General features: G+C 36.8%; 60 protein-coding genes and 1 riboswitch (1 of these 61 running past the window's edge). Of the genes, 19 read left to right on the forward strand and 41 right to left on the reverse strand.

Going from position 1 to position 57,671, the window contains the following annotated elements; translation table 11 throughout:
• The first annotated feature begins 457 nt into the window (after positions 1-457).
• The gene (locus JOC76_RS30560; protein ID WP_275591394.1) at positions 458-589 is read left to right on the forward strand and encodes a hypothetical protein; all 132 of its coding nucleotides are present in this window, start codon (positions 458-460) and stop codon (positions 587-589) included.
• A gap of 57 nt (positions 590-646) precedes the next feature.
• Here JOC76_RS30560 and JOC76_RS21620 read toward each other — a convergent pair whose 3' ends face one another.
• From JOC76_RS21620 to JOC76_RS21645, 6 genes are all read right to left on the reverse strand, one after another.
• Positions 647-1,417: a class I SAM-dependent methyltransferase gene (locus tag JOC76_RS21620; RefSeq protein ID WP_205180846.1), complete on the reverse strand. Its 771-nt coding sequence runs from the start codon at positions 1,415-1,417 to the stop codon at positions 647-649.
• A gap of 106 nt (positions 1,418-1,523) precedes the next feature.
• A complete protein-coding gene (locus JOC76_RS21625; protein WP_205180847.1) occupies positions 1,524-2,276 on the reverse strand; it encodes an exodeoxyribonuclease III in 753 nt (250 codons plus the stop codon).
• A gap of 158 nt (positions 2,277-2,434) precedes the next feature.
• Complete coding sequence (locus JOC76_RS21630) at positions 2,435-3,220, reverse strand: divergent polysaccharide deacetylase family protein (protein WP_205180848.1); 786 nt, start codon at positions 3,218-3,220, stop codon at positions 2,435-2,437.
• Between the two features lie 119 nt (positions 3,221-3,339).
• Positions 3,340-3,780 (reverse strand): peptidylprolyl isomerase, encoded by a 441-nt coding sequence (locus tag JOC76_RS21635; protein WP_205180849.1) that lies wholly within the window; start codon positions 3,778-3,780, stop codon positions 3,340-3,342.
• Between the two features lie 220 nt (positions 3,781-4,000).
• The gene (locus JOC76_RS21640; RefSeq protein WP_239557881.1) at positions 4,001-4,405 is read right to left on the reverse strand and encodes a CBO0543 family protein; all 405 of its coding nucleotides are present in this window, start codon (positions 4,403-4,405) and stop codon (positions 4,001-4,003) included.
• On the reverse strand, positions 4,380-5,453 hold the full coding sequence (locus tag JOC76_RS21645) for a DUF2515 domain-containing protein (RefSeq protein WP_205180947.1): 1,074 nt from the start codon (positions 5,451-5,453) through the stop codon (positions 4,380-4,382). The genes JOC76_RS21640 and JOC76_RS21645 overlap by 26 nt, the downstream gene beginning before the upstream one ends.
• 127 nt (positions 5,454-5,580) lie before the next feature.
• Between JOC76_RS21645 and shc the strand changes: the two genes are divergently transcribed.
• Positions 5,581-7,443 (forward strand): squalene--hopene cyclase, encoded by a 1,863-nt coding sequence (shc, locus tag JOC76_RS21650; protein WP_205180850.1) that lies wholly within the window; start codon positions 5,581-5,583, stop codon positions 7,441-7,443.
• A 35-nt stretch (positions 7,444-7,478) separates the two neighbouring features.
• Here the strand turns inward: shc and JOC76_RS21655 are convergent, their stop codons facing one another.
• From JOC76_RS21655 to JOC76_RS21700, 10 genes are all read right to left on the reverse strand, one after another.
• Positions 7,479-7,979, reverse strand: a complete 501-nt coding sequence (locus tag JOC76_RS21655) for a mismatch-specific DNA-glycosylase (RefSeq protein ID WP_205180851.1) — start codon at positions 7,977-7,979, stop codon at positions 7,479-7,481.
• Positions 7,980-8,098: 119 nt separating this feature from the next.
• The gene (locus tag JOC76_RS21660) at positions 8,099-8,680 is read right to left on the reverse strand and encodes a YitT family protein (protein WP_205180852.1); all 582 of its coding nucleotides are present in this window, start codon (positions 8,678-8,680) and stop codon (positions 8,099-8,101) included.
• Between the two features lie 150 nt (positions 8,681-8,830).
• Positions 8,831-9,244: a hypothetical protein gene (locus tag JOC76_RS21665; RefSeq protein WP_205180853.1), complete on the reverse strand. Its 414-nt coding sequence runs from the start codon at positions 9,242-9,244 to the stop codon at positions 8,831-8,833.
• Positions 9,245-9,268: 24 nt separating this feature from the next.
• Entirely contained in the window at positions 9,269-10,159 is an 891-nt protein-coding gene (locus JOC76_RS21670; RefSeq protein ID WP_205180854.1) for a peptidylprolyl isomerase, read from the reverse strand.
• A gap of 4 nt (positions 10,160-10,163) precedes the next feature.
• On the reverse strand, positions 10,164-11,645 hold the full coding sequence (locus tag JOC76_RS21675) for a S1C family serine protease (RefSeq protein WP_205180855.1): 1,482 nt from the start codon (positions 11,643-11,645) through the stop codon (positions 10,164-10,166).
• A gap of 517 nt (positions 11,646-12,162) precedes the next feature.
• Complete coding sequence (locus tag JOC76_RS21680; RefSeq protein WP_205180948.1) at positions 12,163-13,593, reverse strand: ATP-binding protein; 1,431 nt, start codon at positions 13,591-13,593, stop codon at positions 12,163-12,165.
• Entirely contained in the window at positions 13,583-14,284 is a 702-nt protein-coding gene (locus JOC76_RS21685) for a response regulator transcription factor (protein ID WP_205180856.1), read from the reverse strand. The genes JOC76_RS21680 and JOC76_RS21685 overlap by 11 nt, the downstream gene beginning before the upstream one ends.
• Before the next feature lie 213 nt (positions 14,285-14,497).
• Positions 14,498-15,472: a quinone oxidoreductase family protein gene (locus JOC76_RS21690; protein ID WP_205180857.1), complete on the reverse strand. Its 975-nt coding sequence runs from the start codon at positions 15,470-15,472 to the stop codon at positions 14,498-14,500.
• A 461-nt stretch (positions 15,473-15,933) separates the two neighbouring features.
• The gene (locus JOC76_RS21695) at positions 15,934-16,500 is read right to left on the reverse strand and encodes a TetR/AcrR family transcriptional regulator (protein WP_205180858.1); all 567 of its coding nucleotides are present in this window, start codon (positions 16,498-16,500) and stop codon (positions 15,934-15,936) included.
• 225 nt (positions 16,501-16,725) lie between these two features.
• Positions 16,726-16,920: a hypothetical protein gene (locus tag JOC76_RS21700; protein ID WP_205180859.1), complete on the reverse strand. Its 195-nt coding sequence runs from the start codon at positions 16,918-16,920 to the stop codon at positions 16,726-16,728.
• Positions 16,921-17,115: 195 nt separating this feature from the next.
• Here JOC76_RS21700 and JOC76_RS21705 point away from each other — a divergent pair, with 195 nt between their 5' ends.
• The gene (locus tag JOC76_RS21705; protein ID WP_205180860.1) at positions 17,116-17,997 is read left to right on the forward strand and encodes a VanW family protein; all 882 of its coding nucleotides are present in this window, start codon (positions 17,116-17,118) and stop codon (positions 17,995-17,997) included.
• A gap of 35 nt (positions 17,998-18,032) precedes the next feature.
• Here the strand turns inward: JOC76_RS21705 and JOC76_RS21710 are convergent, their stop codons facing one another.
• Positions 18,033-18,308 (reverse strand): hypothetical protein, encoded by a 276-nt coding sequence (locus tag JOC76_RS21710; RefSeq protein WP_205180861.1) that lies wholly within the window; start codon positions 18,306-18,308, stop codon positions 18,033-18,035.
• A gap of 203 nt (positions 18,309-18,511) precedes the next feature.
• On the opposite strand from JOC76_RS21710, the gene JOC76_RS21715 reads away from it, so the two are divergent.
• Positions 18,512-19,222, forward strand: coding sequence for a class I SAM-dependent methyltransferase (locus tag JOC76_RS21715; RefSeq protein ID WP_205180862.1), 711 nt, complete (start codon positions 18,512-18,514; stop codon positions 19,220-19,222).
• Between the two features lie 117 nt (positions 19,223-19,339).
• On the forward strand, positions 19,340-19,591 hold the full coding sequence (locus JOC76_RS21720; RefSeq protein WP_205180863.1) for a sigma-G-dependent sporulation-specific acid-soluble spore protein CsgA: 252 nt from the start codon (positions 19,340-19,342) through the stop codon (positions 19,589-19,591).
• 187 nt (positions 19,592-19,778) lie between these two features.
• On the opposite strand, the gene JOC76_RS21725 is transcribed toward JOC76_RS21720, so the two are convergent.
• From JOC76_RS21725 to JOC76_RS21735, 3 genes are all read right to left on the reverse strand, one after another.
• A complete protein-coding gene (locus JOC76_RS21725; protein ID WP_372441992.1) occupies positions 19,779-20,648 on the reverse strand; it encodes a YitT family protein in 870 nt (289 codons plus the stop codon).
• A gap of 173 nt (positions 20,649-20,821) precedes the next feature.
• Entirely contained in the window at positions 20,822-20,965 is a 144-nt protein-coding gene (locus JOC76_RS21730) for a hypothetical protein (RefSeq protein ID WP_205180865.1), read from the reverse strand.
• A gap of 1,028 nt (positions 20,966-21,993) precedes the next feature.
• Complete coding sequence (locus JOC76_RS21735) at positions 21,994-22,131, reverse strand: hypothetical protein (RefSeq protein ID WP_205180866.1); 138 nt, start codon at positions 22,129-22,131, stop codon at positions 21,994-21,996.
• On the opposite strand from JOC76_RS21735, the gene JOC76_RS21740 reads away from it, so the two are divergent.
• A complete protein-coding gene (locus JOC76_RS21740; RefSeq protein WP_205180867.1) occupies positions 22,130-23,383 on the forward strand; it encodes an erythromycin esterase family protein in 1,254 nt (417 codons plus the stop codon). The genes JOC76_RS21735 and JOC76_RS21740 overlap by 2 nt on opposite strands.
• Positions 23,384-23,445: 62 nt before the next feature.
• Here JOC76_RS21740 and JOC76_RS21745 read toward each other — a convergent pair whose 3' ends face one another.
• Both JOC76_RS21745 and JOC76_RS21750 read right to left on the reverse strand, forming a co-directional pair.
• Positions 23,446-23,784 carry a YmaF family protein gene (locus JOC76_RS21745; protein WP_205180949.1) on the reverse strand — a complete coding sequence of 113 codons (339 nt, stop codon included), beginning with the start codon at positions 23,782-23,784 and terminating at the stop codon, positions 23,446-23,448.
• A 153-nt stretch (positions 23,785-23,937) separates the two neighbouring features.
• Entirely contained in the window at positions 23,938-24,912 is a 975-nt protein-coding gene (locus JOC76_RS21750) for a DMT family transporter (protein WP_205180868.1), read from the reverse strand.
• 223 nt (positions 24,913-25,135) lie between these two features.
• On the opposite strand from JOC76_RS21750, the gene JOC76_RS21755 reads away from it, so the two are divergent.
• Complete coding sequence (locus tag JOC76_RS21755; RefSeq protein WP_205180869.1) at positions 25,136-25,750, forward strand: PH domain-containing protein; 615 nt, start codon at positions 25,136-25,138, stop codon at positions 25,748-25,750.
• A 45-nt stretch (positions 25,751-25,795) separates the two neighbouring features.
• Here JOC76_RS21755 and JOC76_RS21760 read toward each other — a convergent pair whose 3' ends face one another.
• Complete coding sequence (locus JOC76_RS21760) at positions 25,796-26,428, reverse strand: nitroreductase family protein (RefSeq protein ID WP_205180870.1); 633 nt, start codon at positions 26,426-26,428, stop codon at positions 25,796-25,798.
• 137 nt (positions 26,429-26,565) lie between these two features.
• Between JOC76_RS21760 and JOC76_RS21765 the strand changes: the two genes are divergently transcribed.
• Positions 26,566-26,922 (forward strand): winged helix-turn-helix transcriptional regulator, encoded by a 357-nt coding sequence (locus tag JOC76_RS21765; RefSeq protein WP_205180871.1) that lies wholly within the window; start codon positions 26,566-26,568, stop codon positions 26,920-26,922.
• Positions 26,923-26,978: 56 nt separating this feature from the next.
• Here JOC76_RS21765 and JOC76_RS21770 read toward each other — a convergent pair whose 3' ends face one another.
• Entirely contained in the window at positions 26,979-27,794 is an 816-nt protein-coding gene (locus JOC76_RS21770) for a YitT family protein (protein WP_205180872.1), read from the reverse strand.
• A 208-nt stretch (positions 27,795-28,002) separates the two neighbouring features.
• Positions 28,003-28,192: riboswitch (Lysine riboswitch) on the forward strand.
• Between the two features lie 150 nt (positions 28,193-28,342).
• Here JOC76_RS21770 and JOC76_RS21775 point away from each other — a divergent pair.
• Positions 28,343-29,827: an amino acid permease gene (locus tag JOC76_RS21775; protein WP_239557884.1), complete on the forward strand. Its 1,485-nt coding sequence runs from the start codon at positions 28,343-28,345 to the stop codon at positions 29,825-29,827.
• Positions 29,828-29,931: 104 nt separating this feature from the next.
• Here JOC76_RS21775 and asnS read toward each other — a convergent pair whose 3' ends face one another.
• Positions 29,932-31,323: an asparagine--tRNA ligase gene (gene asnS, locus JOC76_RS21780; RefSeq protein WP_205180873.1), complete on the reverse strand. Its 1,392-nt coding sequence runs from the start codon at positions 31,321-31,323 to the stop codon at positions 29,932-29,934.
• Between the two features lie 372 nt (positions 31,324-31,695).
• Here asnS and JOC76_RS21785 point away from each other — a divergent pair, with 372 nt between their 5' ends.
• Together JOC76_RS21785 and JOC76_RS21790 are read left to right on the forward strand one after the other, a co-directional pair.
• Complete coding sequence (locus JOC76_RS21785; RefSeq protein WP_205180874.1) at positions 31,696-31,926, forward strand: hypothetical protein; 231 nt, start codon at positions 31,696-31,698, stop codon at positions 31,924-31,926.
• Between the two features lie 259 nt (positions 31,927-32,185).
• Positions 32,186-32,320: a BA3454 family stress response protein gene (locus JOC76_RS21790; RefSeq protein ID WP_205180875.1), complete on the forward strand. Its 135-nt coding sequence runs from the start codon at positions 32,186-32,188 to the stop codon at positions 32,318-32,320.
• 48 nt (positions 32,321-32,368) lie between these two features.
• Here the strand turns inward: JOC76_RS21790 and helD are convergent, their stop codons facing one another.
• The 6 genes from helD to JOC76_RS21820 form a co-directional block, all read right to left on the reverse strand.
• Complete coding sequence (gene helD / locus JOC76_RS21795; protein ID WP_205180876.1) at positions 32,369-34,693, reverse strand: RNA polymerase recycling motor HelD; 2,325 nt, start codon at positions 34,691-34,693, stop codon at positions 32,369-32,371.
• 343 nt (positions 34,694-35,036) lie between these two features.
• Entirely contained in the window at positions 35,037-35,525 is a 489-nt protein-coding gene (locus JOC76_RS21800) for a L,D-transpeptidase family protein (RefSeq protein WP_205180877.1), read from the reverse strand.
• Between the two features lie 80 nt (positions 35,526-35,605).
• A complete protein-coding gene (locus tag JOC76_RS21805) occupies positions 35,606-37,108 on the reverse strand; it encodes an aminotransferase class V-fold PLP-dependent enzyme (RefSeq protein WP_205180878.1) in 1,503 nt (500 codons plus the stop codon).
• 118 nt (positions 37,109-37,226) lie between these two features.
• The gene (locus JOC76_RS21810) at positions 37,227-37,574 is read right to left on the reverse strand and encodes a hypothetical protein (protein ID WP_205180879.1); all 348 of its coding nucleotides are present in this window, start codon (positions 37,572-37,574) and stop codon (positions 37,227-37,229) included.
• A 154-nt stretch (positions 37,575-37,728) separates the two neighbouring features.
• The gene (locus JOC76_RS21815; RefSeq protein ID WP_205180880.1) at positions 37,729-38,553 is read right to left on the reverse strand and encodes a DUF2935 domain-containing protein; all 825 of its coding nucleotides are present in this window, start codon (positions 38,551-38,553) and stop codon (positions 37,729-37,731) included.
• A 107-nt stretch (positions 38,554-38,660) separates the two neighbouring features.
• Positions 38,661-39,395, reverse strand: a complete 735-nt coding sequence (locus JOC76_RS21820) for a polysaccharide deacetylase family protein (RefSeq protein ID WP_372441991.1) — start codon at positions 39,393-39,395, stop codon at positions 38,661-38,663.
• A gap of 143 nt (positions 39,396-39,538) precedes the next feature.
• Here JOC76_RS21820 and JOC76_RS21825 point away from each other — a divergent pair, with 143 nt between their 5' ends.
• The 3 genes from JOC76_RS21825 (at position 39,539) to JOC76_RS21835 (ending at position 42,121) form a co-directional block, all read left to right on the forward strand.
• On the forward strand, positions 39,539-40,327 hold the full coding sequence (locus JOC76_RS21825; RefSeq protein ID WP_205180881.1) for an HAD family hydrolase: 789 nt from the start codon (positions 39,539-39,541) through the stop codon (positions 40,325-40,327).
• A gap of 205 nt (positions 40,328-40,532) precedes the next feature.
• Positions 40,533-41,486, forward strand: a complete 954-nt coding sequence (locus tag JOC76_RS21830; protein ID WP_205180882.1) for a MerR family transcriptional regulator — start codon at positions 40,533-40,535, stop codon at positions 41,484-41,486.
• A 107-nt stretch (positions 41,487-41,593) separates the two neighbouring features.
• Complete coding sequence (locus JOC76_RS21835; protein WP_205180883.1) at positions 41,594-42,121, forward strand: MerR family transcriptional regulator; 528 nt, start codon at positions 41,594-41,596, stop codon at positions 42,119-42,121.
• A 193-nt stretch (positions 42,122-42,314) separates the two neighbouring features.
• Here the strand turns inward: JOC76_RS21835 and JOC76_RS21840 are convergent, their stop codons facing one another.
• Together JOC76_RS21840 and JOC76_RS21845 are read right to left on the reverse strand one after the other, a co-directional pair.
• The gene (locus JOC76_RS21840; protein ID WP_205180884.1) at positions 42,315-43,310 is read right to left on the reverse strand and encodes an acyltransferase family protein; all 996 of its coding nucleotides are present in this window, start codon (positions 43,308-43,310) and stop codon (positions 42,315-42,317) included.
• Positions 43,311-43,779: 469 nt separating this feature from the next.
• Complete coding sequence (locus tag JOC76_RS21845; protein WP_205180952.1) at positions 43,780-45,030, reverse strand: DHH family phosphoesterase; 1,251 nt, start codon at positions 45,028-45,030, stop codon at positions 43,780-43,782.
• 314 nt (positions 45,031-45,344) lie between these two features.
• Between JOC76_RS21845 and JOC76_RS30565 the strand changes: the two genes are divergently transcribed.
• Complete coding sequence (locus JOC76_RS30565; protein WP_275591395.1) at positions 45,345-45,470, forward strand: hypothetical protein; 126 nt, start codon at positions 45,345-45,347, stop codon at positions 45,468-45,470.
• Positions 45,471-45,527: 57 nt separating this feature from the next.
• Here JOC76_RS30565 and JOC76_RS21850 read toward each other — a convergent pair whose 3' ends face one another.
• Positions 45,528-46,211 (reverse strand): M50 family metallopeptidase, encoded by a 684-nt coding sequence (locus JOC76_RS21850; protein ID WP_205180885.1) that lies wholly within the window; start codon positions 46,209-46,211, stop codon positions 45,528-45,530.
• 205 nt (positions 46,212-46,416) lie between these two features.
• Between JOC76_RS21850 and JOC76_RS21855 the strand changes: the two genes are divergently transcribed.
• A complete protein-coding gene (locus tag JOC76_RS21855) occupies positions 46,417-47,547 on the forward strand; it encodes an ABC transporter ATP-binding protein (RefSeq protein ID WP_239557886.1) in 1,131 nt (376 codons plus the stop codon).
• A complete protein-coding gene (locus JOC76_RS21860) occupies positions 47,547-49,103 on the forward strand; it encodes an ABC transporter permease/substrate-binding protein (protein WP_205180887.1) in 1,557 nt (518 codons plus the stop codon). Before JOC76_RS21855 ends, JOC76_RS21860 begins: the two co-directional genes overlap by 1 nt.
• 61 nt (positions 49,104-49,164) lie before the next feature.
• On the opposite strand, the gene JOC76_RS21865 is transcribed toward JOC76_RS21860, so the two are convergent.
• Positions 49,165-49,782: a GntR family transcriptional regulator gene (locus JOC76_RS21865; RefSeq protein ID WP_205180888.1), complete on the reverse strand. Its 618-nt coding sequence runs from the start codon at positions 49,780-49,782 to the stop codon at positions 49,165-49,167.
• A gap of 152 nt (positions 49,783-49,934) precedes the next feature.
• On the opposite strand from JOC76_RS21865, the gene JOC76_RS21870 reads away from it, so the two are divergent.
• Both JOC76_RS21870 and JOC76_RS21875 read left to right on the forward strand, forming a co-directional pair.
• On the forward strand, positions 49,935-50,501 hold the full coding sequence (locus JOC76_RS21870; protein WP_205180889.1) for a DUF2238 domain-containing protein: 567 nt from the start codon (positions 49,935-49,937) through the stop codon (positions 50,499-50,501).
• Between the two features lie 18 nt (positions 50,502-50,519).
• Positions 50,520-51,104 (forward strand): DUF2238 domain-containing protein, encoded by a 585-nt coding sequence (locus JOC76_RS21875; RefSeq protein WP_205180890.1) that lies wholly within the window; start codon positions 50,520-50,522, stop codon positions 51,102-51,104.
• Between the two features lie 21 nt (positions 51,105-51,125).
• On the opposite strand, the gene JOC76_RS21880 is transcribed toward JOC76_RS21875, so the two are convergent.
• From JOC76_RS21880 to JOC76_RS21905, 6 genes are all read right to left on the reverse strand, one after another.
• Positions 51,126-52,487, reverse strand: a complete 1,362-nt coding sequence (locus tag JOC76_RS21880) for an aspartate kinase (protein WP_205180891.1) — start codon at positions 52,485-52,487, stop codon at positions 51,126-51,128.
• Between the two features lie 191 nt (positions 52,488-52,678).
• On the reverse strand, positions 52,679-53,293 hold the full coding sequence (locus JOC76_RS21885) for an NUDIX hydrolase (protein WP_205180892.1): 615 nt from the start codon (positions 53,291-53,293) through the stop codon (positions 52,679-52,681).
• Positions 53,294-53,405: 112 nt separating this feature from the next.
• Entirely contained in the window at positions 53,406-54,557 is a 1,152-nt protein-coding gene (locus JOC76_RS21890; RefSeq protein WP_205180893.1) for a homogentisate 1,2-dioxygenase, read from the reverse strand.
• Positions 54,558-54,571: 14 nt separating this feature from the next.
• Positions 54,572-55,489, reverse strand: a complete 918-nt coding sequence (locus tag JOC76_RS21895; protein WP_205180953.1) for a fumarylacetoacetate hydrolase family protein — start codon at positions 55,487-55,489, stop codon at positions 54,572-54,574.
• A gap of 95 nt (positions 55,490-55,584) precedes the next feature.
• On the reverse strand, positions 55,585-56,700 hold the full coding sequence (gene hppD, locus JOC76_RS21900) for a 4-hydroxyphenylpyruvate dioxygenase (RefSeq protein ID WP_205180894.1): 1,116 nt from the start codon (positions 56,698-56,700) through the stop codon (positions 55,585-55,587).
• A gap of 249 nt (positions 56,701-56,949) precedes the next feature.
• Positions 56,950-57,671: the 3' portion of an ABC transporter ATP-binding protein gene (locus JOC76_RS21905; RefSeq protein WP_205180895.1), read on the reverse strand. 73 nt of this gene lie beyond the right edge of the window; the window shows 722 of its 795 coding nt (coding positions 74-795); its start codon lies beyond the right edge, outside the window — the gene reads right to left on this strand; it ends in the stop codon at positions 56,950-56,952.

Consider the following 57,671-nt stretch of genomic DNA (forward strand, 5'->3'; position numbering starts at 1 on the left):
CATGTATTAGGCACGCCGCCAGCGTTCGTCCTGAGCCAGGATCAAACTCTCCAAGAAAGTTGATTAGCTCATTTTGTTACGTTGGCTTCATTTCACAAGAAATGAATATTATTGTTTGTTGACGTTTTTGTTTGTTTAGTTTTCAAAGAACAATTGTTATTATCTACCAATCTATCGATTAGCGACATTCATTATATTAACATATCATTTTCAACCTGTCAACTTCTATATGAATTGTTCTGAAATACTTACTCACAATGCATTTCATCGAAGCGACATTGATAATAATACTATCTTTACTCAAAATAGTCAACTAGCTTTTAAATAATTTATAAAAATAAAATAACCTCTTTCATTTTTCAATCAGGCTACAAAAAGCAGTTTAATGAATATGTTTAATTAACCAATAGCTGGATAAAATAGAGCGAAAGTAAATATTTATAAAGGAGATCTTTAAATGGTGAATTTGAACCCTTATAAAAAAGATGAAAACAATCTAAACGAAAACTCAAAACCAAGAGAAGAGATTAACCAAGAAGAAAGGGTACCAGAATTTGATGAAATCGGTACGGCTCTTAATGGAATATAATTTTACAATAAAAAACCCTTCGCAAAAGAATATTTCTTCTTTGCAAAGGGTTTATCCTTATTTTTTTATAGCTTTTAGAACGATTGCTTCACCAGAAAACGAGGTTACTTGATTACTTTCAATCTTAACCCTAAATTTATGTTTGATTTTTTCCGAGGCTTCTAGGAAATATAAGGTTAATTTTTCTTTTTCTTCATTTGGTAATTTCATTTGATTACACCATGAGTCATAGTTGAAGGGTTTTTCATAACGGTGCCATTCCTCTATTTCAAAACCTGCCAACTCAAGCATACGAATCCACTCACTCTTTTTCCATGCCCGAAAATGGCTATAATCCCGCCATTTTTCAATTTTATTATAAAACTGATCAAATCCATCATCTTCCGGGACAACATTATCATCCAATAAAAATTGCCCTTCTTTTTTTAACACTCGAAAGACTTCACTGATAAATAAATGAACATGAGGAAAATGATGCGGAGCAATCCTGCATGTCACAATATCAAAAGTTTCATTAGAAAAAGGTAATTTCTCGGCATCCCCTTTTACAAATTCGACATTGTGATTTCCATTTCCTTTTATGAATTTTTCCGCGACAGCTAACATCTCCTGTGTTAAATCAAGCGCTGTTACATTTTTCACGAATGGCGCAAAGGCATTAGCTGTATGCCCCCCGCCAGTAGCAACATCAAGTAATTTTTCATTCCCTGTTAATACAGCCATATATAAAAGTTTTTGCAAGTCTTTTCCATCTTTATGGATTGGACTACTAACATAAGAATCTGCATTTTTTCCGAATTGCTGTTGTATATCCTTTTTGAGATCCATTTTTATCCCTCCAAGAACCCTTATACCTTAACTATATGCTCACTAGTGTATAAAGAAAATGACAGCTTTTTTATTAGAATTCATAAGGAATTCTTATCGTTTAGGTTTAGTTAAGTTCTATGACAACTGGACAGTGATCACTGCCCATCACATTGCAATGAATTTCAGCATTTCTAAGTCGTTCTTTTATTGAATCAGAGACGATAAAATAGTCTATCCGCCAGCCAATATTTCTTTCACGGACCTTGTTCATATAGCTCCACCAAGTGTAGGCACCTTCTTGATCAGGGTAAAAATGACGGAAGCTGTCAATAAAGCCAGCCTCAAGCAAGGTTGTCATTTTTCCTCGTTCTTCATCCGTAAAACCCGAGTTTCCTATATTTGATTTAGGATTGCGAAGATCAATTTCGTGATGGGCAACATTTAAATCACCGCAAAATACCACGGGTTTCTGTTTATCTAAATCCTTCAGGTGTTGCAGAATGCGGTCTTCCCATTCCAAGCGGTACCCAATTCTAGCAAGATCTCTTTGTGAATTTGGAACATAAACATTGACCAAGAAAAAATCATCAAATTCCAATGTTAGAATTCTTCCTTCATTTTCTTCTTCGTCCTCTCCTACTCCATATTTAATGGCCAGTGGCTTCATTTTTGTAAAAACAGCGGTTCCTGAATAACCTTTCTTCTCGGCATAATTCCAATATTGGTAATACCCATCTAACTCTAACTGTATTTGACCTTCTTGAAGCTTCGTTTCCTGAACACAGAAAATATCCGCATTTACTTCCTGAAAATAATCTAAAAAACCTTTTTTAACACATGCTCTTAGGCCATTTACATTCCACGATACAAATTTCATTTATCCTTTCCTCTCCCCAGTTAAAGTTTCTATATAAACACAAACAGATTATTTATCATTAGACAGGTGACATTTTACCAGTTAAATAAATATATCGAAAGTCTGAACTACTTTCCAATGTTTTTTACATAACAAAAAAAAGGCATCTTCATGCCTCTTCATGGTACAAATTGTTTTTTTGTCAGTTCCCCAGAAAATAGTTCTGACACTGGAACAATTTTTATATGTCGTTTATTAAATTCTTCCATTGATTGAAAAACTCCAATCGAGCATACCTTCCCTGTTACGCCTACATGACCGATTGCAATCCCATTGCCTTTTATTTCTGTTATTTTTGCCAGTTTGACCATTTGTTGTCGAACATGCGAAGAAGAGGAAATATCATCAAGAAAAACATCTCGTTTTAAAAGTGGTACACCTAATTCTTTTGCTATCTGAGGGAACTTTGTTCCTGGGCTTGTTCCGCTATCGATAATAAAAAGGTTCTTTTCTTTGGCTACCTCAACAATTATACGCACAATTTCTTCGTTCTCAACGGCTCGTGAGCCCATATGATTATTAAGACCAACGGCATATGGCACACTTTTAATAGCTTCTTCCACACGTGACCTCACCTCTTCTTTCGAAAGGTCAACCGTTATTGGTTTTGGACCAAGCCACGACCTTTTTCCTCTCTTAGGTTCCATGGGTAAATGAACCATAACTTCAAATCCATTTTTGTGCGCCCACTCTGCATGTGCCTTTGAATTTTCTGTAAATGGCATGACGGCTGCAGTAATTGGAATATCGCCTTCTAAAAAGTCTTGGACTCCCCCGGTTCCTCCGCCAAAATCATCAATAATAATTGCAGCCTTAAGTTCTGAGGTGTCCTTTTTTACTTCCGCAGCATTGGTGTGTAAAGGAAATACCAAGAATGGTATCAGCGCGAGCACTAACTTTTTCATATAGCCCCTCCATTAAATAGCTTCAAAGATAATTTGCCCGTTTGTTTTTCCCTTTACTACAGACTTAAGACTTTTTCTGTTGCATAAAAAAAGAGAGCGAAATCGCTCCCTTTTCTTACCTATTCTTCATCATATACTTTAACTTCAACCATTTTATCGCCATTTCTCATGTTTCTAACAGCTGCTAAATCAGAAGTTACTTGTCCAAAAACAGTGTGAACACCATTTAGATGCGGCTGTGATTCATGAACGATAAAGAACTGGCTTCCACCTGTATTTCTTCCAGCATGCGCCATTGATAATGAACCTGGAATATGTTTATGTGGATTTCCTTCTGTCTCACAGTTAATCGTGTAACCAGGGCCACCCATTCCTGTTCCTGTAGGGTCACCACCCTGACTTACAAAGCCTGGGATTACACGGTGAAAGATAACGCCATTATAAAATCCTTCATTCGCTAATTTCTCAAAGTTCTCAACGGTTCCTGGTGCTTCATTTGGGAATAGGTCAAACTCAATTTTATCGCCATTCTCCATCAATATGTATCCTTTTTTAGCCATGAAAAAACACTCCTTTATGTGAAAATCATTATTATCATACACTTTTCTATCAAGAAAGGAAAGTTTAGCCACTAATATTTTCAAATCAATTGTGCTATTATAAAAGTACCCCCTCCGAACATTCGCTTGTTGCGGGACACTTAACCACTGTACGGACGGAGGGGGTTGGTGCCAAAAATGGCATCACGAAAGCCAAGACTGCGGTCTTGGCTTTTTGTATTTATCGAATTCCTTTTCTCATCCACTCATGAAATGCCAAAACAATCGTTAAAAACAAAAAATAACCAACGACTGTGTAAATGTGTTTCCAATCTTCTGTATGAGTAAACCAACCCAACATTTCCGTTAATTTTTCAAAAATTGGCATTAACAAACTTACTAAAACAATAACACCTATTTTCCCCCAATTCGTTAAGTGCTCTATCGTTCGTAAAACGATGAGGGTCATTAAAGGTAGCACAATTAATGTGAATCCAATATTAATTGAAAAAATCTCCGGAAAAGGCCTTAACGGATATTGATAGTATCCTTTCCCCACCATATATAAATCTAAAAAAGTACCTATTAATGAAGCAAGAACCATACTTCCCAATTCATATTTAAAAGGTAATCGCTTTTTTGGCAAGGGCTGCAAGTTCGAGTCGTTCGAGTGTTTTACAATATTCATCCTTAATCTCCCCATTAACGATTTTCTCGTCTTCTTTTAAGTAATCGACCACATGCCAGTCGTTAAACCAATCCCCCATTTCTGCTTCTATATGTTTTACATTTTTCCATGCATTTTCTAGTGTTGGGCTATAGATCCTTTTCGCACTCGGTCTCAGCTGGCAGGATTCCAAGTGAAGCTGATAAGGAAATCCTGGAGTCCCTTCATTCACACTATTAAAAATATCCGGCCAATAATCCTTTCTCGAGCCAGTATGATGATGGTTCTTTGCCCATTCGACTACTTTTGGGTGTATACCTTGATGGAATAATATCTTATACAATCTTTTCCCCAGTAAAATCCGCTCATGCAATGACTCAAACTGGTGCAGCGTTTGTCCAACTAGATTCTTATTTCCATATGGAAAAAGAATATGATTAATGGACAACCAATCTTGTAGTAAAAACTCCAATTTATTTAAAACATCTTTTTGATTTTGTGGATTTTGAACCACTCTTTTTTCAAGGTAGTATTGTTCATTGATAACCAAGGCGATTGTTAGCATATAAGCATCATTTGACTTCCAAAACTGATGCCAAAGGATCTCCATAAAAATGGAGATATTGAAATGCCTAAATAAATGAAATAACGGCTTTCCTTGCCTTAAACTTTCTTCGTAAAGTAAAAATTGTGGATAGACATCTTGAAAAATCAGCCAATTGCCCCGCTCTAAAAATTGAAAGAATAGCACTCGGTCCTTTTTCGTCATCAATCGTGTCAAAAATTCCCCTTTTAAATCCGTCATATTCCAGCCGCCATTGCGCGAGACCATATGTCCGAGGAAAGCCCAATGAATGTCCGGATAACGAAGATAAAAGTCTAAATAGGCTCTGGTTCTCGTAACATTATTTAGATTGTTTTCTTTCGTTTTCAGCATGATTTTTTCAACAAGAATCCGCTCGCTTTTTGTAACCGAAAAAGGAGCTGGGGTTGAATTACTCTTATTTTTTAATTCTTCTTTAATCATATCAAGCTGCGATCTCTTTCGATTTCTCAAAAATAAAATAACATATTACCCCCCTTACGAATTCTCAGTAGACAATGAGAATATGTATAGATAGATGAGAAATTTTGGGAGAGGGATGTGAAGTGTGATGATTAATACAAAAAGTGGTATTGATTGGATTATTGAGAAACTTCGAAACGACCAATCTCCCAATGGCTCTTGGGGCTATCCATTTGAAACAGGCATACTCACAGATGCCTATATGATCATTTTATTACGGTCTTTGGAATTAGATGATGAAGATTTAATTCAAGGTCTTGCAAAAAGAATTTTTAGTAAACAGGAAGAAAACGGAGCATGGAAACTTTTTTATGATGAGAGAAACGGGAATCTAACCGCTACCGTAGAAGCTTATTATGCTCTTGTGTATTCCGGTTACTTTCCTAAAAATGATAAACGTTTGATCGCAGCGAAACGGTTTATTCTCGCCAATGGCGGCATAGAGGAAGTAGGTATGTTTACCAAAGTCATGCTCGCCTTAACCGGACAATACAAGTGGCCCTCCTATTCCCCGCTGCCAATTGAAATTATCCTCCTGCCGCTTCATTTCCCAATTAACTTTTACTCGTTTTCCGTATTCGGCCGTGCGAATCTTACACCCATTTTAATTTTGGCAGATAAAAAATTCACCATAAAAACAGATAAAAGTCCTGACCTTTCTGATTTGCAGCTTAACCGGGAAAGTGAAGGGGAATGGGATCGATCCGATGACTATCGTTCTCTCTATTCATTTATGAAAGACGGAGTTGAAAGTTTACTTGGTCTTCCGAATCAACTACACCAATTAGCACTTGAACGAGCGAAAAAGTATATGCTCGAGCATCTCGAGCCAGATGGTACCTTTTACAGCTACTATAGCTCTACTTTTTTAATGATTTTTGCGCTATTATCGCTTGGCTATCAAAAAACAGACCCGGTAATTACCACGGCAGTAGAGGGAATTACAGCGATGAAGTGTGAAATTGACGGTTACCCCCATATGCAATATACAACCGCCCATGTATGGAATACCTCGTTAATCAGCTTTTGTTTACAATCTGCAGGTGTTGCTTCTGATGATCCAATGGTAAAAAAAGCAAACCAATATTTAATGGAAAAACAGCATCGGAAATTTGGTGATTGGGTGATTCATAATTCTAAGACTATGCCTGGAGGCTGGGGTTTTTCTGATATTAATACAATCAACCCAGATGTAGATGACACAACTGCCTCGCTTCGCTCTCTTTCTCGGATGATGCCACCTGAGACGCAAGCATGGGACCGCGGTATTACATGGGTATTGTCAATGCAAAATGATGACGGAGGCTGGCCGGCATTTGAAAAAAACACAAACTCAAAGCTGCTGCAGTTTCTTCCAATCGAAAAAGGAGAATTTATCATCCCCGACCCCTCTTGTGCAGATTTGACCGGAAGGACCCTTGAATTTTTTGGTCGATACACTAACCTATCTCGTGATCATACAGCTATAAAAAAAGGAATTCATTGGCTGTTAAGGAACCAGGAAAGAGATGGTTCCTGGTATGGAAGATGGGGAATTTACTATCTGTATGGAACATGGGCCGCTATTACTGGGTTATCGGCAGTTGGGATTTCAGTTGACCATGCTTCCATTGAAAAGGCAGTTAAATGGATACTAGAAAAACAAAATAAAGATGGCGGCTGGGGTGAATCATGTTATAGTGACAGCAAGAAAACGTATGTCCCGCTGCCTGCTAGCACTTTAACACATACTGCTTGGGCACTTGATGCCTTGATTTCCGTGTCAGAAAAACCGACAACTGCAATTAAAAGAGGAATGACTTATTTACTTGATAATTTAGAGAAATCTGATTGGACGACACAATATCCAAAGGGGCAAGGAATGGCAGGAACGTTTTATGTCCATTATCATAGCTACCGATATATATTCCCACTTGCCGCCTTAGCCAACTATCATAAGAAATTCGACTAAAATAAACATCGACGGTGTCCACTGCCCGTCGATGTTTATTTTAGTTTAAGAAGCTGTTGATAAATAGCCACAATCTCATTCAATTTCATTCTGACTAGACCGCTCGAGGAAGGAGCAACAAAATCAATTACATCCGGGACAACCGACTCCATTTGTTTTCCCCAGGGAGCTGACTTTCGGCCGCTATATTCCTGGTATACACCTTTCCCGACAAAACAAACCACCTTAGGCTTAAAACGTTCAATTTTACCTTTAAGGATTTCTCTTCCTTCTTTATATTCTTCTTTTGTAATTTCATCTGCCGCCTTCGTCGGCCTCGCGACAATATTCGTAAAGCCATAGCCCATTTCAAGTAACTGGGCATCCTCTGCTGCTTCATATTTCCGTGTAGTTAACCCTGCCTCAAATAAAATCTTCCAGAATCGATTATTAGGGTTGGCGTAATGATGCCCAAGCTCGCTTGAGCGGATACTAGGATTAAACCCTACAAAGAGAATCTTTAAATCCTCTGCTAAATGATCATCAATTAGATTCACCTTTCTCCTCCTTGGAATCATGGGGACGGTTCTCCTGCTTCGGAAGCAGGAGAACCGTCCCCATGATTTTATTTTTTTGATTGAACGCATTCAATCAAGTTGTTTTTGAATCTCTGCGATTACTTTATCCCAGCATGTATCTGGTAGGAAGTAATAATTGTGGTTAGCATTCCAATAATGGAGATAATTAATAATGAATATAAAAGCCTAATATCCTTTAAGAGAAAAAGTCCTGTTAAAATAATGACTGCATCAATACTAACCATAATAATCCCCACATTTACCTTTGTCCATTTTGAAATTAAAAGGGCAAGCAAATCCATTCCCCCTGGGCTAATATGATGTCTAAGCATGACTCCTACCCCGACTCCAATAATGATTGCTCCTATTATTACACTACTAATAATTGGTATATGAACTATTCCACTTAATGGTACGAATAATTCAACTAGACTTCCTGAGATAGCAGCTCCTATTACCCCATAATAAAAATAGAAAGGATCGGATTTTAGGGCAAATAGGTAAATTGGAATATTGAGGAGGATAAACATCAGCCCAACTTTAAATCCCCATAAATAATTTAACAGCAGGCTGATGCCAAATATTCCGCCATTAATCAGATGGAACGGCAATATAAACATATTAATACCCACGCTAATCATTGTACTTCCGAATCCAATAACCGCTAATTTTTTCAGCATCCCATCATTCCTTGTCCAATTACTTTATTACCACTTATATGTAACAATATTGGACTTCATTCAATGGATGTTTGGAGATTTGATAAAGCCTTATAAAAAAAATAAAGCCGCATAAGAAACGGCTCCGTTTGCCTTAAAAGTTTGAATCTGTTAGTGAAGGTATTTTTTTCTCGAGCTAAACCTTCTGCGGAAAACAAACTTCCTTAAATCATCTTCCTTTAAATTATCGTCATAGATTAAAAACAATAAGGATTGGTACTCTGGATAATGTTCCATGACAAAAAGGGCGAACTCTTTCCGTCCGCCCTCCATTTTTATTTTAAACTCTTCCTGTTTGGTAATTTCTTTTAACAGCTTTTCAAAATATGCCTTGGTATCTTCCCACTTTTCCATACGATTCTCCAGAGTATCACGGGCATATATCGGTAATTTGTCGATAACCAAATCAATATAGCCTTCAGACCACATGATCATTTTATCCTTTTCAGGCAACTCAAACACCATATTCATTAGTTCAATATCATCTCCTGAACTACTAGCTGCATGTTTCCCGACCCGATTCACTTTGTTCACCTCTTGGTTGATTGGTTAGGCATCCTTACTCAAAGTATTTACAATATCATAATTTTTTTTCTTACTGTCAATCCATGTTTGATATTCCGAATCTACTTTTTGATCAATTAATGTTTCTTTTATTTGGGTCTTGCTTGCCTCATAGTTTGCCGCTTGTGCTGGCTTTTTATCCTCCACTTTTATGATATGATAGCCATAAGTTGTTTTTACCGGATCACTAATTTTACCCACTGGTAAGGAGAAAGCAACGTTATCAAATTCTGTTACCATTGTTCCTTTCGCAAAGTAGCCAAGCTCACCGCCATTTTCCTTTGTACTACTATCGGTAGAATATTTTTTTGCTAATGTGGCGAAATCTTCACCATTATCTAGTTTCTGCTTTATTTCCTTTGCCGTTTTCTCATCTGCAACAAGAATATGGCTTGCCTTTACTTGCTCTGCGGTAGCAAAGGAATCTTTGTTCTGGTCAAAATACGTTTTCATTTCGTCTTCAGTTACAGTGATTTCAGGTTCAATCAGCTTCTTAATTAAAAGGTAATTCTTTACATCATTTTTTAGTGCCGTAAGAGTGGTATTGTTATCTACAAGTGCCTGTTTAAAGGCATCCTCTCCACCGTACTGTTCTTTTAATTTATTTATTTCTGTGGTTACTGTACTATTGGAAATGGTAATATTTTTCTTTGCTGCCTCTGAGGCTACAATTTTATCTTCGATTATTTGATCAACCGTATCCGAGCCATATTGATTGACTAATTTATCATACAGCTCATCCTTAGTTATTGTTTCACCATTAATGGATGCCACAGCATTTTCCTTTTTTAAAGTATAGGTTAGAAAAACTCCTGCTGCGATTATGAACGCTAGTAACACAGCGATCAAAATTTTATTCTTCTTTTTCCAAACCATTACTTTAATTTCCTTCCGAATTTGCTGTTATTTTTGCTGTTAATGTCATCTGTTTACCATCTCGGTATATACCAAATTTGATAGTGTCACCTATTTGTACTTTTGTATATAAGTATTTTCTTAGTTCTGAAGAATTAGCAATTTGGGTTCCATTCATAGACACAATAATATCCTTCGCTTCAAATCCTGCTTTCGCAGCTGCAGAATTAGAGTCAATATTCATAACTATGACACCTTTAGTAACATTCTCAGGCAGGTACATCTGCGGTACTTGGTCTAAGTCTTCTAGGCCAACTCCGAGATATGGACGATTGATTTTTCCGTATTTAATTAATTGGTTTACAATAGGAATAAAATCATCACTTGGAATTGCAAAACCTAATCCTTCGACCCCTGTTTCAGATATTTTCAAGCTATTAATTCCGATAACCTGTCCCTGTGTATTAATTAGGGCGCCGCCGCTGTTACCAGGATTAATCGCTGCATCTGTTTGAATAACATTTGTATCCCAATCTCCTGCTGATGTTGATACGGAAATCGTACGATTTGTCGCACTAATAATCCCTTGTGTCACTGTTCTAGATAAATCAGTTCCGAGCGGATTTCCAATTGCATAAACTTGGTCGCCAGGTCTTAATTTCGAAGAATCTCCGAAGTTTGCAGTTGTTGTCACATATTTTGCATCAATTTTTAAAACGGCTAAATCTGTTAACGCATCTGTTCCGACTACTTGTGCAGTAGTCTTTTGACCATTGTATAAAGAAATTTCAAGCTTAGAAGCCCCTTCTACCACGTGATTATTCGTAACAATATACGCTGTGCCATTATTTTTTTGGAAAATAACCCCTGAGCCAGAGCCGCTTTCCACACTCTCTGAAGTATTCGAATTAGAATTAGAATCAGAACCAGAAAAAGAGTCTCCCCAGATGTCAGTAGTTTGCTGCTGTTGCTGCTGATAATTCACAATCCCAACGATTGCTTTTGAAAGCTGTTCAACAGTATCTGCCACCGAATTCGTCGAAACTGCGGTCGGCTGTGCTGTTACAGTCTTTACAGCAGTATTACTATTGATGCTGTTCGAGCTGCTCACCACTCCAGTTTGGCTATTTTGATTGAAGTAGTTCATATAGTCTGTATGTGGTAAGACAGCAAGAGTAATGACTGAACCGATTACACCTGCCGCAATCGTGGATACAAATCCTTTTACTGCCCGTTTCTTCGGTTGTAGTTGATAATTGGAACGAGTAGATCCGCCTACTGGAGGAACAGTATTTTCATCAGGAATTCTTGTTTCCTTTATATCTTTTGTTTCACTATGCTTGTTGGACTCTAAGGAGAATGTCGCATCTACGGCATTCACAAGATTATCTAAATGGCTTTCGTCCTTCAATTTTTCAAGCGATATATCTTCAGATTGTGTATTGTCATTCTTCTCAGATGAGTTTGATTGATAGTTTTCGAATTCATTTTCATTTTTGAAGTCCATCTTAATCGATCTCCTTTAATCTATTACTTAACTTGTCTTTACTATAACTCACAAATCTTAACAAATTATTAACAAACTTTAACGAGTTTAAGAAAATATATAAAAAATATGGCTGTGTTAAACTTGGATGTTGATTTCCGCTCCAGACGCTCGCTTTCCACGGGCGTGCCGGGGGGCCTCCTCGGCGCCAATACGGAGGGCAATGAAAAAGTCTGTGAAATTTAATGCGAAACTAATTCCTGAAAATTCCATCCCCACTTCCAGTTTATAATTAGTGATAAAATAGACTGAATTCCCCCACTTTGATATTGGAAAACGGTGAAATTTTGGGATTAGGTTTTTCGGAAATTTCATTATTAAACAGAAAAGAACTTTTTCAGTGCCCTCGCCAATGCGCCTGTGGGGTTTCCCCTGCCCCGTACTTCCGCAGGAGTCGAGCGCCTTCCGCTCCAATCAACATCGTTCAAAAAAATCAACAATAACCTTTAACACAGCCAAAAATATAAAAAGCTGCAAGTTAATCCGCAGCTTTTTCAAATTCTTTCATTAATCGAATCGTAAATTTCGTCCCTTTTCCTTCTTCACTTGTAACATCTATTTCACCGTGATGAAGGAGCACTAATTGTTTAACAATCGATAGCCCTAGTCCAAATTCACCATAGGAAGTACTGGTTCTTGAAAGATCGGCTTTATAAAACCGACGCCAGATGTTTTCAATTTCTTTTGAATCAATTCCCATCCCCGTGTCTTCCACTTCTATTATTGTGGCATGATCTTCTTTTCTTCCACGTAGCCAAATGGTCCCACCAGAAGTGAACTGAATACTATTTTTTGTTATATTAATCAAGATTTGAATAAGTCGGTCATAATCGGCAAGAACCATAATATCCGGTGCAGCCTCAACAATAATTTGGTTGTTTTTCTCTTCAGCTAAAATGCCTAACTGCTCTTGAATAATTTCAAGTACCTCTAATAATTGGATTTCTTCTTTAAACAATTGGATTTGATTAGAACGAATCTTTTCATAATCAAGATTTTCATTAACTAGGCGGATTAACCTTTTTGCCTCTTGACTCACTAAATTAATCCCCCGTTCCTTATCGTCTTCGGGGATCATATCATTTTTTAAACCTTCAATCACACCGCTAATGGTTGTTAATGGTGTTCGCATTTCATGGGAAACATCGGCCATAAACTGTCGCCTTCTGTTTTCAAGACTTTCTATTTCAAGCATTGATTCATTAATTTTGTTAACCATATGGTTAAAATCATTAGCTAACTCACCAATTTCATCAAAATTGGATGTGTTTACATTTACATGATAATTTCCTTGAGAGACTTGTGATGTGGCTTCACTTAGCCGTTTAATACGGTGGACATGAATCCTCGATAAGAACAAACTTTGTAAAAATGAAACACCAAAAGCAATTAAAATCGTATACAGTAAATACTTATTTAGCTGCTGAATCATTTTACTTGAACCGCTGATTGGTGATGTCAGCAGGACCCCGCCAAAAAACCGACCATTTTCTGTATATGGCAATACAACAAAGGTAACCCCTTCTTGTCCAAATCGCTTATAGTCACTTTGAACAATTAATGTTTTCCCCTTCGTTATTTGGTCCCATTCGTTCTGACGTAAATTTTTAATGGCAGGACCATGTTTATTCACTAAATAGAGTTGACCATCCTGGTCAAACATACTAAAACTCATTTTTCTCGCTGCCAACACATTACTGTATTGATTAAGCACGTTATCTGAATCTAGAGGTGAAGCCTCTTTTAAATCTGATATTATTGCCTTACCATATGAAATCAGTTCTTCTGATTTATTTTCATAAATAAGATTTTCTACATAATGAGCAAATAGTAAACTTAATAATAAAAACGCAACAATGATAATACTAATATGACTAAAAAACTGCTGATAAAAATATTTAAACTTCATCCGTTTTAACTGCATCATCAAATTTATAACCAACTCCCCAAACAGTATGGAAGAAAGGTTGTGACGTTGTCTCTACTTTTTTCCGAAGTCGTTTAATGTGCACATCAACCGTCCTCTCGTCACCGTAAAATTGATATCCCCATACCCGTTCTAGTAATTGTTCACGAGAGAATACTTGACGAGGATGTTCCACAAGATAGGAAAGTAAATCAAACTCTTTTGGTGTTAAGTTTGAAACTTGTGTATCGTCAACAAATACTTCTCTTGTTATTTTATTGACTTTAAAATGATCCGTCTTGATTAAATTGTCTTGCTCTTTATGCTCTTGGTTCTGAACTCGGCGTGTTACAGCTTTAATTCTTGCCATTAAAGTAAGCGGACTAAATGGCTTCGTTACATAGTCATCAGCCCCCATTTCCAACCCAAGAACCTGGTCTGATTCACTATCCTTCGCAGTTAACATGATAATAGGAACTGTAAACTTCTCCTCACGAATCTTTCTGCAAATTGTAACGCCGTCCATCCCAGGAAGCATCCAATCAATAATAAGGGCATCCCATGATCCACTCTTAAAGCGGTTATATCCCTCTATGCCATCGTTAATAAATTCGCCATTAATTCCCTCCTTGGCAAAGAACATTTCAATCATCGAGCACACACTTTTATTATCTTCAATCACTAATATCTTCACAGTCATTCATCCCCTAGCAAAAAACTCTTTCTTCTCTTAGTTTAAACGAATTTTTCTGCATATCAAACCTTCTGGCCCATTATTACATTTTAATTAAGAGTTTGTTCATAGTTTATTAATATTTAAGTTTATTCCATTATAAAAGAGACTTGACAATTTCAAGTCTCCCTTTATTTTTTATAAAAATAGGATTAATTAATATCCACTTAGTCCCTATGGCTTTAAAATTAGTTTTCCAAATGTTTTTCTTGATTGTAATAAAGTATGAACTTTTGCAGCCTCTTCTAAAGGAAACACGCCACCAATGGTCAATTTTAATTTTCCCTGTCCAAGATAGGTGAATAATTCGACTAAACTTGGCTGAAGAAGCTCTGGTTTTCTCATAATTGGCGGCAGGAAAAACCCGATGACAGACTGATTTCTAGCCATTAGTGTTGATGGATAGAACCGGACTTGTTGACCGCTTGCTGCACCAAAAATAACAAGGCGCCCAAATGTAGCAAGGCACTTAACCGTTTTATTAAATACTTCACCGCCGACCATTTCGAGGGCAACATTTACGCCTCTGCCACCCGTTGCTTCTAGGACCTGATTTTCCCAATCTGGTTCTGTATAGTTGATCAGTACATCTGCCCCCATTTCACGGGCCAGGGCTAATTTTTCTTCGAAACTTGCAGTCGCGATAACTTTTCCTGCCCCCAATAATTTTGCAAGCTGTACTGCTATGGTTCCAACACCGCCAGCCGCCGCATGAATAAGAACACTTTCCCCTTTTTCTAAACGACCCATTGTGTTTAAAATGTGATACGCACTTAAACCTTGGAGCGGAAGTGCCGCTGCGGTGTGAAAATCTAGTTGTTCTGGTATAGGAATGACTGACCTCTCATCGGCTTTAGCAAAGTCAGCGTAACCCCCAGATTCGATTAAGGTTACGATTCTTGCCCCAGGCTTCACTTTAGTAACTTCTTCCCCTACTTCCGTTACCACTCCGGCAATTTCAGCCCCTGGTATAAAGGGCAGCGGGGTTTTTACCACATATTGTCCTTCGCGTCGGGCTGTATCGGCATAATTGACACCGATGGATTTGATTTCAATTAAAACTTCATGCCTTTTTGGAACGGGTTTTTCGATTTCAATGAGGTTTAGTACTTCTGGTCCCCCATATTCCTTTAACTGTATCGCTCTCATTGTTTCCACTCCTATTATCCTGTAAAGGCTGGTTTTCTTTTTTTCTTTGAACGCGGTGATTCCTTCTTGGTGATCCTAGGTCTGGACCATTATGTCTGAATCAGACGTTCCTGCTCCAAAATATCTTCAAGCGTGGAGGTAAATGCTGCTCCCTCATTAAAACTTTTCTTCTGTTAAATGAGCTGCAAAAAATCTGATTTTTGACAAATTGGTTAAAATTTGCAAAACGTGGATCAGTTGTTTGCCTCATTTTGTAGCGGAAATAGATTTGCTGACCAATAACAGCAAGCTTGCAATAAGCAAAGGTCAGATAAAAATTAAAATTTGTAATATCCCTGCCACTTTTATAAGCGTATAGTTCAATAAATTCCTTTCTCGTTATAATCCAACATAACTTTATACTAACCGGTTGGTATACTCACTTGAAAAAAGAGAGGAATTTTCCCACTTCCCAAGTTTAGTCATCCCACTTGAATTCCTTTTAAAATCATATCCACAAAGATTTCAGCTACTTCACGATCTGAACAGGTACCATTTGGATTAAACCATTGATAACTCCAATTTGTTATTCCCAATATTCCAAATGTGATGATGGGAGCATTGATACAAGGACGAAATTCTCCGTTTTCGATCCCGGCTTTAATTAATGCCTCAATATTTAAGCGAAACTGATTGCGCTTCGAAATGATTAAGGCAGAATGTACTTCATTTAAATTTGACAACTCCCGGTAAAATATTTTCGCTGCAGATCCACGGGATTTAATATCCGAAATGAGCATGAATACAATTTCGAATAACTTTTCTTTATAGTTCTTTGATGTATCATTAAAAATCCGCTCTAATTGAATTAGTAATTCATCGATATAACCTCGATGAATATCCATTAACAATTCCTCTTTACTTGAAAAATAATAATAAAATGTCCCCTTTGTTACTCCAAGGGAATCAACAATATCTTGAATGGATGTTTCACTGAATCCTTTCTTTTCAAATAAGCGGATGCTTTGTTCCGTTATTCTTTCCTTCACCTTTATGTCCTCTCATTCTGAAAAATGTTATTGCAATTATACCATATTTTTCTTCACTCCTTTTACAGCATTCTCGATTTTTCAACAATACTAACCAGTTAGTATGTTATATGTATAATTATAACTTTAAAACTCAATTACTCAATTTAATTTCTAAATATTCTAAATAATCCTGATGCAAAAAGACCGTTAAAACAATCACTTTTTAACAGCCCTCATCATGTATCAATATCTTTTAAACGATCTCTTTTGTTTATTCATTACCTCATACGACTTTTCAATAATATCAGTTAATACGTCACTCTTATAAATCCTGCCAAGCTTTAATCCCTGCTGATAATACTCGACAATTTCATCCAGTTTTGAGGAAGTTTCTTTAGAAATTCTTACATTTAATTGAATTCTACCGTTATCTGACATGGACTGACACTCCTGTTTTTTTTGCTATTCTTTTGCTAGCAGTAATCTATTCATTTGTTATCACTTGCTACTATACTACATATTTTGATATTTTTCATTAAAAAATCGGGCTATTTGACAGCCCAACATTTTATTATCTTTTCTACATGAAATGACTATTTTCTACCTATATTAAACTGAGGAGGCTGCATTTCGATGATATTATCATGCATATTAGGCATTATTCTAACATCACAACCAAATAACTTTACTGATTATTTAGTGATAACAAAGAACCGGATACATGTAACAACTATAAAACAAGAGGATTTCTCCTATCCATACTCAGAGTTACCCATAATTGATACAAAAAAGTTTAATCAATTTTTGGATAACCTGGACAAACATTTCTCCAGTACGCCTGAAAATGCAAGTATTGGCTCAAACGGTGAGATTGTGGCAGAAAAAATTGGTTCACGGATTCATCGACAATCATTTACAGAACAATTATATGCTTATTTTTTTTCACACAGATCAAATACATTGGAAATTCCTATGTTACCTGTTTATCCAAAAGTAGATAGTGAATTATTATCAGATATCCGTAATATGCGGATTGGTCGTTATGTAACGGTCTTTAATCCTACTAATAAAACACGTACCAATAATATTGATTTGGCCACAAAAGCAATTAATAACTATGTTATCTTTCCTGGAGAAACCTTTTCATTTAATAAGGTTGTTGGTAAGAGAACGGCTTCAAAGGGATACTTAAAGGCTCCTGTAATTATTAGGGGAGAATTCTCAGAGGATATTGGCGGGGGGATTTGCCAAGTCTCATCCACCCTTTTTAATGCTGTAGATAATGCAGGACTAAAAATAGTCCAAAGATTTTCGCATACTAGAAAGGTTCCATATATCCCTCCTGGACGAGATGCCACCGTTAGCTGGTATGGACCCGACTTTGTTTTTAAAAATATCTATAAGGAACCAATCTTAATTAGAGCCAAAACACTTGGGCATTTGTTAGTCATCAACCTTTACTCTTCAGAAACGATTGAATATAAACCAAAAAAAGTTCCTATTGCTCCGTATTGAAAAAAGTCCGCTACATTTAGCGGACTTTTCAGTATCTACTGTTTATTATTTAATGCACTTTCCATAAGTTCCTCTGAAAATTCAGTTAAAGCAGTATTGTCCATGACATTTAGGTTCGGTAGGCTGGTTTTTTGTGTAAAGCTTTTCATTGCGTTTTGAAAAGGAAGTGCAACATCTCTACGCTTCCCTCTTGTTAACCCAAACACTGCAGCACTCAAGGATAGACCTACAAGTGACGCCCATAATGGCATTTTGCTTTTTGGTTTAGGAGTAAACAGTTTGAAAAACGGCTGTTTGGCAATTTTTTTCATTTTTTAGCACTCCTTCATCATGAAAATTTTTGTCTCCCCTCTATTTGCTTAATTTGTGCATAACCTTTAAATATATGTAAAGCAAAACCTGTGTAGATTACTGTTTTTTAACAATCCTTCAAGTGCATTTCATTATTAAGAAATGAACCACCTAACATTTTTTAACATACAATGGCAAAAAAGATAAATTAGGTGGTGTGTCTATGGGAGGCTTAACTTATTTTGACTTCCTTGCAAAGTTTGGTGTGGGTGGTGCCCATCCAGGTGGGATTCATCTTACCCAAAACATTCTTTCACAGGAAAATATATCTGAGAAATCTGTTATATTAGATGCAGGTTGTGGCACAGGTCAAACAGCTGCATTCCTTTATCAGCAATACAGAGCTAATGTATTTGGAATTGAAATTAACCCTATTATGGTTGAAAAAGCAAAGAGCCGCTTTCAAACACTACAGCTTCCAATTTCTTTAATTCAGGGGTCTATTGAAGAGGTTCCGTTTGCTGATAATACCTTTGATTTTATTTTATCAGAATCCGTTCTAGCCTTTGTAAATAAACCTAAAGCATTACAAGAATTTTATCGAGTATTAAAAAAAGGCGGACGTTTACTTGCAAACGAAATGACAATGAACCGGCTTGTTAGTGATCAGGAAGCTGCTGAGATTATGAATTTTTATGCCGTTGACTCGCTATTACTAGAGAAAGACTGGGAGAAGTACTTAAAATCTGCTGGGTTCCAAAATATCAAAATTGAAGAACAAAATTTCCCATTAAGCCATGGGAATCAAACACCAGAATTCAATTTTTCAACCGACTTTGACCCTGAGCTTTTTCATATTTTAAATGAACATGGAAATATTGTTATTAAATATCAAGATACATTAAGTTATCGAATAATCACTGCCACAAAATAAAATGTACACCTACTTTTTAAAGGTAGGTTTTTTTATATCCCAATGTGCAATTTAAAAAGGTTATGTATATTATTATCCTTTCGTTAAAAAATAAAAAAGAAGAAAGGATAGGTGACTATGGATAACACATTGGGCTATTTAAAAGAGATATTATCGAATTATACTGATGATCACTCTGAAGGAAGATTTATATATAAGAAACTGATTGAAGGCGCTTACAAAACTGAAGAGTCCTTTGTACGAAATTTAACTCAAAAAGAAATTCATTTTTTAAATAATATATTACCTAAAGAAATAAACCATGCAAAAGAAGTTCAGGATGAAAAAAGAGCATATGAGCTAAATGAAGTTTATGAGCTTTTGATCTAGAAAGAGAAAAGATGACAGAACACTCTGTCATCTTTTCAGGAAATAATTTATTTTTTGTCTAATTTATTTCCTAGGTAAGCGCATAGTACGACAAAACACGATTACAAATCATACTATTTAACGACAAAATATCACAAAGTCCACAAGACCTCCTGCACCCAGTTGACAAAATTTTCTGAATCCTTGTCTAGTGAATGTCTCGTTTCTTAAATCTTCCTCCCCTTACTTCTGCAATATCTGCCACGGCCAAAAAAGCATTTTGGTCATTCTCAGTTACAATTTCTTTTAATTTTGCTTCTTCAAGTCGATTAATCACACAAAAAATCACTTTTTTTTCGTCGCCGGAATAGGCACCTTCCCCATTTAAAAAGGTTACTCCGCGTCCTAATCGATCCATGATTGTATTGCCAATCTGACTTGCATTGTCGCTAATAATCCAAACTGACTTAGATTCATCGAGTCCAGTGATGGTAATATCAATTGTTTTATAGGCAACAAAATACGCAATTAAAGAGTACATGGCTCGGTCCCACGAAAAAACAAAACCTGCGCTCCCCAAAATGAAGAGATTAAAAAACATAATAATTTCCCCTACAGAAAAGGGTAACTTATTATTGAAAAGAATGGCGAGGATTTCAGTACCGTCTAAAGAACCCCCATACCGAATGACCAAACCTACCCCAACACCTAATAGGATTCCCCCAAAAACTGTTGCTAGCAGTATGTCTTGTGTAAAAGCGGGGACTGGATGAAGGATTGTGGTGGCTATAGATAGAATAACAATTCCATAAAGAGTGGATAATGCGAAGGTCTTTCCAATTTGTTTGTAGCCTAAAAAAATAAAAGGAATGTTAAATAGAAACAAGAACACACCTAATTTCCACCCTGTTAAGAAGGACAACATAATGGAAATGCCCGTAATACCGCCATCAATAACCTGATTAGGGACGAGGAAGATTTCAAGTCCGACAGACATTATAACGGCTCCAAGTGTAATTATTAACATCCGTTGGAAAATCTTTTTCTTGGTCAAACCTTTATGTTGGATCTTTGTCATAATAGCAGCATTCTGCTGGTCAATTGAACTAATTTCTTGTGTTCTTGACATTATCTTTCCCCTTTCATGATAAGGTATTAATGATAGTATAATGAATTTTAGCACCTATTTATATTATTATGCCTGATTTTCTTACATCAAAAAGAAAACTGCCTCCTTAAGGCAGTGGGTGGTTAGCTTGGATCAACTTCATCATAGGAAAGGGTTGTAACACTGGTATATTCCCCTTCTGTCATTTCCTTCTCAGTAGCACTTGCATTTAGTTCTTCTTGATCATCTATTCCCGGTGCGATTATTGGTTCACTTTTCTTTTTCATTTAGCATCAACTCCTTGTCGTGAATTATTTTCCCTATTTTTTATAATTCTATACTTGACCTTTTTATGATTTCTAAATAAATAGGCTCTGATAAATTTGGTTGTTGATCTCCTCTCCAGGCACTCGCTTTCCGCGGGCGTGCCGGGGAGCCTACTCGGCGCTGGAAGCGCCTTTGGGGTCTCCCCTGCCCCGTACTCCCGCAGGAGTCGAGCGCCTTACGCTCCAATCAACAGCGTATAAAACACTACAATATTGTTTAACAGGGCCAAATAAATAAAGAAGCTACTTCATTTGGAAGTAACTTCACTATCTACTTAACAGCTTAGGAGACCCAACCATGGCACCAGCCACGTATTTTCAATTTATGATTTCCGATTAGTTATGTTTAATCTAATGGGAAACTTTGAAAATGCAGCTAATGTGTGTTTGTTCCGTTGAAGGAATTAATTCACATGTGTTTAATGGAATTCAAATTCCTAAAAGAAACAAACCATTATTGGTTCTTATCACCATTTTAGACTACTTATTCCTTCATCTGGTTTTTAAGCATCTTGGCAATACATCTTAGGGAAGGTTTCAGTTAAAAACATTGAACAATGTCTTAACTATAAATTCTTAACTACTTCCTTTGATATTGATTCTATAAAATCATAGATTTCATTATAAAAGGTGTTTGTTTTGAATTTATGAGTACCCTAAAGAACTTGATCGCTCCACTTCCCAAATGAATAATAAGGAATAACCTTACTATTACTCGTTCACATAACGGAACGAACACGTATGGTTGAGCCTCCTAAAATGTTAACTGATATAGTATCTTTTACATTTTTAGTATATCACGAAATTTTTTGAATAAATAAAAATCTTGTTACAAATATGTGAACTTTTGGAAATTCCTTATTGGTTAAGAACTTATGAATAAGGGAATTTTATCAATGATTAAATAAATTGGCTGTGTTTAACTTGAATGTTGATTTTCGCTGCAGACGCTCGCTTTCCGCGGGCGTGCCGGGGAGCCTCCTCGACGCTTAATGCGTCTGCGGGGTCTCCCCTGCCCCGTACTCCCGCAGGAGTCGAGCGCCTTCCGCTCCAATCAACTTGGTAAATAAATCAACAATATCCTTTAACACAGCCAATAAATTAAATAGGAAGGATGCAAAGGGCATGATAGATTCCCTAAAAAAATATGCCAAACCTTTTCATTCTATAGAAGACCTTGATCCATTAATCGAGGCAATTGGTGATGCTAAATATGTTTTATTGGGTGAATCCTCACATGGGACATCTGAGTTTTATACCCTTCGAGCAGAACTTACAAAAAGATTAATCCAAGAAAAAAATTTTTCCTTTATTGCGGTTGAAGGTGACTGGCCTGCTTGCCAATCGATTAATCGGTATATAAAAGGCCTTTCCCAATCGAATCAGCAGATTCGGGAAGTACTTGCATCTTTTAATCGTTGGCCTACTTGGATGTGGGCCAACAAGGAAATAATGGATTTAATAGACTGGTTAAAAGAAATTAATTTAAAAACTAACCGTCCCGAAAAGGTGGGTTTTTATGGTTTGGATGTTTATAGCTTATGGGAAAGTCTCGATGAAATTATTGGTTTCTTAAGTAAAATGAATTCACCAGAACTTGAGGCAGCAAAGAAGGCCTTTGCTTGTTTCGAGCCACATAACCGGAAGAACGAGTCCTATGCCGTTGCTGCTGGATATTTATCGGAAGATTGTATGAAAGAGGCTCTAGAACTCCTATCTACCATTCAGAAAAACAAATGGAAATTTGAAGATGACCAAGAAAGCAGTCTCAATATGGAAGTCAATGCTCTTGTGACAGCACATGCTGAGTACTACTACCGAACGATGGTCAAAAGTGATGCTGATTCATGGAATATTCGAGACCGCCACATGGTCGATGCTTTAAATTCAATTATTAACTTTTATGGAGAGAACGCCAAGGTCATCATCTGGGAACATAATACCCATGTAGGAGATGCCAGAGCCACGGATATGAAGGATGAAGGTATGGTAAATGTTGGTCAACTTGTTCGGGAACAATTCGGGGAAGATGAAGTTTTTATTGTTGGTTTTGGAACATACGAAGGCACCGTGATTGCTTCAACCGAATGGGGAGGAAACGAAGAAATAATGAACGTGCCTTCTGCACAAACAGGCAGCTGGGAATATCTTATGCACCAAGCAGGTCCCATGAATCAATATCTTTTATTCAACGATCAAAACCGTCATGAATTTTCCACCACGATAGGCCATAGAGCAATTGGTGTTGTCTACCATCCTGAATACGAGCAGTTTGGTAATTATGTGCCTTCCAATATGGGAAAACGGTATGATGGATTTATTTTCGTTGATTGTACCAATGCCTTACATCCGCTGATACTTGAACATGTTTTCATTTAATTTCTTACACAATTTAAAAAATACAAAAACCAATCCTACATTAGATTGGTTTTTTGTAGTCGTTATTTTGTACCTGGTGCTGGGTGGTCCACCCCCTTCACATGATGACTATGTCCATTATCCTCCGTTGTATGGAAGTCATAATAATGGACATGCATTCCATTTCCTACAGGAATAGCCGGACCGGAATAAGCTTGATAATGGTGGGTATGACCATCCTCGAAGAGAACATATCCCTCCGTATAATGAATATGACCGCCGTCTTGAGTTGGAATTGGTGGTGATGTTATATCCAAACATTGATGTACATGACCTGAACTAACTCCCGTATAATCTACCGAACCATGATTATGATGCGGAACAAAACCTTGGACAAAATCATCCTTACCTGTATTTCTAATCTTAACCACCCCGTTAAAGAAATATTAACGTTACAACTATATGCAGCCAACTATTAAAATAGAAAACAGGTAAAAAAATTTTGCGATTCATTTAAAGGAGGAGTAAATTTTAGGAAAAAAACCAAAACCAACATATTGGAAGTAAATCTTCTACTATGCACTTACATTTTGTATTTTTCGTTTTACTATTTTGTTAGAAAAATGGCTGTGAAGCACCATCCCAATCATGACTAATACCATACCGCTCCATGATAAAGTAGAAGGCATATCTGAATCAGAATTCAAAAGCAATAATTCCCCAATCACAGCAAATAAAACCTCCATCGATTGAGTTGCCTCGACCGATGCGAGCTTTTGCATATCGCCTCTTACTAAATCAGTTGCTTGAAAAAAAAGAACTGTGGCTATAACACCTGAAGAAATGGCGACAAGTCCAGATTGTGTCGTTTGCCCAAGACTTGGTGGACCGTCATGAATAAGACCATAGATTGATAAGACAATCCAAAAAGGCAAACTTGCAAGCGTCATACCCAATACCCTTTGAAAGACATCAAGTCTGCCCCCACAAACCTCCATCATTTTCCTATTTCCTAATGGGTAAGCAAAAGATGCAATAATGACTGGACATACTCCAAGAAATATAGAAATCAACGACAAGCGGTTCGCTTGGTCAAATTGCATTAAAATAATCCCTACTAGAATAATTAAAGATATACCTAGCCCTTTAAAGGGAATTTGCCCTCGCAATTGAATAGGTCCTTTCTCGGTTATGACAGTTTCGTAAAATAGTGGCGCCAGCATCGAACCGGAAATAATGGTAATCTGCCAAGTTGCTGCGATCAACCACCCTGGAGCATATGCTGCTGAAAAGCAGATTGGTCCATAAAAGAAGCCAAAACCAATGGTACTCCATAATAACCATGCACCCGGTCTTTTTTTCATTTCGAGTAGTAATTGTTTAAAATTCTTTCTCCCGATTACAATTAAGAGCAGAAAAGGCACCATAAAGAAGTACCTTAAAGTAGCACTCCAAACCCAACTTCCTCCTGCCAGATCCATTGATCTATTTAATATAAAGGTAATCGCAAAAAAGAAAGCGGCAAAGATGCCTAAAATAATCGGTCGCATTCTTCACTTTCCTTTCCTTGTATTTTTTCCCGTTTGAATCAATTTGTAACATTATACCAGGATTCTGAATTTTATGTTAACATATCTTATGATAAAACACGCATATGCTTTTATGTCCTGCATAAAATATTCTGTCGATTTAAAAAACAATCAAACGGTTGAAACCTTTTGGTCCCTATTTCGTACATAGCTTAAGATAATAATAAAAAGTGAGGTTGATAAAATGTTCGGAAAAGTAGCTTCAGATATTTTAGGTTTAAGTGATGTTGGTTCGGTTATTAAACCAGAGAATTATGATAAGGTCGATGCAGACGATTATGTCATGCATGAAGACAATGAGAAGATTTATTTTTTAATTAAATCAAAGTCAGATGAATATTGTTTTACCAATAACGCACTTATTCATCTTGATGGAACAAGTGCTACAAGTAAAAAACGGATGCTGCATCGTTATAGTTATGCAACCCATCGAATTACTGATGTCATGTTGGAAACTGCGGGCACTGTTGATCTGGATGTGGAAATAAAATTTAAGATTGGTTCCGTCCCCTTCTCAATTGATGTCCACAAGAAACATATTGAGGAAATAAAAGACTTATATAAGGCATTAATTAAAATATCTGAGATTTCCCATGAAAATGAAATCAGTCTACAATTTGCAAAGCAAAGCTTGGATGTTGCTTCTACAACACTGGGTCGAATTACAAGTCCTGATAGCAATCTGGTAGTTCAATTCAAAATGTTAAACCAAGCTGCCTTCCAATGGCTGGAGGATAGTAAAAAACAATATTGTGTAAAGGATTTTGGATTTGTCTTTGAAAAATATATTAATAACTAAAATAAAACACCCCCAAGAGAATTCAAGCTTGGGGGTGCTTCATTTTTATTGATAATCAATTATCACATCTTCTAGTGGTAACCGTGTTGTGTTGTGTGCTGGTGCTGCGGCCTTTCCAATTGGAAGTAATAAAATTGGAAAATAGCGACCGGAAACATTAAATCTTTCGATGAATTTCTGTTTATCGAAGCCAGCCATCGGTACTGTATCATAGCCTCTTTCTTTCGCAATCAGCATCAACTGCATAGAGATCAGCCCCGCATCGAATGTGGCAATATTTTTGCGAACCTCTTCAGGTGCATGTGGGTATGTGCTGTTACCATTAGCAATTAATTGCTCCATACTCACTTTATCCATAAATCCGGCTTCATAGGCACTTTGATACACTTTTTCAATGCTTTTATACATTTCCTTGTCACCTAAGACAGCAATAACAGCAGAAGCTGTTTCAACCTGTTCTTGGTTGAACGCAATCGTTCTTAACTCTGCTTTTTTTTCTTGATCTTGAATTACAATAAAGCGCCATGGCTGTAAATTACTTGATGATGGTGCAGTTGTTGCCTCTTTAATCATATCTTTAATTTCTTCTACAGAAATTGAAACATTAGGTTCATATTTTCTTACTGAGCGACGTTCTTTCATTACGTCTGTTAATCTTTTTTCAGCAATTGTTTCCATGAGAAATTTTCCTCCTAGGACTTTTTCACTTACTTTTAGTAAGTTCATTTTTTCATCTTACTAAAAGTAAGTACCTATCGTCAAGGAAAAAAATTATGATATTATATTCTTAGAAAAGTTAAAAAGAGGTTGTAAAAATGAATGAACTCAACAAACATTCCTGTAGGTCCGAATCAGAAAAGGAAAGTAAACATGTCTGCACGAATTTTCATAATGCGATTGAATTCATTGGTAAACGATGGATGGGTGCGGTTATCTATGCACTGATGACTGGGCCCAAGCGATATCATGAAATTATTTCCTTAATCCCTGCAATTTCCGACCGTTTGTTAACAGAGCGGCTTCGAGATTTGGAATCAGAAGGGTTAATTACCAAAAAGGTGATTGCTACCTCTCCTAAAAGAGTGGAGTATGAACTTACAGCTGCCGGAAAAAATCTTGAAGAAGTAATAAATACATTAGTAAAATGGACGAAAAATCGGTCAAATACGTAGAATGGCTACTAAAAAGAGGCTTGCACGTGATTATACATGCAAGCCTCTTTTATGTACTAAAACCGATTTTTTCTGTGAAACAGCCCCATTACTTCAACCGTTTCCGTGATATTGACAAAAGCACACGGATCCACCTCAACAATAAGGTTTTTGACTTCATTAAGTTCATATCGAGTAATGACAGTTATGATAATGTTTCGCTTGTCTTTGGAGTATGCTCCAATCCCGTCCATGACAGTAAGACCTCTATAGAGATTGGCCAGTAAATGTTCCCTTAGTTCTTGACCTTTATCCGTAATAATCATCAAGGTTAACTTAGCATGATCTGTATAGATCGTATCCACTACTTTTCCGGTTAAATAAATAGATATTAAAGTATTAAGTGCTGCATCCCAATTTAATAAAAATCCACTAATCACAATGACAACAGCGTTCATACCCGAAAGTAACACACCTATAGGAAAATCCTTTCTTCTGGATACAATCATCCCAATGATGTCAAATCCGCCGGTTGACCCCGATGAACGAAAGACCAGCCCTACTCCAAGACCTGCCAAAATCCCTCCAAAGATGGATGAAAGAATAGAATCCTTCGCAATTGGAAGTACAGGCACTATGTATAGGCCCACTGAAATGATAACTACAGAAAAAATAGTATTCATAATGAATTTCTTTCCTAGCATCTTATAACCAATAATGATCAGTGGTAAATTCAATAGAAAGTTTGCCAAACCGGTATTAAGCGGGGTAATCATCCCTAATATCATTGATATTCCGCTTAATCCGCTGCTTAATACAGCGTGAGGAATTAAAAAAAGGTTAAATGCCACCACTACAATGAGGGAACCGGCAATTACTCCAATAATCTGCATGGCAAATCCTCCTGCCTCCCAATTTTTTCTTTTTTTTAAATGATACTGATTCTCTTAATGAAAGTAAACTTAATAGTTTTTTTCTAATAGCAAAAATAATCTGTCTATTTTGATTTAACTGACTATTAACTAACACATTGACAATTTTAAGATATAAATTATACTTTAGTAGTATATTAATTTTAATAGTAAAATCCTCATCAAAAACCGATGAGGTAGAGGTCGCGGTTTTTATCAGTAAGACGGACGAGATGTAGAGACATCCCAGACTCCGTCTAAAAGGAAAAACTGCCGAAGTATGCTTTGTTCTCTAAAAAAGCATGCTGGGTCTGTCTTCGAATAGAAACAGAACTGTCACGTTTGAACCTACCAAGCAAACGTGTTGAGCTATCTTTCGGAAGGTATGATGCGGGGTATTAACAATGCCATCGACTCTGCTTCGATGGCATTTTTTATTCCGAAACTCCTTCTTGAACATCGCAAGCTTATCATACAGATCCTTGCGTACGTTAGCAGCGCCTTTATAAAATAAGAAAAGGAGTCGTAATATGCAACCACAAACAGCAAGGCCATTAGAAGATATTCATTCAGATAGACATACATCAAAAAAGGATTCAAATGAATTAAAACGAAGCTTAAAATCTCGCCATTTGACGATGATTTCTCTAGGCGGAACCATTGGAACTGGGTTATTCCTTGCAAGCGGTGGAGCCATCCACTCGGCCGGACCAGGCGGTGCGATTATTTCCTATCTTGTTATTGGATTAATGGTTTACTTCTTAATGCAAAGCTTAGCGGAGATGGGTGCGTACATGCCTGTTGCTGGAAGCTTTAGTACGTATGCAACTAAATTTGTTGATCCGTCTTTAGGATTTGCGCTTGGCTGGAATTACTGGTACAACTGGGCAATTACAATCGCTGCAGAACTCGCTGCAGTTACGATGATCATGAAATTCTGGTTTCCAACTACTCCATCAATTGTATGGAGCGCTATATTCTTAGTGATTATGTTCCTATTAAACTACCTTTCTGTAAAAGGGTTTGGAGAAGCAGAATATTGGTTTTCCCTAGTTAAAGTTGTAACAGTCATTATTTTTGTAGTTACCGGATCATTGATGATTTTTGGTATCATGGGAGATCATGCAATTGGCTTTTCAAACTTTACCATAGGAGATGCGCCATTCCACGGCGGTTTTATGTCGATGCTAGGGATTTTTATGGCAGCAGGTTTCTCTTTCCAAGGAACAGAATTATTAGGTGTAGCAGCTGGTGAAACTGATGACCCTAGTAAATCAATACCAAAAGCAGTAAAATCAGTATTTTGGCGTATTTTATTATTTTATGTATTAGCTATTTTAGTCATTGGACTTCTTATACCATACACAAATGGGAACTTGGCAAATGGAGACGTTACGGTTAGCCCATTCACACTTGTTTTCCAAAAAGCGGGTATTGCGTTCGCAGCTTCTGTTATGAATGCCGTAATATTAACAGCCGTTTTATCTGCTGGTAATTCAGGCATGTATGCATCAACCAGGATGCTTTGGGATTTAGCACGTCAAGGTAAAGCACCTAAATTTCTCGGTAAACTTAATAAAAATGGTGTTCCAGTTAATGCCTTAATTGTAACAACTTTAGTCGGAACACTTGCGTTTTTGGCCTCATTATTCGGAGATGGAACTGTTTATGTATGGTTATTGAACGCATCGGGTATGTCAGGCTTTATTGCATGGCTTGGAATTGCGATTTGTCACTATCGTTTCCGCAAAGCCTATGTGGCTCAAGGTAAAGATATAGACCTATTACCTTATAAATCAAGATTTTTCCCATTTGGTCCGATTTTTGCCTTTGCCGTTTGTGCTTTTGTTGTTTTAGGCCAAAACTATTCCGCTTTTATGGGTGACCATATTGATTGGAACGGTGTTCTAGTATCCTATATTGGTCTTCCATTATTCCTTCTCTTATGGCTTGGATACAAATTCACGAAAAAGACCAAAGTGATTCCTCTGGAAAAATGTAATTTAGAGGTTTAAGATTTTTAGATTAAAGCACGCAACCGCGTGCTTTTTCCATTTCTAAGCAAATTAATGTAATACAAAAAGGTCAATTCATATGAACTGACCTTTTTTGTATTACATTAAAATTCTGCATTCCCTGTTGTTCTTGGGAACGGAATAACGTCTCTAATATTTGACATACCTGTTAAATACATAATTAAACGTTCAAATCCTAGACCATAACCAGAATGCTTGGTTCCACCGTATTTTCTTAGTTCCAGGTACCACCAATAATCTTCTTCATTCATACCTAATTCGTTAATTTTTCCAGCAAGAATATCTTCACGTTCTTCACGCTGGCTACCGCCAATTAATTCACCGATTCCAGGTACTAGTAAATCAGTTGCAGCAACAGTTTTGTTGTCATCATTTAAACGCATATAGAATGCTTTGATTTCTTTTGGATAATCCGTAACAAATACTGGACGTTTAAAGATCTTTTCGCATAAATAACGTTCATGCTCGGTTTGCAGGTCTAGTCCCCATTCAACCGGATAAGCAAATTTCTCTCCGGATTTTTCCAATAATTCAATAGCTTCTGTGTAACTAACACGGCCAAAATTTGCTGTATTAGCCTTATTCAATCGATCTAACAATCCTTTTTCAATAAAACTGTTAAAGAAGTTCATTTCTTCTGGAGCCTGTTCCAACACATAACCAATTACATATTTTACCATTTCTTCTGCTAGGTCCATAATATCTGGCAGCTCTGCAAATGCCAGCTCAGGCTCAATCATCCAAAACTCAGCTGCATGTCTGGCTGTATTTGAATTTTCCGCTCTAAATGTCGGCCCGAATGTATAAACATTTCTAAATGCCAGAGCAAATGCCTCACCTGAAAGCTGACCGCTAACAGTAAGGTTTGTTTCTTTATTAAAGAAGTCCTTTGTTACATCTGTTTTTCCTTCCTCATTCTTTGGAAGATTGTCCATATCCAAAGTGGTAACACGGAACATTTCCCCTGCACCCTCGGTATCACTTCCTGTGATAATTGGTGAATGTACATAAACGAAACCTTTATCTTGGAAAAATTTATGGATCGCATAGGATGCTAATGATCTAACACGGAAAACTGCTGCAAATGTATTTGTTCTTGGACGTAAATGTGCAATCGTTCTTAAATATTCGAAGCTATGTTTTTTCTTCTGAAGCGGAAAATCAACATTTGATGTACCTTCAATATTAATTTTCGTTGCTTTTATTTCGAAAGGCTGCTTTGCTTGAGGTGTATAAATAAAATCTCCCTCTATTTTTATTGACGAGCTGATTGGTAGCTTTGTAATTTCCTTAAAGTTATCTAGTTGTTCATCGAATACGATTTGTACTCCTTTAAAAAAGCTGCCGTCATTCAACTCAATGAATCCAAAAGTTTTAGAATCACGGATTGTTCGGATCCAGCCAGACAATTGCACCTTTTTTTCAATAAAACTTTCAGTATTTCTGTACAAATCCTTGACTAAGGCCTGTTTCATTCTTCTTCCTCCTAAATCCTATGTAAAAGGTTCACTAATAGTCAGGGTTAATCTGTTATCCATTCAGTATAATAAAAAACCTCCCATCCCCCTAAGGGACGAAAGGTAGATTCCTGACTCTCAACCATTTTCTTTTATCCCTTCAATATTATACAAAAAACAACGTCCTATAAGCAATATCCAACAAATTATTCATTATATTAGAAAATTAACATTTTATTAGAAAGCACTTACAACACTTATCATCTTGGTCCCACAAAACTCTCCAAATATTATCTTATTTTTCAGAAATCTCTCCGAAAATTAGCAGGAATTAGTTATGTTAAAGTCGAATTCATTTATAATATAGAATTCATGATTGGGGGTTAGACAGTGGACAAGGTGACCTGTATTGCCTATTTGCTTTATCATTCTTCAAAGAACCAACAAATAAGAGAAAAAGCGATCCAATTATTAAATGGTGATGCTTCCCTCCATGATTTAAAAAGAGACGGTTCCGTTAAAGCACATCTAGTGACAGCAGAGTCTTATTTAAGGAAAAACAAAATTAAAAAAGCAGAGATTCAATTATTTGTCGATGAATTTATGGTAATCGAAGTGTGATTCTATATTAGTTATATTACAGAATATTCCACTTCCATTTTGAAAGGTCTTTGTTATATAATAAACAAACCCTAGTGCTTCCCAAAAAGTAAGTCTTTCAAAACCCAAGCCAACTTAGTCAGACCCCGATTTTGCATCTCAATTTGAAATATCATTTTGATTGTTTACCATAGCCAAGTCCTTAAACTCTCCCATACACACATTTTAGATTAAATATAATTAAATTAACCTATTATTATAAATTAGAGAAGGTGATTAAATGGTACAAGTAGAAGTAACAGTAACTTTAGAAGGTAGAAGCTATTTGACGAATGTCATCGCACACCGAGAAACATCTGAAGATGAAATCTTACGTCTAGCCACTGAACAAGTTCAAAAGCAATGGAAGAAGTAATCGCTTAAAAAGCGGCAGGATTCATAAAACACCCCTGCCGCTTAATATTTATTCCATTATATAATAATCCTTAGGTACACAAGACATTAGAGGACTAATTTCACTTGTTGTAAACAAATGCAGGACATGCATTGCACGTGTACATACCGTATAAAATAATTTTCGTTCACTTTCCTGTTGATAACGGGAACAATCATAAAGAATTACAGCATCAAATTCAATCCCTTTGGCTAAGTAAGATGGTATCACATTTATGCCCTTTTCATAAGAAATGGTCCCTTTTTCAATTAAATGAAGCGCAATATCTTCCTTTAGGTCCTCAAACAATGCTTTACTTTCTGCTTCTGTCCTGCAAATCACTGCAACCGTCTGACGTCCTTCTGCTTTAAACTTTATAATTTCTTTTAGGATTTCTCCATTTAACTTTGTCTTCTCTACCCTTTTTACAGTTGGCTTGTTACCCCTACGATTAAATGGCTCTATTTTATCACCATCATCAATCAATGCTCGCGTAAATTCCACAATTTCTCTTGTAGACCGATAAGTTTTGTTGAGTACATAGGTTTCAACCTTTTCACTCCTACTATCAAAATCGGTCAATACTGTTTCAGAACCAGTTGCCCCAGAAAAAATGGCCTGATTAAAATCACCTAACAATGTCATTTTGCTGTAAGGAAACAAACGTTGGATAAAAGCGAACTGAAAAGGCGTATAATCTTGAGCTTCATCTATAAAAATATGACGGATGGCTGTATTGGATTTCCGACCTTCTATTAAGTCTTGCAGGTAAACAATTGGTGTTGCATCTTCATAAGGAATAACTCTCTGTTTAATTTGTTCCACTGTTTGTTTACTAATCTGTGACCAATGGTCTGGAAGGCGTATTAAAGTATGTTCACTTGTCTTAAACAACTGAAGGTAATTTTCTGTTAAATCAATGAATTTAAAGTTTTTCACTCTCTTAAATAACGGTTTAAACTTTTCCTTTACCACCATTTCCGCTAGCAGCCTCTGCTCGCGATCGAAATCATCAAATGTATCTCCCGTAAATCCGTTTTTCTCTTGTAGCTTTTTATATGCCTCCATATAGTTTTCTTTTTCCAGAAATTGAATTTCTTCTTCTACCCAACTTCGAGAACGTTCTCGTTTAACCGCACGCTTTAATTCTTTTAATAACCATTCCTTTACGAGCTGCATTCTATTTGGAATAGAATAGGAACTATCCAGCTTATAAAAATAATCGCCAATCTCCTTCTTAGAGATGATACAATCACCTCTAAAGGATAAGTCCTTAAAGATTAAACCCTTGGTTGATAGTGCTGACACGTATTGGTCAATCATTGATTTATACTCAAGACTTGCCTTAAAACGAATAGCTTCAGCTCTTATCTTATATTCCTCTTTGCTATGATCCCCAAGCAGGAACTCCATCTGCAAAAATGGATCCTCCACATCGTAGGTCTTTCCTAATCTCTCCATTAGATATTCTTGGAATGTGGATTGCTGCATATTTTCTTCGCCTAGTTCAGGTAAAACAGTCGCAACATAGCTGTTAAATAATGGGTTTGGTGAAAATAGCAAAATGTTTTCAGCGTTTAAGCTCCCTCGAAAACGATAAAGCAAATAGGCAACACGCTGCAATGCAGCTGAAGTTTTCCCGCTTCCTGCCGCCCCCTGAACAATTAGGATTTTACTGCGCTCATTACGGATAATTTCGTTTTGTTCGCGTTGGATCGTTGCTACAATGCTCTTCATTTGAGTATTTGCATTGTTTCCTAGCACTTCCTGAAGTATTTCATCACCAATGGTTACACCCGTATCGAACATGGCTTTGATTTTTGAATCTCGAATTATAAATTGCCGTTTTAAAGTCATTTCTCCTTCAATCTTACCTTCGAGTATTTTATATTCTGCATACCCTGGAGAATAATCATAATACAGACTTGATATTGGTGCACGCCAATCATAGATTAAAAAATTTTCATCATTTTCATCCATTAAGGAAGCAATACCCAAATAGACCTGATCAACCCTATTTTCTCCTTCCTCCAAAAAGTCAATTCGACCGAAGTATGGCGAATACTTCAATCTTGCAAGTGTCTGGAGATTTTTATCCATATGTCTATGAGTCCGTTCACGCTCTGAGAGAAGTTCAGCTTGTTGCTTTATACTTGCTGCGGTTTCAATAACATCATCCGGTTCATCCAGGTTAACTGTAACATCCTCCCAAAACGACTTACGAATTTCGATTACATCTGAGCGAACCGTACCGGCATCCTTATTTAGATTCCCAATCTTTTGCTCGATGACCTTTACGACCTTACCTACTCTTTCCTGTTCATCGTGTAATTCGGTGCTTTGTTTTTCACTCATCTAACCACTCCCCATTTATAATTCCTTGACATCATTTACTTTTTGTGTTAATGTTATAATAGAGTATTTTATACACTTTAACCATTAATACATATTATACCATCTGTCATTTTACCATGCCTCCATATTATTATCAAGCTAATAATATCAAATCACCAAACGCCATAGGGTGTTTGGTGATTTCGCTAATATCTATCCTCCATAAAGATGCCTTTGCAATCATCTGTCCATATCATCGCTTATTACTCTATTATTAGATAAAAAGAAACAAATAATTAAATTTTTATTGACATATTGGTAACATTAAAAAAAGGCTGATTATTAAAAATCGGCCTTTTTCTGGTTATGGGCGAATACTTACGCGAGTACCATTGGGAACTATTTCTGCTAGCTGCAGAACGTCCCGGTTATACATCCTTACACACCCATGGGAAACAGCCTTTCCAATGGAGCTCGGGTCATTTGTCCCATGAATCCCATAGCCTTGTTTTGACAATGAAAGCCATAAGACTCCAAATGGACCACCAGGGTTATACTGACGGTTAACAATGACAAAATCTCCTACAGGTGTTTGTGTTAACATCCTCCCTACAGCGATTGGAAAAATTTTCACTAATCTGCCATTATTGTATAATGTAAGTCTTCGTTTTCCAACGGAAATCTGAATTGTATACGCTATAGTACTTGGCTCGGGCAGTCCAGGGATTTGAATTTTTTGTCCAACATGTAATTGTCCAATGCCGGGATTTGCTGCATAAAGGCGTTTCAGGCTTACTCTGTAGTCAACTGAAATGGTTCCCAGTGTTTCGCCTGGCTGGACTGTATGAATCATGCTATCCCACCTTTCTTCTGATAGCATATGCCTCTATCAGTTTGGGGTTGACAGCCCAGTTCAAGCAGAAATATTTAATATTAATTAAATCTAAAAAATGGTGACATATCTTCACGAAGGTGATGAATATAAAAATAGTCATTGCTAACCAAATCATAGACGTAATCCTTTTTCCACTCGTCAATGTGTTCAATGATTTCCTTTATTGCATGAACAAAAGTAAGAATTTCCTTATTTGTCATTAAAGGGTGCACAGAGAATCTTACCCATCCTGGCTTAACAGACATGTCCCCATGGTTTAATTTCTCAGCAATCTTTTTTGAATTGGTCTTATCAATATTCAATAGATAATGACCATACGTACCGGCACAAGAACATCCCCCTCTTACCTGAATGCCATATCGATCATTGAGAAGCCGAACAATTAAATTATAATGAATGTTTTCAATATGGAACGAAACAATCCCAATTCTGTCCTTTGATTCTCCTGCCAAAATTCGAACCTCTGGTAGTTTTTCCAGGTGGGTAAACAAAAGATTAAGCAGCTCTTTTTCCCTGTTTAAAATATTGGTAATCCCCATCTTCGTTTTTAGCTTAATACATAGAGCTGTACGTATCGATTGCAGAGTCCCTGGGGTTCCTCCATCCTCCCGCAACTCTATCTCTTTGAAATATTGATGCTCACCCCAAGGATTCGTCCACAATACCGTTCCTCCGCCTGGATGATCGGGAACCATATTCGTGTATATACGCGAGTCAAAAACCAATACACCGCTTGTTCCCGGTCCCCCTAGGAACTTATGTGGTGAAAAAAATATCGCATCCAATTTTTCGAGCGGGTCTTCCGGGTGCATATTAATCTCTACATATGGTGCAGATGCAGCAAAATCAACAAAACACAACCCTCCATGTTGGTGCATAAGCTTGGCAAGCTGATGATATGGTGTTTGAATCCCTGTTACATTTGAGCATGCCGTAAAGGAACCAATTTTTAATTGCCGATCCTTATACCTATTAAGTAATTGTTCTAAATGATTTAGATCCACTTTTCCAGCTGAATCCGGGTTAACTATAACGACGTCCGCTAGCGTTTCGAGCCATGATGTTTGATTGGAATGATGTTCCATGTGAGTAATAAAAATGATTGGTCTTTCCCGCTCTGGAAGTTTAATACGATTTCTCCATTTTTCAGGTACTCTAATTCCTAAGATTCTCTGAAATTTATTTATAACAGAAGTCATACCAAAGCCATCGAGAATTACCACATCATGCTGATTTGCATGAACATGGTCCTTTATAATTTTCTTCGATTGCTTGTATAATCCTGTCATCATTAAACTAGTAAAATTTGATTCCGTATGGGGATTGGCCATAAATGGTCCAAATACCTCAGAAATTTTTTGCTCGATGGGATGATATAACCGTCCGCTAGCTGTCCAATCGGCATAAATTATTTTCTTTTTTCCAAAGGGGGAATCAAATTCTTGGTCCGCTCCAACCACTTGTGAGCGAAATGGTTCAAAATATTCTTCAAGGGTTTCCGGTATTCGAAATGTATTACTTCCAATATTCGCCGTAATCATATGTTCAACACCCCCAAATTTTTAGTTTCACTACAATATATGCAAGGCCCAATAACACCGTTTATTTTGTATTCAACAAAAGAAAAGAGCAGCCAATTTTTTATGGCTGCTCACATTTTTAGTAAGTAGTAATCTTAGCAGATTCCTTTTTAGTAACCTCTTCAATTTTTTGAATAAACATTTGGAAAACTCTTCGCTTTTCCTCTAAATCTTTTATGTACTCTTTCAATTGATTATAACTTTCTTCAAAGGGTTTATGATACATCTCGCGAATTTTTTCAATGATCTCTTCGTTAACTGTGGATTGAATGACCTGTTTTGTAATTCCATACTTATAAGAATAAACTTTTAATTCCTGTGCCACTTCATCATATTCTTTTGCAATCTCAGAAAGGACTAGAGAAATATCATCCTTCCATTCGTCTAGTGATTTTTGTAAATATGATTTCATCATCGTTTCTTCCATTGGACCACCCACCTATTAAATTCACTATTTCATTATTATAACGATTTTTAATTACATAGAAGTTTCCGTCGCTTTACATTGTCGTTTCATTCCCAAATTTTTTACTAACAAAAAAACTGTGTTAAGCCACAAAAAGCTTTACACAGTTTTTATACTACCCAAATGATGGTTTTCGCAGTGAACAATGAACACTTTCGGACTGAAGCTCCGGCGCAAATTCCGCCAATTTTTTTATAAAATAACAAGTTTCAGGGAAATGGTGTTCAAGGAATCGAAGTGTCGTTTTATTTAATACCCTTTTTCCCATATATTTTTCCACAATTGATCGGATATATTGATTCATTTCAATAACGGTTCTCCCCACTTCTAATGCCAGTTCTTTTTGACGAGGGAACCCTTGCTCAGTGAAGCGTAAGAATCCTTTCACATGGTGATTCTGTAGGATAAACATCTGGAATCTTTGCGCATAATGATCCGATTGTCGTTCGACTGTTAATTCAATCGGATCAGCTAAATTTCTTAACAAAATAATGTGACCGAGCTGGTCCTCTAGCCATAAATCTAACAATTGATCTAGGCTAAGAGATACAGGCTGCTCAGCTTTTACAAAATAAGATAATAACCGTAAATATTCTTGATTTTCATTTAAAGTTCCATTTAGATAAGTAGGTGACAAGTTTAGGTTTATGTCATTTTTTATCCTTAAATTTTGTAAATGTCCCTCGTATCGGAAATATTCATATACAGTAGGATAGGCTTGTTGGGCAAATGAAGTCATTTCACCGGAGCTATAAACTAATGATGGATTCAATTGTTTCAATCTAGTCAGTAAACTTTGAAATGATTGATTAAATCCTTCAGCGGTAGAAATCGCATTCCTTTCTTCCACAGATAAATGGTCCCTAACAAAAATAGCATGATCCTGTAGAATTTCTAACCAAAATAAATGTTCCTCCCAAACGCTAATAGTACTTGCCATCTCAATCCCCCTCTATAAGAGGATATTCGCACCTTCCTTAACCTAGAAATTTTTTAAAAATTTTTTCATCAAAAAAACGATTTCCTATAAAAAGGAAACCGTCATGTTTATTCCACCTCTACTATTTTGGCAAATTGTTCCATGGTCGTAGAATATTTAATATAGGTGCGTGGCATAATGAATAATTCATCTTTTATCCCTGTAAAGGTAAAGGGTCCTGGAGTAGTTGTTAGTCCAAATGAATAATACTTTTTCGTTTCATTGATTACTCTACTATTGGTATTTCCATATGGATACGCAAGGGCAATTACCTTTTTATTGGTTAATTCCTGTATTTTTTCTTTAGAGTCCTCAAGTTCATATAGAAGATTATCTGTTTTGGTTAGATCCGGGTGAGAAGCCGTATGTGATTGAATTGAAATTAATCCTGAATTTGTCATTTGTTTAATATCGGCTTTCGTTAAGCGATTCGGACGCCCAATAAAGTCCGATATGACAAAAATAGTCGCTGTCGGCTTAAATACTCTTGATTGCAGTTTTTGAAAAACAGCAAATGCATTTAAGTTATTCTTGTAGCCATCGTCAAAAGTAATAAAAATCGGTTTTTTTACTTTCTTAGCTTCCTCCCACCTTTCAAAAGTTAATAAGGTAAATCCATGAACTTTTAAATAAATCATCTGTTTTTCAAAGTTCTCCGGGGTAACATAAAGCTCTTTTAAACCCGTACCCGCATATTCTGCGATTGAATGATAGATAAGGATTGGGAACTTCTGAGCAGCACTTGCCTTATCAGGAGTAAACATAATTGCAATTCCTAACAAAAAAAGAAAAAATTTTATCACTTACAATTCCTCACTTCACCTGAGTTTAAAAGATTCAAGATTACTATTTCCTTATGCTTGAAATTTCATTCGCCACTATATTGATGATTTCTTCTTAAGAAAAGTGGTAAACTATTCCTGACTATACAAAAAGGAGCAACATTATGACAAAGTATCGAGTTCTATTTCTGGATATTGATGGTACACTCGTCTCACCAGATAACAAGGTTGAAGAATCCACCAAAAAAGCTATTGCCGAGGTTCAATCTAAAGGAATTGAAGTATTTCTAGCCACAGGAAGACCACTTCATGAGATCGATAATCTAGCCTCTGAATTAAACATCCAATCATTTATTGGCTATAATGGGGCCTATGCGATTTATAAGGGCGAAGACATTTTTCAGGAACCACTAGAGAAATCCCTAGTAAAAAGGTACATAGAGATAGCTGATGTGCACAACCATGATGCAGTTTTTTATACAAATAAAGAAAATATCTTTACAAACCTTAATGCCCCGTTTATCCATGATTTTATTGAAGTGTTTCACTTCCATAAGAATAAAGCCTATTCTCCAGAATTTGATCATGATGTTTTAGGGATAACCCTGATTAATTTAAAACCTGGTGATGTGGCACTTTATGAAAGCGAGAACGATATTCATTTATCACAAGTTAATGTTGAAGGACTAAAGAATTGCTATGATGTCATTAGAGATAAAGTCAATAAAGGGTATGGGATACAAATGCTATTAAAATATCTTGACATCCCTAAAGAACAAGCCATTGCCTTTGGTGATGGAATGAATGATAAAGAAATGCTTCAAGCTGTTGGTGAAAGTTTTGCGATGGGGAATGGACATCGTGATATTTTCCAATATGCTAAATATAAAACAACTGAAGTGACAAACTCAGGCATATCTAATGGATTAAAGATGCTTGGTCTAGTTGAATAATAAAAAGTGCAGGTGTCCATTTAATACCTGCACTTTTTTAACACATAATCCTTCGCCATTTTTGCAAAAAAATGTTGATATATTGTGGTTTAGGTCTTGTTTTGAAAGCTTTTGTCAAGCAGCAGGAAAAAAGTATACCCAATGGTGAATAACTAGTAAATGGACAGAATTTCCCTATATAAATAGAGAGAGGAATGGATTCTTAATGAAGACCTATACCTTAAAAGAAGTATCCAAAAAAATAAATGTGTCGCCTGGAACACTACGAAAATGGGAACAAGACTTTGAAGATTTACTAGATATTCCTCGTACAAAACAAGGAGCTAGAATATATACAGATTTAGAGATTGAGTTGTTATTAGAAATCAAACAAATGGCTGACAAAAAAGTTAGTAAAGAGGCCATTCGCCAAGAGATACAAAAAATCGAAGATTCGCCTAAGCCGGAAGTTTTTTCAGAAATATTTGTTGAAGAAGCGGCTCCCCTTGAGCCTTTGGACTCTACACAATTAAAAACTATAAAGAATAATACTCCCGAACCGGAAGTCTCTTTAAACGTTATACCTGAAGAAGCGATTACACAGGTGAGACCTGAGGACAGTGGAATAATAAATTCAGAGCTGTTTCTTGAGGCAATCGAAACCTATAAACAAACGTTCTTAAGTGAAGTGAAGGACGAAATTCGAAGTGTTGTCCGCAAAGAGGTATTAGACGAAGTTAAAAAAGAAATTTCTAAGAGCACATTTGTTACGGTTAAATCAATAACTGACTCCATATATAAATCTAGCGAAAACACAAAGGCAGAGATTCAAGAATTAACAGAGACTGTTGAAAAATCCTCGGAGGAAACGACGGAAACATTAAAGCAGCTAGCTAATAAAGTGACACACGCGTCATTAGAAACCTCAGAAGAAATCTTCTCTCTATCTAAGCAGCTGTCGGAGACAACAGAAGAGATCTCTCATTATGTAGATGTCACAAATAATGAGATCTCGAGTCTTGCAGAAACCCTAATGAAAGATCGTGAATGCCTCATTGAGGAGCGGGATCAATACCGCCACGAAGTTACCCAAAGAGAATTAGCCTTCCAACAAATGTTAACTCAATTCCGTGATGTTGCTGCAGCAAAAGAAAAAAAATGGTGGAAGTTTTGGTCTTAAGAAGAACTTTGTCAGTCTATTTGTCGCGTTCCTTTATATTATAGGATTCTTGTTATCTTCCGTCACTCTTGGTTTTTAGTTTATTCTATTATTAGGGGGGATTCGGCATGAATACAAGTGAAGTAGCCAAATTATTAGGAGTTTCTGCAAGTACTATCCAACGATGGGTCAAGCAGCTTGAACTGCCAATGGAAAAAAATGAGCGGGGTCATTATTATTTTAGCAGTGAGGACATCCAACTACTAAAAGATATTCATGAAAAACTTCAAGGTGGAACACTTCTTCATGAAATCAGCCCTGTGAGTGAAAAAAAAAGCGTACGAAAAGGGACTGTAAAAGCGGTTGAAAATGATCAAGCAATGGAAAAGTTATATACTAAAGTCCGTGAATTAGAGTTAAATTTAAATGCAAAGGCAGATTCAGTTGCCTCCTATCAACTGTTACAGCATCGACGTGAAATCGAAGAATTACAAGATCAAGTTAAGCATTTAACCCAACAAATGGAGCAACTACAGATACAGCTTAATGAATTGAGATCACCATTACAAACGGAAAAACCTATTGTTTTCGACCAATCAAAAGTAAAACGTAAAAAGAAGAATTTCGTAAGCATTCTATTTAGTTTTTTAACCTAACAAAAAGTCGAACTTTCCGTTCGACTTTTTTATTATAAGAAGTATAAATTTTGACTTTGAGAATTGTCAAGTCCAGCGCCTAGCCCCTCGAGGTTTTAAGCCACCCCCAAAAGGAAGGCAAAATGCGCCTTCCTTTTGGGAGCGTATTAAGCTTGTCGGGTCTGATCAAGGCGCTTGCGCTTTTCTTACTGCCTTACCCCGTTTTTACTTTTAACTCAACAAGCGGGCGGGTATATTTTTTGATAAAATAGCTGCCAAGGATTTGGCAAATGAATAACGTTAGGAAGAAAAGTAAAACGTAATTTCCCGATAGAAACTCTAAACTTTCATCCGGTAACATTGTATCTATTGCTTTAATAATAAATCCATGGAACAAATAAACATATAAGGTTCTTTCACCAATTTTCGTTATTTTATACTGTGTTGAAGGAATTAAAGCAAAAAAACCAAACACAACGAATAATGTCAAGGTGTATTGCAATGCCCGTATTAAGCCATCCGACAACTGCATCCCCCCCATGTTGGCATATGAAGTATCCCCTAACAGCCATGGCACTGCATCTTTCGGAAAACCTATTCCAAAGAATAGCATCGTCGCAAGAAACACAAAAATTCCAACCGGAAGTGAATACTTTGATCGAACTAATTGTTTTAGCTGATCAGCATTTAGTAAAAACCCTAATAAAAAATAAGGAAAAAATACAAACGTTCTAGAAATACTTAAAAAACTACCGGCATCTTCTACATATCCGACCAAAATTCCCAGCATAATAGCCACTCCAAAGCCCAGCCACCTTAACTTTGCAAAAACATATAAAAGCAAATTCCAGAAGAATAAACTTAACAAAAACCACAATGACCAATGCGGGTGTAAGAAGTCAACTGTCAATTTATCTTCCTGCCCAATTAAATAATAATAAATCGAATAAATAATTTGGAAGATAAAATAAGGTATTAAGATCTTCTTTATCGCCTTTTTCAAGTAGCCCTTCTTTTTAAATCCTTTTGCAAAGTATCCTGAAATTAAAATAAAAGCCGGCATATGAAACAAAAAAATGACAGTATATAACGTAAACAATATTCCGTTATCATTCTTAAGAGGACTAATGATATGCCCGAAGACGACGAGAAAAATCAGAATAAACTTAGCATTATCAAAAAATTTACTCCTCTTTGAAGCTGAAGCCATCCAATCACTCCAATTGATTTTTATTCAAAAGGTATTTTAATATGGTATTTATTGTAAATAAACAAAGAACCCCAATAATTTCCTTATCTGTAATATTAAAAGAGATACCTCTCCTTATATCAAGAATAACATAATCATATTACAGCAGTATGTATTTGATTTTACCAAGTATTGCACGGAAATTACAATATTAAAATAACAATACCAAGTACCTATGAATAATTTACCAGTTAACCCTTAAGAAAACCTTAAGAACAAAAGCGTAAGCGCCTTGAACAGCCCCGACAAGCATAAGACGCTCAGGGAAAGAAGGCGTTCTTTGCCTTCATTCCCTGAGTGGCTGTAGACCATCGAGGGGCTAGGCGCTGGAGCTGGACGTCAACAGTCCTTTTATTAACAATTATCCATAAGCGAAAATTTTATAATTTCCTAAACGACAAGCAAAAAAGCTTAGGTGTGTCCTAAGCTCTTATACATTCATAATGTCAACAAAATGGTTCATTATCAACTCGTTATAGTTTTCTTTTAATTCATCCACTGAAACTTGAAGGAACGAAGATAGTTGCTTCAAATATTCTTGGTCAAAACGGAGCCAAGAAGCATGATTTCTTTTTAAGAATCGTTCAGCTTCCTGGAAACTAGAATGCTTCTGGTCGTCTCTTTTGCCTTTATGGACAATATAATAAGCCCCATCTCCCGCTGGAACAATATATGAAATTTCTCCGAGATGGTTTTGATAGCTTGTCCCTATGGTTGAATCTTTTACATTATATTCATTTCGGTCTGTGTCAGGCTTCAGAGGATTTAAGCTAAATATATCAACAACAAATGTCTGAAATGCTTCCTTTGACAAATCCGCTCCAGATGCCTTTGGATGTCCCCCACCGCCATACTTTTGTGCAAATTCGGCTACATTTACTTCATCATGGATGGTTCGAAATCCCATTTTCTTACCGCTGACATTCAAAAGAATAATCATATCTAGATGTGGATAGATATTATTTAACGCATTCCCAAGCTCTGATAGGTATTGTTCTGCATGGACAATTCCTATACAGTATTCATTTACAAAGGTTTGTACTGTTTGTCTGCTCTTGGAATTTATGTAGCGAGTAATCTTTTGCTCTTCGATATCAAGAATCATATTTTCCGTGTCAGTTAATGTAAAGGTCTCCTTATTTTCGTTGAGACGCTTCAGCATTTCCTCTTCAAATTGTTCTCGATTCATTATGTAAAATAAATCATTTAATCGCTTTGCAGTGACATTATTATTTTCATCCCACTCCCAAGTATCATACTGACGGACTAAATCAATAAATTCCTCAAGGGCAGGGTTTCGTTCCATCTTTTTATGTTCAATTAAATAATCATAAAATAAAGATGTGGCACAAGTCTTTTTGCCATTATCATACTCTGTGACGACCCGACCCCATTTGTATTCATTAAAGTGCAAGGCTGTTACATGATGATCAATCATTTGAATAGGTTTACCCTGTTTATATCGTTCCTCCAGCATTTTCTCAACGGACTCGTTCACCGCTAAGTCAGTAATAAAAATTTCTTCCTGATTATTACCAGGATGTGTAATAACGGCTTCTACTCGTTGATTTAAGTTCCTATAAGAACAGTAATAAACGTTTGCCTGTTCCCCGAAGGCAATTTTGGCAATCAGCCCGCATCCAAGACCGTCTAAGTCAATATCCGTAAAAACTCTTACCATACACACACCATCCAATCTTTTTTCCATAACGCTTAGTTTGTTTTTGAAATACATTTCCTATTCAAAGTTAAGTACATCATAATAATAGTTTACTTCCATCTGCTAAATATATCGTATAAGAAAGATAAAATCGACCTTTTTTTAACAAATCCCTTAATCACTCCAAGTGTCCCCTTTAGTTAATTCATATAGTTAAAAGTGAAATCCAGCCAAAGTGTATATGGCTGGATTCACGCTCTACTACTTAAAAATCAGATTAAAAAAAAGTCATCAAGCGCAAAATAAGCATCAGAAATATGAAAGGAGGAATTTTAATGACCAACCGTAACGATAATCGTGAGCGGAAGAATAAATACCCTAACAACAAAAAACAGGACACTGAATTCTCTAAAGAAACCAGCATCCGCAGTGAAATTACCAAAAAAGACCTGCAAAAATAATATAGGTAGACGTAACTTACCATAGTGGACTTACTTAATCACGAAGTAAGTCCATTTCTAAATAACTTGTTTATAATTTCCTCTCTTCAACCCCAAATAACAAAACAAGATTGATTGGAGGAAGAAGAACAGTCCCCAAAACGGTGCAGGTAGAAACCCTGTTAACCGTGCAAGATTTGCTGCATCCCCTGCAGATTGAGGCTGGATAAGGCTTATAAACAGTATTTCATATGCACTTTGAACGGAATCCACTAAAAGAATCGCTGCTATCAATAATAACAGATGATCTCTTACTGTCTGATTCCCTTTAATAAGTAACATTAGAAAAGCAAACGCAAAAGAGCAAAGCCAAAAAATCCCGTATGGATTCCGTACCCAAAATATCAGATTTAAAAAAATAAATGCTAGTAAAATATCAATAAGTACTATTCCCCTTTTTTCCCTTAATAACCAGAAAGACAAAAAGGCCATAAAGGATGCAAAGGTATAGCCTGCAAGACTTGTAAAGAAACTGCCAATCCATGTGGATTGATCGCTTATTGTTGCCCCTTCGGAGTTCATAAACAAAGAAATAGTTTCCACTTTTCCCCCTAATAGTGCAATAAAAGCATGACCCGTTTCATGAATCAGTGTATTAATAATTCTTACATAGTTACCTACAATTGGTACCCGAATCAATAAATATGCTATCACAAGAAAAATGAAAAACTTCATACTGAATTTGTCTCGGACAAAACTCAAGTTCATTCTCCTCAATTATAAAAATTTTATATTTATAGTTTAGCATGATTAATTAGAAATATAGCCATTTTAGCTCATAAATCTTAGTTTTAAATAATTTAAGGAGGGTACAAAAGCATTAAAACTAATAACAGGGTCGACAATCCAACAACTTATGTGTTACCATTAAGTTGTTACTATTTCAGTCAAATAAATTTAAGGGGGAATGAAATTGATAGAATTTAAGAATATTGTTAAAAAGTATCGTACCAAAACCATTATTAACCCATTTTCATTAAATATTGAAGCCGGCCAGTTAGTGGTCTTTATTGGTCCAAGTGGCTGCGGGAAAACTACTTTACTAAAAATGATAAATAAACTCATCCAACCAACATCCGGGAAGATATTTGTTAATGGAACGGATATTGCCACTATGAACCCTATTGAACTCCGCCGCAATATCGGCTACGTGATACAAAACACTGGCCTATTTCCACATATGTCTATCAAAGAAAATTTAGAACTAATACCTAAACTAAAAGGTGAAGATCCCACTTCCATTGAGAAAAAGACCAATGAATTACTGAATTTGGTTGGACTAGACCCAAAGGAATATTTACATCGCTATCCAAAGGAATTAAGCGGTGGGCAGCAGCAGAGAATTGGGGTAGCAAGAGCCTTCTCCACGAATTCAGATATTATCCTGATGGATGAGCCATTTAGCGCGCTTGACCCTGTTACGAGAAGCTCTCTTCAAGATGAATTGTTTCAAATGCAAAAGGAATTAAACAAAACGATTATCTTCGTTACCCATGATATGGATGAAGCTATCAAAATAGCTGACAAGATTTGTATTTTAAAAGATGGGGACGTTCTTCAATATGACACACCGGAAAATGTCCTCAAGAATCCGGCAAATGAATTTGTTGAAGATTTTATTGGAAAAAGAAGGGTTTGGAATAATCCTGAATTATTATTGGCAGAGGATATTATGATTGAAAATCCTGTGAAAATTACAGCTATGCGTACTGTTCTACAAGCGATTGAGATTATGAAAGAGCATAAAGTCGACAGTCTCATGGTGACTGATAAAAATAATATTCTAAAGGGATTAGTAACCTTAAAAAGCATCCAATTACTAAACCGAAATTTATCAATTGAGACGGTCATGGAACACAATGTTCTGTCCGTCACACAGGATGCTAACTTAATCTCTGTCCTAGCCACTATGAACGAACATAAAATTGGCTATCTTCCTGTAGTCAATCGAACAAACCAATTAACTGGTTTAATTACTAGGAGTAGTATTTTATCTGCACTAAGCAGTCAATTAATTGACTTGGAGGTGGCATTTTAATGAGAAGTTTTTGGAGTTATTTAACAGCAAACTACGATCAAGTTTTCAGCTTATTAGGAGAACATCTTTATTTAAGTATTATTTCGGTCCTGATTGCCATTATTATCGGTATCCCGTTAGGCATCTTAATTTCGAATGAGCAAAAGTTATCTAAACCGATTATTGGGATTACAAATGTGATTCAAGCAGTACCAAGTTTAGCCCTACTCGGTTTTATTATCCCCTTTATAGGGATTGGCAGTACCCCGGCAATTGTGATGGTCGTTCTTTATTCCCTTTTGCCTATTGTCAAAAACACCTATACCGGTCTTACAAATATTGACAAAGACATTCTGGAAGCTGCCAAAGGCATCGGGCTGACCAAAGGTCAAACAATGAAAAAGGTACAGTTACCTTTAGCATTCCCGATGATTATGGCGGGTATCAGAATTTCCGCGGTAACTGCGGTTGGTTTAATGACCATCGCTGCATTCGTTGGTGCGGGCGGACTTGGGTATCTTGTATTCTCTGGTGTCCAAACGGTAGATAATAATATGATTTTAGCTGGAGCAATTCCCGCTTGTATATTAGCCCTATTAATCGACTTCGTCGTTGGAAAGCTAGAATCAAAGCTCTACTACACAAACAAGCAGAAGCAAACTTCTAAAACGAAAAGTAAGGCTAAAAAATTGGCGATTGCCACGATCGCTATTATGTTAGTAGCAGCTGGAGGATTTAAGGCATATTCTACTGCTAATGCAAAGGATAAAATTGTCATTGGTTCAAAAAATTTCAGTGAACAATTAATCTTAGGGAATATGCTGGCAGATTTAATTGAAGCGAAGACTGATTTGCAAGTAGAAAGAAAACTAAATCTTGGCGGGTCACAAGTGGCTTTTAGCGCCATAAAATCAGGAGATATCGACGCATATGTAGAATATACTGGAACAGGGCTGGTCAATATTTTAAAGCAGCAGCCTGAAAGTGATTCAGATAAAGTTTATCAATACGTTCAAAAGGAATTTAAGCAGAAATACGGAATTGATTTATTACAGCCGCTTGGATTTAATAACACATATGCATTAGCTGTAAGACAAGACACCGCTAAACAATATGGACTTAATACCATTTCAGACCTTGCTAAGGTAAGCGGAAATTTAATTATGGGCCCTACTATTGAATTTCCAAACCGTAAAGATGGATTAATTGGTCTTTCAAAAGCCTATAATATGTCATTTAAAGATGTTAAAGCAGTCGATGGCGGTTTACGTTATACAGCACTTAAAAACCATAAAAGTGATGTCATCGATGCATTTTCTACCGATGGATTACTCAAAACATTTAATTTAAAGGTGTTAAAGGATGATCAACACTTTTTCCCTCCATATTATGCGGTACCAATTATTAAAGAAGAAACGTTAAAAGAGCACCCTGAATTGAAAAAAGTCATTAATAGCCTCTCCGGGAAAATAACAGACGAGAAAATGCGAGAGCTCAATTATAAGGTGGACAGTCTGAAACAGTCGCCTGCAAAGGTTGCAAAAGATTTCTTAAAAGAAGAAGGATTATTGAATTAATATTAAAGCCGGTCACATTGACCGGCTTTTGTTATGTCCAGTTTAAAGGCTTGGGCTCCTGCTAATCCTCTAAAAAGTGCATCACTCTATCATAAGTCTCATCATCCCCAATGACCAGTAGGACATCCCCTTCAAGGATAAGCGCATAGGGACCTGGGGAAATAACTAACTCCCCCTTGCGTTTCATTCCGATAACTGTTCCACCCGTATTTTGCCAGAATTTCGTTTCCGAAATTGTTTTTCCAATATGAATACAGCCTGGAAAAATTTCCACCTCAATAGGAGCCAATGGATTGGTATGCCGCAGTTTACCTGAATAATCCATTATTTTCCTTAATGTATCAAACAGTTCCTCATCAAGTCTATCCCTTTCTGAGATGAGGGTATTCATTTGTTTTTCTAAATCCTTTATACTCGCTAAATTGGAAAAACGATGAATATATTTATAAGCGTTCTCTTTTGACGAGATAACAATGCCGCTTCCTTTTGTAGATGTTACAATTTCAACGTCTTCTAGTATTTTGATCGCTCGTCGCACTGTCTCAGGTGACACTTTATATTCACTGGCAAGCGTGGACCTGCCATGAATCTTTTCTCCTACTTTAAACTTTCCATCGTATATTCTATTTGCTAAATCTATCGCAATTCGTTCATATGTTGGAATTTGTGCCTTTTGCATTAGTCTTCACCACCAAGTTTCATCGATTAATAATTTCTCATACATTATCACTATACCGTTTCCAACGCCACTTTGCGAGCCAAACTATACCATTATATTTAATGACTTTTGGACATAATTGTAAGGAGTCATTCATGAATGGAGGTGAGCAGGTGAAAAGGAAAGTTATTATTACATTAAGCATTCTTTTTAGTCTGGGGATGATCGGGCTATTTATTTTTTATCTGATGAAACATGATCATACCCGGTGGCAAGTCGCACTTGGAGGCATTCTTGTTAGCCTGCTGCCGCTAAGCTTATTAAAAATGAAGAAAAATCCGTTTAATATTCCCATTATTATTAGTTATTATCTCTTTTTATTTTGTTCCCTATATTTAGGTTCCATTTCAAGCTTTTATTTGCGTTATTTATGGTGGGATTCGACACTTCATTTTTTAAAGGGAATGTTTGTAGGGTTTGTGGGCATAAGTCTTTATAAGCATTGGATTCCTAAGCAATCACAAACAAACGTTTCAGTTGGGATACTGTTTCTTTTTGTCCTTTCGCTTGCTGTTTCTTCCAGTGTACTGTGGGAGATTTATGAGTACGTAGGCGATTTAACACTTACGCATACGATGCAAAGAGGAGGAAATACAGATACCATGGAAGATCTTCTCTGCGGCTTGGGCGGGGGCGTTGTTACAGCAGTCTATTCGCTCTTTAGGAAAAAGAGAATATAAACAGAGGAGCTTGTCCAAATGAATAGAAAACTTGTTATGACTATCAGTTTACTGTATGTCATTTTCATGGCTTGCTTGGCAGGATATTATCATAATATTGACCAAACCTTTAAATCCACCGTGGCTATAGGCGGCATTGTTTGTGGGGCAGTACCGCTAGGTTTAGCGCTGTTTACAAAACTGCAATTTAATTTGCCTATCGTTATATCCTATATCATTTTCTTGATAGGTTCACAATATTTTGGATCTATTTTAGGATGGTATGGGCTTGGCTGGTGGGATACGTTTATGCATTTTGTCAGTGGAGCCATTCTAGCTTTTTCAGGGATTGCTTTATATGAAAGGTTAATACATCGAGATGCAGGGTATGAAATTTCTCCTTGGTTTGTCTTTCTTTTTACCTCCTCATTTGCAGCCTTTGGCGGTGTGTTATGGGAGATCTATGAGTTTAGCTGCGATCAATTGTTCGGGATGACTCTGCAAGGCGGAGGAAATACAGATACAATGACAGATCTAATAGCTGATACAGGAGGAGGATTAGTAATCGCTATATCGGCTTTTATACGCACGAAAATAAAATTAAAAAAGGTACGTCGTAGTTGACGTACCTTTTCAATGTTTAACTCAAACCGTTACAGGGACAAAAAACTCTTCATAAAGTGCCTTTACCGCCCGCTTCTCATCTACTTCTTTTACACCAAACATCATACTTACTTCGGACGAACCTTGGTTGATCATTTCAATATTAACACTTGCATTAGCAAGTGCCTTTGAAGCTCGTGCCATGGTCCCGACATTTCGACGCATTCCTTCTCCCACTACCATAATAAGAGACAAGCTATGTGCCACTTTTACTTCATCCGCTTGTAATTCATTTTTAATCCTATCAATCACTTCAACCATCACTTTTTCATCAAGCTGATTCTCCCGTAAAATGACAGACACATCATCAATACCCGAAGGCGTATGTTCGTAGGAAAACCCGTAATCTTCTAATACGCCTAATAACTTGCGCCCAAAACCAATTTCTCGGTTCATTAAGTATTTGCTTACATAAATGCTGCAAAACCCTTTATCACTGGCGATACCAATGACTGGACCATTTGTATTGTCACGTTCATTCACAATAAGTGTCCCTGGTGCTGAAGGGTTATTTGTATTTTTAATATTGACAGGTATTCCCGCTCTAAAAGCTGGCACAAGCGCTTCATCGTGCAATACTGTAAAACCGGCATAAGAAAGCTCCCGCATTTCCCGATAGGTTAATTCTTTAATTTCTTTTGGTTTTTGCACAATTGAAGGATTAACGGAGTAGACGGCATCTACATCCGTAAAATTTTCATAAAGATCTGCTTTTAATGCATTGGCCAGAATAGAACCCGTAATATCCGACCCACTTCTTGAAAAAGTGAAGACTTCTCCACTTAGACTATAGCCAAAGAATCCAGGAAAGACTTGAATGCCTGAGCGCTCATTTAATGAAAAAAGTCGCTCATAGGATTCTGGTAATGCTTGAGCATTTCCTGGTTCATCACTGACGAGAAGCCCTGCTTCCTTCGGGTCCACATAATGAGCCTCTACTCCCCGTGATTGAAAATAAGCTGCTACCAATTTGGCATTATTATCTTCCCCACTTGCTTTTAGCAAATCAATAAAACGATCTGGTTTACTTTTGTCACTTGCCATTCTAGTTAATAAGTCATCATGAATTTCACGAATCACTGCATCTGAGAGCCTTAATTCCTCTGCAATAGATGCATATCTTCCAAGTACAGTATCAAGCTGTACCTTAGGATTTTTATTTTGCAGACATAATTCCGCACATTCAATTAATAAATCTGTTACTTTTGTATCTTCGGCATACCTCTTACCTGGTGCTGAAACGACGACAACTTTCCGCTCAGGATCAGCAGTAACAATCTGAAATACTTTCTCTAGCTGTTTTCCAGAAGCTAAAGAGGATCCGCCAAATTTTACGACTTTCATGGATACATCCCCTACTCTATAAAAATATAATTTTAATTTTATTACAATTTCGAAAATAATCAAGAGTTTTTTCCTTGTATAATGAACAAATGTCCTTACAGTAAAGACAAATTAAAAAATTCCGTTCCTAATAAAAGGCTATGAAGCCAAGTATAACCATTCTCTTCTATTAGAAAAAGAAAAGGAGCTAATTAACGAATAATTTCAATAAAATGAGACAAAATCCTGGCTGTTAGTCCCCAAATCGCTTTATTGCCATAACGATAAAAATATTCGTCAATCCATCTTGATCTCCAGTTATATTTTTCACCACCTGGAATTAAGTCAAACGGAAAATTTTCCTCAGGCTCAGCTTTTAAAGCAATACGATAAATTTCCGGCTCATTATGGATTAGGAATGATAATGGAACGGTAAAGATTTCCCCAACCTCTGATGGATTTGGCTTAATAATTTCTGGATTATTAATATATCCCACATAAGGATAAAGAATCATTCCATAGTGTGAGATCATATAATCTATCGGGAAAACATCTGAAATATCATGTTTATTTATTCCCAACTCTTCAACAGTCTCACGGATGGCTGCACCTTCTTCGTTTAAGTCCTGCGCATCAATTCTCCCGCCAGGAAAACATATTTCTCCCGGCTGCCGTCTTAAGTCTAGAGAACGGACTTCAAATAGTACATGGATCCCATCTTCTTTCTTTAATAATGGGATAAGCACAGCATATTTGGAAAATCTTTCACTCCCCAATATTTTAGGAGTATGGCTTTTTAGTTTGGTTACAACGGAATCTAAATCCATAAATTCACCTCACTTTAAATGTATTATAAAGAATAGTTAATACTACAATACCACTTTTTCGGAATGAAAAAAACAACCCAAACGACTGCGTTGGATTGTTCTGCTCATCTATTTATATCCAAGAATACATATAGGCAGGATCTTCAATCGTATCCACTGACTTTACCATTTTTAACGGATGAAAGGTGTCGATCATAACGGCAAGTTCTAATGTTTCTTTTTTCCCAATACTCGCTTCTACTTTCCCAGGGTGCGGACCGTGCGGAATTCCACCTGGATGGAGTGTAATCGAACCCTCTTGTACACCCCTGCGACTCATAAAATTACCTTTTACATAATAAATGAGCTCATCACTATTTACATTACTATGGTAATATGGCGCGGGAATCGCTTCCGGGTGATAATCAAATAGTCGCGGTACGAATGAGCATATAACAAAATGTTGCCCTTCAAATGTTTGGTGAACTGGCGGCGGCTGATGGACCCTGCCTGTAATTGGCTCAAAATCTTCAATATTAAATGCCCAAGGATACAAGTACCCATCCCAGCCCACAACATCAAATGGATGATGACCAAGAATATGAGATGTGAGGATGCCACGTGACTTAGTTAAAATTTCAAATTCCCCTTTTTGTTCAATTGTTACCAAGGTCTCAGGGCCTCGAATATCCCGCTCACAGAAGGGGCTATGTTCCAAGAGCTGCCCATATTCATTTCGATAGCGCCTGGGTGTTGTAATCTGACTAAACGATTCAATAAACAGCAATTTTGTTATAGTCTGTTCATTCGGGATCAATCGAAATATCGTCCCAATCGGTATAATCAAGTAGTCACCTTCACGATAAGAGATGGTACCAAACATCGTCTCCAGTTTACCAGACCCATAATGAATGAAAAGTAATTCATCCCCATCACTATTTCGGTAAAAACTTTTCATCGGTTCTGACACATTAGCTGTCCCGATAAGTAAATCCTGATTACCCAATAAATAATTTCTACCGTTTAAAGCATCTCCCTCTAGATTGACTTTATTTGTATAGATGTGTCGGTGTTTTAATGCCTGCTGTTCCTCATATACCGGCAAACAACTGCAAACGATTTCCGTTTTAACTACTTCTGTCGGCATATAGTAGTGATATAAAATGGACTGTGTTCCGGAGAACCCTCGGGTTCCCATCACCTGTTCTCGATATAAGCTCCCATCGGATTTTTTAAACATGGTGTGTCGCTTATGAGGAATCTCTCCCATTTGCCGGTAATACATCCTAACACCTCATTTTAATCAATCACTGTATTTCTAAGAATACCTAGTTTTTCAATCTCAAGTTCTATTATATCTCCTGGTTCAAGCCAGCGATATACCTCAGGACCATGTTCTAGGATACATCCTGTTCCTACGGTTCCGGAACCAAGAATTTCACCTGGATAAAGGGTAACGCCCTGTGAGGCCCTTGCAATCATTTCTCCAAAGGAATAATAGATATCCTTCATATTCCCCTCTGATAATAAAATCCCGTTTACACGTGCCCTCATCGAAAGATTGAATCCTTTATCTTGTTTAAATGGGGCTAATTCGTCTTTGGTTACAATCCACGGACCGATTGTTGTGGAGAAATCCTTCCCCTTTGCCGGCCCTAAACCAATCTTCATTTCTTCTCTCTGCAGGTCTCTCGCACTCCAATCATTTAAAATACAGTATCCAAAAATATAATTATCCGCTTCTTCTGCTGGAATATCCCTGCCTTCCTTTCCAATAATACAGGCAATTTCCAATTCATAATCCAGCCAATCACAATTTTTGGGTCTTTGAATTGGGTCTCCTGGTCCGCTAATCGCAAGATGATTGGAAAAATAAAAAACTGGCATCTTATACCATTCTGGAATGATGGCAAGTCCCCGCCTTTCCCGCGCGGCCCTCACATGTTGTTCGAAAGCATAAAAATCACGAAAACTTCTTGGATTTGGCAGGGGGGCTTTCAAACGAATTTCACTTATCGGATACACTCCTTTTTGACCAGGTTTGAGGGAGTATCTCCGCACTTGTTCCATATATTCATCACAAGATTTAAGAAATGTTAACAGATTATTTGGAAGCTTACCTTCGGAAACTTCAAACATATCTATGACATGATCCTCATCTAATAACCATCCCGCACATAACCGGCTATCTTTTTTTTCAAAGGTAATAAACCTCAAAATGCTCACCTTTTCTATGGTTTTAATCCATCCATTTTTCTCCCTTTTTGACCGTTTAGACTCCCAATTAAAACATTCTCTATTGCTCTACTAAGTTATAAATTACCTCGTCTTTCCTGCTCACGTTCAATTGATTCAAAAAGTGCTTTAAAGTTTCCTTCACCAAAGCCTCGTGCCCCTTTACGTTGAATAATCTCAATAAACAATGTTGGCCGATCCACGATTGGTTTGGTGAAAATTTGCAATAAATACCCTTCATCATCACGGTCTACTAATATATTAAGTTCACGAAGCTTTTCCATTTTCTCATCTATTTTTCCTATCCTTTCTGCCAATGACTCATAATACGTATCAGGGGTTTTCAAAAATTCCACCCCATTCTTTTTCAAGATGGTTACCGTCGACACAATATCTTCAGTTAAAATGGCCAAATGCTGCACACCTGGACCCTTGTAGAATTCCAGAAATTCTTGGATCTGTGATTTTCTTTTCCCTTCAGCTGGTTCATTAATAGGGAATTTAATTCTACCCCCATTATGCATTACCTTAGACATTAGGGCAGAGTACTCAGTCGTAATATCTTTATCTGAGAAATGTTTCATTTCGATAAAACCCATGACTTTGGAATAATACTCTACCCATTCCTCCATCCTTTCTACATTACCAACCACATGATCGATTCCTATTAATCCTGCATCTTCAATTGCCAATTCAGATGTAAACGGCTCAAAGCCTGGTAAAAATGCTCCTTTATAATTCTTCCGTTCAATAATCGTATGGATGGTGTCTCCATATGTACCGAGAACTGCCTTTTTTACACCCCCGAAGGCATCCTTCATTTCATATGGAGGAACCAGTGCTATGGCTCCTCTCTTAATAGCTTCCTCATAGGCTTTTTCCACGTTATCTACTAATAAGGCAATATCCTTTACACCATCTCCATGTCGCTTAACAAATTGCGCAACACTATTATCTTCAGTATAGGATCCCGTTAGTACAATTCTGATATTTCGCTGTTCCACACAGTAGGAAGCGTTTTCACGATTGCCTGTTTCAAGACCCGAATAGGCTACGGGTTTAAAACCGTAAGCGGAACAGAAAAAGTGACAGGCTTGTTTGGCATTTCCGGTATAGATTTCAATGTAGTCCACATCCCGCACCGGAAAAAAATCATTTACCAGCTGGTCTGCTCTTATTCTCTTGTCTCTCATCCAATTCCCTCCATTTTAATTCAACTACCACATTCTGAATTAATATTAAATGAAGGGATTTTGTCCCCTCAAGAGTGAAAAGTAAAGCAATACCGCTTTTAGGTAGTAAAGTGTAAACCTTTAGCACCATTCTATTTCCCGAATAAAAAAAAAACACACCTTAGTATGGTATGTTTTCGATGTAAAAAATTTACAGGAAATAATTTTACATTTTTAACTCATTGTCTAAAAATGTAAAAAACTTTTTTTCTACCCTAGGATAGCTCGATCACTTGCCATTTGAACACCGCGAATTCGTCTAAATTCACTTAACAAGCTTTCAATGGTCAGCTTTTGTTTTTCCTCTTCATTAACCTCTAGTATGATCTGTCCCTTATCCATCATGATTAATCGATTTCCTAGGTCAATCGCTTGCTGCATATTATGCGTAACCATTAAGGTGGTTAGATTATATTTAGCGACAATTTCCTTTGTTAAATTCGTAATAAGCTCTGCACGGGAAGGATCGAGTGCCGCAGTATGTTCATCTAATAAAAGGATAGAAGGTTCGGTAAAGGTTGCCATTAATAAAGACAGTGCCTGCCGTTCCCCTCCAGACAATAATCCTACTTTAGCACTAAGACGGTTTTCTAAGCCTAGATGGAGGGATTCAAGTACTTCACGAAAATAATCTCTTCTCTTTTTGGTTACGCCTTTTCGCAATGTTCTTGTTTTATTACGTGAATAAGCCATCGCGAGATTTTCTTCGATGGTCATACTTGGAGCAGTTCCTGCCATCGGATCCTGAAAAACACGTCCTATCATTCTTGAACGATTATACTCCGACATGTTCGTCACATTTTTGCCGGCAATATGGACTTCACCAACATCTGGAATTAAAACCCCTGAAATGATGTTCATTAACGTGGATTTCCCTGCACCGTTACTCCCTATAACAGTAACAAAATCCCCTGGTTTAAGAGCAAGGTTGA

The sequence above is a fragment of the Neobacillus cucumis genome, assembly GCF_016908975.1.
GTDB classification, from domain to species: Bacteria; Bacillota; Bacilli; order Bacillales; family Cytobacillaceae; genus Neobacillus; species Neobacillus cucumis.

Coding starts and splice junctions, on each gene's coding strand:
- JOC76_RS30560 (WP_275591394.1), top strand. CDS start 458: ATGGTGAATTTGAACCCTTATAAAAAAGATGAAAACAATCTAAACGAA.
- JOC76_RS21620 (WP_205180846.1), bottom strand. CDS start 1,417: ATGGATCTCAAAAAGGATATACAACAGCAATTCGGAAAAAATGCAGAT.
- JOC76_RS21625 (WP_205180847.1), bottom strand. CDS start 2,276: ATGAAATTTGTATCGTGGAATGTAAATGGCCTAAGAGCATGTGTTAAA.
- JOC76_RS21630 (WP_205180848.1), bottom strand. CDS start 3,220: ATGAAAAAGTTAGTGCTCGCGCTGATACCATTCTTGGTATTTCCTTTA.
- JOC76_RS21635 (WP_205180849.1), bottom strand. CDS start 3,780: ATGGCTAAAAAAGGATACATATTGATGGAGAATGGCGATAAAATTGAG.
- JOC76_RS21645 (WP_205180947.1), bottom strand. CDS start 5,453: ATGATTAAAGAAGAATTAAAAAATAAGAGTAATTCAACCCCAGCTCCT.
- shc (WP_205180850.1), top strand. CDS start 5,581: ATGATTAATACAAAAAGTGGTATTGATTGGATTATTGAGAAACTTCGA.
- JOC76_RS21660 (WP_205180852.1), bottom strand. CDS start 8,680: ATGCTGAAAAAATTAGCGGTTATTGGATTCGGAAGTACAATGATTAGC.
- JOC76_RS21670 (WP_205180854.1), bottom strand. CDS start 10,159: ATGGTTTGGAAAAAGAAGAATAAAATTTTGATCGCTGTGTTACTAGCG.
- JOC76_RS21675 (WP_205180855.1), bottom strand. CDS start 11,645: ATGGACTTCAAAAATGAAAATGAATTCGAAAACTATCAATCAAACTCA.
- JOC76_RS21680 (WP_205180948.1), bottom strand. CDS start 13,593: ATGAAGTTTAAATATTTTTATCAGCAGTTTTTTAGTCATATTAGTATT.
- JOC76_RS21690 (WP_205180857.1), bottom strand. CDS start 15,472: ATGAGAGCGATACAGTTAAAGGAATATGGGGGACCAGAAGTACTAAAC.
- JOC76_RS21700 (WP_205180859.1), bottom strand. CDS start 16,920: ATGTCAGATAACGGTAGAATTCAATTAAATGTAAGAATTTCTAAAGAA.
- JOC76_RS21705 (WP_205180860.1), top strand. CDS start 17,116: ATGATATTATCATGCATATTAGGCATTATTCTAACATCACAACCAAAT.
- JOC76_RS21710 (WP_205180861.1), bottom strand. CDS start 18,308: ATGAAAAAAATTGCCAAACAGCCGTTTTTCAAACTGTTTACTCCTAAA.
- JOC76_RS21715 (WP_205180862.1), top strand. CDS start 18,512: ATGGGAGGCTTAACTTATTTTGACTTCCTTGCAAAGTTTGGTGTGGGT.
- JOC76_RS21720 (WP_205180863.1), top strand. CDS start 19,340: ATGGATAACACATTGGGCTATTTAAAAGAGATATTATCGAATTATACT.
- JOC76_RS21725 (WP_372441992.1), bottom strand. CDS start 20,648: ATGACAAAGATCCAACATAAAGGTTTGACCAAGAAAAAGATTTTCCAA.
- JOC76_RS21730 (WP_205180865.1), bottom strand. CDS start 20,965: ATGAAAAAGAAAAGTGAACCAATAATCGCACCGGGAATAGATGATCAA.
- JOC76_RS21740 (WP_205180867.1), top strand. CDS start 22,130: ATGATAGATTCCCTAAAAAAATATGCCAAACCTTTTCATTCTATAGAA.
- JOC76_RS21735 (WP_205180866.1), bottom strand. CDS start 22,131: ATGCCCTTTGCATCCTTCCTATTTAATTTATTGGCTGTGTTAAAGGAT.
- JOC76_RS21750 (WP_205180868.1), bottom strand. CDS start 24,912: ATGCGACCGATTATTTTAGGCATCTTTGCCGCTTTCTTTTTTGCGATT.
- JOC76_RS21755 (WP_205180869.1), top strand. CDS start 25,136: ATGTTCGGAAAAGTAGCTTCAGATATTTTAGGTTTAAGTGATGTTGGT.
- JOC76_RS21760 (WP_205180870.1), bottom strand. CDS start 26,428: ATGGAAACAATTGCTGAAAAAAGATTAACAGACGTAATGAAAGAACGT.
- JOC76_RS21765 (WP_205180871.1), top strand. CDS start 26,566: ATGAATGAACTCAACAAACATTCCTGTAGGTCCGAATCAGAAAAGGAA.
- JOC76_RS21770 (WP_205180872.1), bottom strand. CDS start 27,794: ATGCAGATTATTGGAGTAATTGCCGGTTCCCTCATTGTAGTGGTGGCA.
- JOC76_RS21775 (WP_239557884.1), top strand. CDS start 28,343: ATGCAACCACAAACAGCAAGGCCATTAGAAGATATTCATTCAGATAGA.
- asnS (WP_205180873.1), bottom strand. CDS start 31,323: ATGAAACAGGCCTTAGTCAAGGATTTGTACAGAAATACTGAAAGTTTT.
- JOC76_RS21790 (WP_205180875.1), top strand. CDS start 32,186: ATGGTACAAGTAGAAGTAACAGTAACTTTAGAAGGTAGAAGCTATTTG.
- helD (WP_205180876.1), bottom strand. CDS start 34,693: ATGAGTGAAAAACAAAGCACCGAATTACACGATGAACAGGAAAGAGTA.
- JOC76_RS21800 (WP_205180877.1), bottom strand. CDS start 35,525: ATGATTCATACAGTCCAGCCAGGCGAAACACTGGGAACCATTTCAGTT.
- JOC76_RS21805 (WP_205180878.1), bottom strand. CDS start 37,108: ATGATTACGGCGAATATTGGAAGTAATACATTTCGAATACCGGAAACC.
- JOC76_RS21810 (WP_205180879.1), bottom strand. CDS start 37,574: ATGGAAGAAACGATGATGAAATCATATTTACAAAAATCACTAGACGAA.
- JOC76_RS21815 (WP_205180880.1), bottom strand. CDS start 38,553: ATGGCAAGTACTATTAGCGTTTGGGAGGAACATTTATTTTGGTTAGAA.
- JOC76_RS21825 (WP_205180881.1), top strand. CDS start 39,539: ATGACAAAGTATCGAGTTCTATTTCTGGATATTGATGGTACACTCGTC.
- JOC76_RS21830 (WP_205180882.1), top strand. CDS start 40,533: ATGAAGACCTATACCTTAAAAGAAGTATCCAAAAAAATAAATGTGTCG.
- JOC76_RS21835 (WP_205180883.1), top strand. CDS start 41,594: ATGAATACAAGTGAAGTAGCCAAATTATTAGGAGTTTCTGCAAGTACT.
- JOC76_RS21840 (WP_205180884.1), bottom strand. CDS start 43,310: ATGGCTTCAGCTTCAAAGAGGAGTAAATTTTTTGATAATGCTAAGTTT.
- JOC76_RS21845 (WP_205180952.1), bottom strand. CDS start 45,030: ATGGTAAGAGTTTTTACGGATATTGACTTAGACGGTCTTGGATGCGGG.
- JOC76_RS30565 (WP_275591395.1), top strand. CDS start 45,345: ATGACCAACCGTAACGATAATCGTGAGCGGAAGAATAAATACCCTAAC.
- JOC76_RS21855 (WP_239557886.1), top strand. CDS start 46,417: ATGAAATTGATAGAATTTAAGAATATTGTTAAAAAGTATCGTACCAAA.
- JOC76_RS21860 (WP_205180887.1), top strand. CDS start 47,547: ATGAGAAGTTTTTGGAGTTATTTAACAGCAAACTACGATCAAGTTTTC.
- JOC76_RS21865 (WP_205180888.1), bottom strand. CDS start 49,782: ATGCAAAAGGCACAAATTCCAACATATGAACGAATTGCGATAGATTTA.
- JOC76_RS21875 (WP_205180890.1), top strand. CDS start 50,520: ATGAATAGAAAACTTGTTATGACTATCAGTTTACTGTATGTCATTTTC.
- JOC76_RS21880 (WP_205180891.1), bottom strand. CDS start 52,487: ATGAAAGTCGTAAAATTTGGCGGATCCTCTTTAGCTTCTGGAAAACAG.
- JOC76_RS21885 (WP_205180892.1), bottom strand. CDS start 53,293: ATGGATTTAGATTCCGTTGTAACCAAACTAAAAAGCCATACTCCTAAA.
- JOC76_RS21890 (WP_205180893.1), bottom strand. CDS start 54,557: ATGTATTACCGGCAAATGGGAGAGATTCCTCATAAGCGACACACCATG.
- hppD (WP_205180894.1), bottom strand. CDS start 56,700: ATGAGAGACAAGAGAATAAGAGCAGACCAGCTGGTAAATGATTTTTTT.